The organism is Terrabacter terrae, from assembly GCF_039529575.1.
In the GTDB taxonomy this organism is placed as follows: domain Bacteria; phylum Actinomycetota; class Actinomycetes; order Actinomycetales; family Dermatophilaceae; genus Terrabacter; species Terrabacter terrae.
On the sequence record NZ_BAAANB010000021.1, the window covers coordinates 646493 to 704163 of the forward strand.

At 72.5% G+C, this 57671-nt stretch carries 52 protein-coding genes (1 of these 52 cut by a window edge); 34 read left to right on the top strand and 18 right to left on the bottom strand.

Translation table 11 applies throughout. The features are described 5' to 3' along the window. Positions 1-66: 66 nt before the first annotated feature. Together ABD194_RS13145 and ABD194_RS13150 are read left to right on the top strand one after the other, a co-directional pair. Positions 67-1251, top strand: a complete 1185-nt coding sequence (locus ABD194_RS13145; protein WP_343992022.1) for a carbohydrate ABC transporter permease — start codon at positions 67-69, stop codon at positions 1249-1251. Further along, the gene (locus ABD194_RS13150; RefSeq protein WP_343992024.1) at positions 1248-2108 is read left to right on the top strand and encodes a carbohydrate ABC transporter permease; all 861 of its coding nucleotides are present in this window, start codon (positions 1248-1250) and stop codon (positions 2106-2108) included. Before ABD194_RS13145 ends, ABD194_RS13150 begins: the two co-directional genes overlap by 4 nt. Before the next feature lie 26 nt (positions 2109-2134). On the opposite strand, the gene ABD194_RS13155 is transcribed toward ABD194_RS13150, so the two are convergent. Continuing rightward, positions 2135-3835 (bottom strand): aminotransferase class V-fold PLP-dependent enzyme, encoded by a 1701-nt coding sequence (locus ABD194_RS13155; protein WP_343992026.1) that lies wholly within the window; start codon positions 3833-3835, stop codon positions 2135-2137. A 144-nt stretch (positions 3836-3979) separates the two neighbouring features. Here ABD194_RS13155 and ABD194_RS13160 point away from each other — a divergent pair, with 144 nt between their 5' ends. Together ABD194_RS13160 and ABD194_RS13165 are read left to right on the top strand one after the other, a co-directional pair. Then, positions 3980-5323: a M16 family metallopeptidase gene (locus ABD194_RS13160; RefSeq protein WP_343992028.1), complete on the top strand. Its 1344-nt coding sequence runs from the start codon at positions 3980-3982 to the stop codon at positions 5321-5323. After that, complete coding sequence (locus tag ABD194_RS13165) at positions 5320-6705, top strand: M16 family metallopeptidase (RefSeq protein ID WP_343992030.1); 1386 nt, start codon at positions 5320-5322, stop codon at positions 6703-6705. Before ABD194_RS13160 ends, ABD194_RS13165 begins: the two co-directional genes overlap by 4 nt. A gap of 69 nt (positions 6706-6774) precedes the next feature. Here the strand turns inward: ABD194_RS13165 and ABD194_RS13170 are convergent, their stop codons facing one another. From ABD194_RS13170 to ABD194_RS13190, 5 genes are all read right to left on the bottom strand, one after another. Then, entirely contained in the window at positions 6775-7362 is a 588-nt protein-coding gene (locus ABD194_RS13170; protein WP_343992032.1) for a GNAT family N-acetyltransferase, read from the bottom strand. A gap of 42 nt (positions 7363-7404) precedes the next feature. After that, the gene (gene hisN, locus ABD194_RS13175) at positions 7405-8196 is read right to left on the bottom strand and encodes a histidinol-phosphatase (protein ID WP_343992034.1); all 792 of its coding nucleotides are present in this window, start codon (positions 8194-8196) and stop codon (positions 7405-7407) included. Between the two features lie 72 nt (positions 8197-8268). Continuing rightward, positions 8269-9312 (bottom strand): ribosome small subunit-dependent GTPase A, encoded by a 1044-nt coding sequence (gene rsgA / locus ABD194_RS13180; protein ID WP_343992036.1) that lies wholly within the window; start codon positions 9310-9312, stop codon positions 8269-8271. Further along, positions 9309-10637: a 3-phosphoshikimate 1-carboxyvinyltransferase gene (aroA, locus tag ABD194_RS13185; RefSeq protein ID WP_343992038.1), complete on the bottom strand. Its 1329-nt coding sequence runs from the start codon at positions 10635-10637 to the stop codon at positions 9309-9311. The genes rsgA and aroA overlap by 4 nt, the downstream gene beginning before the upstream one ends. A gap of 85 nt (positions 10638-10722) precedes the next feature. Further along, positions 10723-11253, bottom strand: coding sequence for a DoxX family membrane protein (locus ABD194_RS13190; RefSeq protein ID WP_343992040.1), 531 nt, complete (start codon positions 11251-11253; stop codon positions 10723-10725). A 226-nt stretch (positions 11254-11479) separates the two neighbouring features. On the opposite strand from ABD194_RS13190, the gene ABD194_RS13195 reads away from it, so the two are divergent. The 4 genes from ABD194_RS13195 to rsrA all read left to right on the top strand — a co-directional run bounded on the left by ABD194_RS13195 (position 11480) and on the right by rsrA (position 14113). Then, the gene (locus ABD194_RS13195) at positions 11480-12319 is read left to right on the top strand and encodes an SOS response-associated peptidase (protein WP_343992042.1); all 840 of its coding nucleotides are present in this window, start codon (positions 11480-11482) and stop codon (positions 12317-12319) included. Then, positions 12316-12957: an alpha/beta hydrolase family protein gene (locus ABD194_RS13200; protein WP_343992044.1), complete on the top strand. Its 642-nt coding sequence runs from the start codon at positions 12316-12318 to the stop codon at positions 12955-12957. Before ABD194_RS13195 ends, ABD194_RS13200 begins: the two co-directional genes overlap by 4 nt. 122 nt (positions 12958-13079) lie before the next feature. Further along, positions 13080-13853 carry a sigma-70 family RNA polymerase sigma factor gene (locus ABD194_RS13205; RefSeq protein ID WP_343992046.1) on the top strand — a complete coding sequence of 258 codons (774 nt, stop codon included), beginning with the start codon at positions 13080-13082 and terminating at the stop codon, positions 13851-13853. After that, complete coding sequence (rsrA, locus tag ABD194_RS13210; protein ID WP_343992048.1) at positions 13850-14113, top strand: mycothiol system anti-sigma-R factor; 264 nt, start codon at positions 13850-13852, stop codon at positions 14111-14113. The genes ABD194_RS13205 and rsrA overlap by 4 nt, the downstream gene beginning before the upstream one ends. A gap of 92 nt (positions 14114-14205) precedes the next feature. Here rsrA and ABD194_RS21635 read toward each other — a convergent pair whose 3' ends face one another. Next, positions 14206-14280, bottom strand: a complete 75-nt coding sequence (locus ABD194_RS21635; protein ID WP_369791897.1) for a 50S ribosomal protein bL37 — start codon at positions 14278-14280, stop codon at positions 14206-14208. 451 nt (positions 14281-14731) lie between these two features. Here ABD194_RS21635 and ABD194_RS13220 point away from each other — a divergent pair, with 451 nt between their 5' ends. From ABD194_RS13220 to ABD194_RS13230, 3 genes are all read left to right on the top strand, one after another. Then, a complete protein-coding gene (locus ABD194_RS13220; protein WP_343992052.1) occupies positions 14732-16042 on the top strand; it encodes an HD-GYP domain-containing protein in 1311 nt (436 codons plus the stop codon). After that, a complete protein-coding gene (locus ABD194_RS13225; RefSeq protein ID WP_343992054.1) occupies positions 16039-17334 on the top strand; it encodes an HD-GYP domain-containing protein in 1296 nt (431 codons plus the stop codon). The genes ABD194_RS13220 and ABD194_RS13225 overlap by 4 nt, the downstream gene beginning before the upstream one ends. 174 nt (positions 17335-17508) lie before the next feature. Beyond that, a complete protein-coding gene (locus ABD194_RS13230; RefSeq protein ID WP_343992056.1) occupies positions 17509-18684 on the top strand; it encodes an NAD(P)-dependent malic enzyme in 1176 nt (391 codons plus the stop codon). On the opposite strand, the gene ABD194_RS13235 is transcribed toward ABD194_RS13230, so the two are convergent. Genes ABD194_RS13235 through ABD194_RS13245 form a run of 3 tightly spaced genes read right to left on the bottom strand, consistent with a single transcriptional unit; the run spans position 18681 to position 20837 of the window. Next, positions 18681-19394 (bottom strand): energy-coupling factor transporter transmembrane component T family protein, encoded by a 714-nt coding sequence (locus ABD194_RS13235; RefSeq protein WP_343992059.1) that lies wholly within the window; start codon positions 19392-19394, stop codon positions 18681-18683. The genes ABD194_RS13230 and ABD194_RS13235 overlap by 4 nt on opposite strands. Continuing rightward, the gene (locus ABD194_RS13240) at positions 19391-20101 is read right to left on the bottom strand and encodes an energy-coupling factor ABC transporter ATP-binding protein (RefSeq protein ID WP_343992061.1); all 711 of its coding nucleotides are present in this window, start codon (positions 20099-20101) and stop codon (positions 19391-19393) included. The genes ABD194_RS13235 and ABD194_RS13240 overlap by 4 nt, the downstream gene beginning before the upstream one ends. 46 nt (positions 20102-20147) lie before the next feature. After that, positions 20148-20837 carry a biotin transporter BioY gene (locus ABD194_RS13245; RefSeq protein ID WP_343992063.1) on the bottom strand — a complete coding sequence of 230 codons (690 nt, stop codon included), beginning with the start codon at positions 20835-20837 and terminating at the stop codon, positions 20148-20150. Positions 20838-20889: 52 nt separating this feature from the next. Here ABD194_RS13245 and ABD194_RS13250 point away from each other — a divergent pair, with 52 nt between their 5' ends. Then, on the top strand, positions 20890-21861 hold the full coding sequence (locus tag ABD194_RS13250) for a zinc-binding dehydrogenase (protein ID WP_343992065.1): 972 nt from the start codon (positions 20890-20892) through the stop codon (positions 21859-21861). A 40-nt stretch (positions 21862-21901) separates the two neighbouring features. On the opposite strand, the gene ABD194_RS13255 is transcribed toward ABD194_RS13250, so the two are convergent. Then, positions 21902-22960: a coenzyme F420-0:L-glutamate ligase gene (locus tag ABD194_RS13255; protein ID WP_343992067.1), complete on the bottom strand. Its 1059-nt coding sequence runs from the start codon at positions 22958-22960 to the stop codon at positions 21902-21904. Further along, positions 22957-23961 carry a 2-phospho-L-lactate transferase gene (gene cofD / locus ABD194_RS13260; RefSeq protein ID WP_343992069.1) on the bottom strand — a complete coding sequence of 335 codons (1005 nt, stop codon included), beginning with the start codon at positions 23959-23961 and terminating at the stop codon, positions 22957-22959. Before cofD ends, ABD194_RS13255 begins: the two co-directional genes overlap by 4 nt. Before the next feature lie 264 nt (positions 23962-24225). Here cofD and ABD194_RS13265 point away from each other — a divergent pair, with 264 nt between their 5' ends. Genes ABD194_RS13265 through ABD194_RS13275 form a run of 3 tightly spaced genes read left to right on the top strand, consistent with a single transcriptional unit; the run spans position 24226 to position 29271 of the window. After that, on the top strand, positions 24226-24492 hold the full coding sequence (locus tag ABD194_RS13265; RefSeq protein ID WP_020143018.1) for a WhiB family transcriptional regulator: 267 nt from the start codon (positions 24226-24228) through the stop codon (positions 24490-24492). A 52-nt stretch (positions 24493-24544) separates the two neighbouring features. After that, positions 24545-27799, top strand: a complete 3255-nt coding sequence (locus tag ABD194_RS13270) for a glycosyltransferase (protein ID WP_343992076.1) — start codon at positions 24545-24547, stop codon at positions 27797-27799. Then, positions 27796-29271, top strand: a complete 1476-nt coding sequence (locus ABD194_RS13275) for a DUF5719 family protein (RefSeq protein WP_343992078.1) — start codon at positions 27796-27798, stop codon at positions 29269-29271. Before ABD194_RS13270 ends, ABD194_RS13275 begins: the two co-directional genes overlap by 4 nt. A gap of 79 nt (positions 29272-29350) precedes the next feature. Here ABD194_RS13275 and ABD194_RS13280 read toward each other — a convergent pair whose 3' ends face one another. After that, on the bottom strand, positions 29351-29785 hold the full coding sequence (locus ABD194_RS13280) for a metallopeptidase family protein (protein ID WP_343992080.1): 435 nt from the start codon (positions 29783-29785) through the stop codon (positions 29351-29353). 170 nt (positions 29786-29955) lie between these two features. Between ABD194_RS13280 and ABD194_RS13285 the strand changes: the two genes are divergently transcribed. The 7 genes from ABD194_RS13285 to ahcY all read left to right on the top strand — a co-directional run bounded on the left by ABD194_RS13285 (position 29956) and on the right by ahcY (position 37373). Continuing rightward, positions 29956-30348 (top strand): DUF3499 domain-containing protein, encoded by a 393-nt coding sequence (locus ABD194_RS13285; RefSeq protein ID WP_343992082.1) that lies wholly within the window; start codon positions 29956-29958, stop codon positions 30346-30348. A gap of 8 nt (positions 30349-30356) precedes the next feature. Then, positions 30357-31871 carry a phosphomannomutase/phosphoglucomutase gene (locus ABD194_RS13290; RefSeq protein WP_343994145.1) on the top strand — a complete coding sequence of 505 codons (1515 nt, stop codon included), beginning with the start codon at positions 30357-30359 and terminating at the stop codon, positions 31869-31871. Continuing rightward, positions 31868-32110 carry a Trm112 family protein gene (locus tag ABD194_RS13295; protein WP_343992084.1) on the top strand — a complete coding sequence of 81 codons (243 nt, stop codon included), beginning with the start codon at positions 31868-31870 and terminating at the stop codon, positions 32108-32110. The genes ABD194_RS13290 and ABD194_RS13295 overlap by 4 nt, the downstream gene beginning before the upstream one ends. A gap of 5 nt (positions 32111-32115) precedes the next feature. After that, positions 32116-33279 carry an SIS domain-containing protein gene (locus tag ABD194_RS13300; RefSeq protein ID WP_343992087.1) on the top strand — a complete coding sequence of 388 codons (1164 nt, stop codon included), beginning with the start codon at positions 32116-32118 and terminating at the stop codon, positions 33277-33279. Positions 33280-33432: 153 nt separating this feature from the next. After that, a complete protein-coding gene (locus ABD194_RS13305; protein WP_343992089.1) occupies positions 33433-34854 on the top strand; it encodes a mycothione reductase in 1422 nt (473 codons plus the stop codon). A 4-nt stretch (positions 34855-34858) separates the two neighbouring features. Further along, positions 34859-35800 (top strand): DUF808 domain-containing protein, encoded by a 942-nt coding sequence (locus ABD194_RS13310; RefSeq protein ID WP_343992091.1) that lies wholly within the window; start codon positions 34859-34861, stop codon positions 35798-35800. Between the two features lie 136 nt (positions 35801-35936). After that, on the top strand, positions 35937-37373 hold the full coding sequence (gene ahcY / locus ABD194_RS13315; protein ID WP_343992093.1) for an adenosylhomocysteinase: 1437 nt from the start codon (positions 35937-35939) through the stop codon (positions 37371-37373). Positions 37374-37472: 99 nt separating this feature from the next. Here the strand turns inward: ahcY and ABD194_RS13320 are convergent, their stop codons facing one another. After that, complete coding sequence (locus ABD194_RS13320; RefSeq protein ID WP_343992095.1) at positions 37473-38987, bottom strand: hypothetical protein; 1515 nt, start codon at positions 38985-38987, stop codon at positions 37473-37475. A gap of 148 nt (positions 38988-39135) precedes the next feature. Between ABD194_RS13320 and ABD194_RS13325 the strand changes: the two genes are divergently transcribed. The 9 genes from ABD194_RS13325 to secA all read left to right on the top strand — a co-directional run bounded on the left by ABD194_RS13325 (position 39136) and on the right by secA (position 51517). After that, positions 39136-39714: a hypothetical protein gene (locus ABD194_RS13325; RefSeq protein ID WP_343992097.1), complete on the top strand. Its 579-nt coding sequence runs from the start codon at positions 39136-39138 to the stop codon at positions 39712-39714. 229 nt (positions 39715-39943) lie between these two features. Next, complete coding sequence (mtrA, locus tag ABD194_RS13330) at positions 39944-40621, top strand: MtrAB system response regulator MtrA (protein WP_343992099.1); 678 nt, start codon at positions 39944-39946, stop codon at positions 40619-40621. A 1-nt stretch (position 40622) separates the two neighbouring features. Further along, a complete protein-coding gene (gene mtrB, locus ABD194_RS13335; protein ID WP_343992101.1) occupies positions 40623-42386 on the top strand; it encodes an MtrAB system histidine kinase MtrB in 1764 nt (587 codons plus the stop codon). 40 nt (positions 42387-42426) lie between these two features. Next, complete coding sequence (locus ABD194_RS13340) at positions 42427-44235, top strand: LpqB family beta-propeller domain-containing protein (protein ID WP_343992103.1); 1809 nt, start codon at positions 42427-42429, stop codon at positions 44233-44235. Between the two features lie 481 nt (positions 44236-44716). After that, positions 44717-45349, top strand: a complete 633-nt coding sequence (locus ABD194_RS13345; RefSeq protein ID WP_343992105.1) for a ComF family protein — start codon at positions 44717-44719, stop codon at positions 45347-45349. A 280-nt stretch (positions 45350-45629) separates the two neighbouring features. Beyond that, a complete protein-coding gene (gene hpf / locus ABD194_RS13350; protein WP_343992107.1) occupies positions 45630-46277 on the top strand; it encodes a ribosome hibernation-promoting factor, HPF/YfiA family in 648 nt (215 codons plus the stop codon). 199 nt (positions 46278-46476) lie between these two features. Further along, positions 46477-47163, top strand: a complete 687-nt coding sequence (locus tag ABD194_RS13355; RefSeq protein ID WP_343992109.1) for a response regulator — start codon at positions 46477-46479, stop codon at positions 47161-47163. A 39-nt stretch (positions 47164-47202) separates the two neighbouring features. Next, positions 47203-48483: a winged helix-turn-helix domain-containing protein gene (locus ABD194_RS13360; protein WP_343992111.1), complete on the top strand. Its 1281-nt coding sequence runs from the start codon at positions 47203-47205 to the stop codon at positions 48481-48483. A gap of 208 nt (positions 48484-48691) precedes the next feature. Next, a complete protein-coding gene (secA, locus tag ABD194_RS13365; protein ID WP_343992113.1) occupies positions 48692-51517 on the top strand; it encodes a preprotein translocase subunit SecA in 2826 nt (941 codons plus the stop codon). Between the two features lie 143 nt (positions 51518-51660). Here the strand turns inward: secA and ABD194_RS13370 are convergent, their stop codons facing one another. Both ABD194_RS13370 and ABD194_RS13375 read right to left on the bottom strand, forming a co-directional pair. Next, positions 51661-52176 (bottom strand): Rv3235 family protein, encoded by a 516-nt coding sequence (locus ABD194_RS13370; RefSeq protein ID WP_343992115.1) that lies wholly within the window; start codon positions 52174-52176, stop codon positions 51661-51663. Beyond that, on the bottom strand, positions 52173-53147 hold the full coding sequence (locus tag ABD194_RS13375; RefSeq protein ID WP_343992117.1) for a LysM peptidoglycan-binding domain-containing protein: 975 nt from the start codon (positions 53145-53147) through the stop codon (positions 52173-52175). Before ABD194_RS13375 ends, ABD194_RS13370 begins: the two co-directional genes overlap by 4 nt. A gap of 261 nt (positions 53148-53408) precedes the next feature. On the opposite strand from ABD194_RS13375, the gene ABD194_RS13380 reads away from it, so the two are divergent. Continuing rightward, positions 53409-53954 (top strand): hypothetical protein, encoded by a 546-nt coding sequence (locus tag ABD194_RS13380; RefSeq protein WP_343992119.1) that lies wholly within the window; start codon positions 53409-53411, stop codon positions 53952-53954. A gap of 22 nt (positions 53955-53976) precedes the next feature. Here ABD194_RS13380 and ABD194_RS13385 read toward each other — a convergent pair whose 3' ends face one another. Further along, positions 53977-54204 (bottom strand): helix-turn-helix domain-containing protein, encoded by a 228-nt coding sequence (locus tag ABD194_RS13385; protein WP_142184595.1) that lies wholly within the window; start codon positions 54202-54204, stop codon positions 53977-53979. Between the two features lie 251 nt (positions 54205-54455). Here ABD194_RS13385 and ABD194_RS13390 point away from each other — a divergent pair, with 251 nt between their 5' ends. Continuing rightward, complete coding sequence (locus tag ABD194_RS13390) at positions 54456-55118, top strand: CpaB family protein (RefSeq protein WP_343992123.1); 663 nt, start codon at positions 54456-54458, stop codon at positions 55116-55118. After that, positions 55115-56617, top strand: coding sequence for a CpaE/TadZ family protein (locus tag ABD194_RS13395; RefSeq protein WP_343992125.1), 1503 nt, complete (start codon positions 55115-55117; stop codon positions 56615-56617). Before ABD194_RS13390 ends, ABD194_RS13395 begins: the two co-directional genes overlap by 4 nt. 115 nt (positions 56618-56732) lie before the next feature. Here ABD194_RS13395 and ABD194_RS13400 read toward each other — a convergent pair whose 3' ends face one another. Further along, positions 56733-57671: the 3' portion of a hypothetical protein gene (locus tag ABD194_RS13400; RefSeq protein ID WP_343992127.1), read on the bottom strand. Its footprint extends 429 nt past the window's final position; 939 of the gene's 1368 nt are visible here — the last part of the coding sequence; its start codon lies beyond the right edge, outside the window; its stop codon occupies positions 56733-56735.

A 57671-nucleotide genomic window follows, 5' to 3' on the forward strand; every position in this document is an offset into this window, starting at 1 on the left:
AGGCGGGCGGACACCTCTCCCCATCGGCACCCGAACCCCGGCCACCCCGAACCACCAGGAGCAGTCATGGCGCGGATCGACGACCAACGTCCGCTGGAGGACGTCGTCACCCCAGCTGGCGCACGGTCCACCCAGGTGGCCTCGGCCTCGGCCGGCACCCCCACCGGGCAGCCCGGTGTCCCCGGCGCCGCACGCCCTCGCACGCGCGGCGGCATACGCGGGCGCGAAGGCATCGCGGGGTGGCTGTTCGTCGCCCCGATGGTGGTCATCCTCGGCCTGTTCCTCGTCATCCCCATCGGCATGGCGCTGTGGGTGAGCTTCACGAACTGGCAAGGGAACACGAACCCGTTCGCGGTCGGGCAGGGCACCGACGTCGTGGGCCTGAAGAACTACACCGACCTCTTCGCCAAGGACGGGCTCACGCGCGACAACTTCATGCAGTCGATCGGCAACACCTTCTACTACGTGCTGCTCGTCGTCCCGCTGCAGACCACCCTCGCGCTCGGCCTGGCCCTGCTCGTCAACAACGCGCGGCTCAAGGGCCGGGGCTTCTTCCGGACGGCCTTCTACTTCCCCTCGGTGACGAGCTCCATCGCGATCGCCACCGTCTTCCTCTTCCTCTTCTCCAACACCGGAGCCGTGAACGCCTTCCTCGGGTTCTTCGGTGTCGACGGGCCGCAGTGGTTCAACGACAGCCGTGGCCTGCTGCACCTGGCGTTCAACGCGATCGGCGTCGACAACCCGGGCTGGGCGCAGGGGCAGATCCTCGGCCGCAGCCTCTGGGACTGGCTCTCGGGCCCCTCCGTCGCGATGTTCGTCATCATCTTCCTCGTCATCTGGACGACGTCCGGCACCTTCATGCTCATGTTCATCGCGGCGCTGCAGGACCTGCCGGTCGAGGTCGAGGAGGCGGCGGCACTGGACGGCACGACGGGGTGGCAGAAGCTGCGCCACGTCACGCTGCCGATGATCAAGCCGGCCCTGTTCCTCGTGATCACCCTGGGTCTGATCGGCACGTGGCAGGTGTTCGACCAGATCTACGTCATGGGGAAGGGCGCGCCCGCCGGGACGACGCTGAGCCCGGCGTTCCTGTCGTACCAGCAGAGCTTCGGCAACTTCCGCTACGGCTCGGGCGCCGCGATGGCGTTCGTCGTCTTCCTCATCATCGTCGTCCTGACCCGGGTCCAGCGGTACGTGCTGACCGACAAGGACGAGCGCAAGCCCCTCTTCGGACTGGGAGGTCGGAAGTGAACGCCCGCAGGTCCAACCCCGTCAAGACGATCGTGCTCTACACGGCGCTGCTCGCCTTCGCCGTCCTGTTCATCTACCCGTTCCTCATCCAGATCGCGACCTCGTTCAAGACCGACCCCGACGCCGCGAACAACCCCCTGTCGCTCGTGCCGAACCCGGTCACCAGCCAGGTCTGGCAGCACATCTTCGGCCAGGGCGGCGACTCCGCAGTCCCGGTCACGACGTGGGTCAGGAACTCCGTCCTCATCACGGTCGTCGTCACGGCCGGCCGCGTCTTCCTCGACTCACTGGCCGGCTACGCGCTCTCCCGGCTGCAGTTCCGCGGTCGCACAGCGGTGTTCGCCGGGGTGCTGGCCGTGATGGCCGTGCCGGGGGTGGCCCTGCTGATCCCGAAGTTCCTGATGGTCAACTACCTCGGGATCTACGACACCTACACCGCGATGATCCTGCCGCTCATCGTCGACGCCGCGGGCGTCTTCATCATGAAGCAGTTCTTCGACTCGGTGCCGGTGTCGATCGAGGAGGCGGCCCGCATGGACGGTGCGAGCATCTTCCGCACCTTCTGGTCGGTGGTGCTGCCGATGGCCAAGCCGGCCCTGATCACCCTGACCATCCTGTCGTTCCAGGGGTCGTGGAACGAGTTCTCGCACTTCCTCGTGGTGACGCGAGGGACCCCCGAGCACCAGACCCTCGTCACCGGGCTGGCGAGCATGACGAGCGGCCAGCTCGGCGCCGGCACGCAGTACCCGCTCAAGCTCGGTACGGCCCTGCTGACGACGATCCCGGTGGCCCTGCTCTTCTTCGCCCTGCAGCGCTACTTCATCCGGGGCGCCAACGAGGGCGGGGTCAAGGGCTGAGCCGGCCCCCGGGGGCGACCGCAAGGTCAGCGCGAGACGGAGCGCACGGGCAGCTCGAACCACCTGAGGTGGTCGAAGTCGACGTTGACGTGCGCCTCGTCACAGCGTTCCGGCGTGGCGGCCGCCAGGATCGCTCTTGCCTCCTCGAGGTAGCCGGAGAGCGCCTCCTCGCCGGCGCGCTCGTGCTGGGCGGGATGGACGAGCCGACCCTCCTCGAAGACGACCTGGTGCAGCCGCAGCGCAGGCTCGACAGGGCCGTCGTGGTGGCGCCACAGCCCCCTGGTGGGGTCGAAGTCGTAGTCGCCCAGCAGCCGCCAGCCGTCGCGGGCCACGAGCCGCACCGCCTCGATGACGTAGTCGGCGACGACGTCGGAGATGAAGTAGTTGAAGTTGACGCGCACCCAACCCGGCTTGATGCCCTCGCACCCTCGGCCGATCTCGCGCTCGAACTCGTGCGAGCGCTCGAGGTCGATGCCGAGCAGGCGGTGACCGTACGGGCCGGCGCACGAGCAGCCGCCCCGGGCCTGGATGCCGAAGAGGTCGTTGAGGACCGCGACGACGAAGTTGTGGTGCAGGTAGCGGCCATCATGGCCGTGCACGACGAACGAGACGATGGACAGGCGCTCGGCGTCGAGGTTGCCGAGGATCTCGATGGCCGGCTCGTCGTGCCACGCGGTGACGGCGCGTTCGAGGAAGTACGCCTCGCGCGCTCGGATGGTCGAGGTGCCCACCGCGTCCTTGAGCTTGAAGACGAGCCCGGCACGGATCGACTCGAGAATCGCCGGTGTGCCGCCCTCCTCCCGGTGGGCCGGGTCGGTGAGGTAGTCGTGGTCGTCCGGGTTGACGTAGGCGACGGTGCCGCCGCCGGGCACGTCGGGCACCCGGTTCGTCATCAGCTCGCGGCGCATGACGAGCACGCCGGGAGTGCTCGGGCCACCGATGAACTTGTGCGGGCTGAGGAACACCGCGTCCTTGTATGCCGTCGGGCCGGCGACGCCACGACCGCCGCGGCCGTACATGTCGATGTCGACGTACGGGGCCGCTGCGGCGTAGTCCCAGAGGGCCAGGGCGCCGTGCTCGTGGAGCAGCGAGGAGATCGTGTCCGTGTCGGTGACGATCCCGGTGACGTTGCTCGCCGCGGAGAAGGAGCCGATGAGCAGGGGACGGTCGGAGTGTTCGACGAGGCGCTCCTGGAGGACGTCGACGTCGACATGGCCGTCGAGGTCCTGCGGTATCACGACGACGTCGGCGACGCACTCACGCCACATGACCTCGTTGGAGTGGTGCTCGTAGGGTCCGATGAAGATCACGGGCCGCTGGTCAGCGGGGACGAGCTTGCTTGCGTGCCAGCGGTCCTCGAAGTTCGATGGGACGCGGAGCCCGAGGATGCCGACGAGCTTGTCGATGGCGCCGGTGCAGCCGGAGCCGGCGAAGACCACGACGGTCTCGTCGTCACCTCCGACGGAGTCGCGGATCGCCCGACGGGCGTCCTCGCGCAGCCGCGTCGTCTGCAGGCCCGTGCCCGAGCTCTCGGTGTGGGTGTTGGCGTAGCGGGGGAGCACCTCGTCGCGGATGAAGTCCTCGATGAACGTCAGGCCTCGGCCCGAGGCGGTGTAGTCCGCGTAGGTGACCCGGCGAGGGCCGTAGGGGCCGTACATCACCTGGTCCTCCCCGATGACGCTCGCGCGGACGGTGTCCAGCAGGTCGTGGTGCGGTGCCGTTCCCATGACGCCGAGCATACCTGCATGTAATGGTTCGGCGCAGCGGCATAACGCGCAGTTACCCAAAATGTCGGGGAGCGGCATACTCACAGGGAGGGGAGGACGGGCGCGAGCGGTCACCTTCGCGGCTCGGTCGCATAGGGTCGGCCCGTGACAGCGATCTCCTACCCGCTCGCCGAGCGCACGCTGGCCAACGGCCTGCGCGTCATCGTCAGCGAGGACCACACGGTGCCCAACGTCGCAGTGAACCTGTGGGTCGGCGTCGGCTCCCGCCACGAGACGCCCGGCCGCACCGGGTTCGCCCACCTCTTCGAGCACCTGATGTTCCAGGGCAGCCGCAACGTCGCCTCGGGAGAGCACTTCTCCGCCCTCATGGACGAGGGCGCGCGGCTCAACGCCACGACGTGGTTCGACCGCACCAACTACTTCGAGACGGTGCCGACGGGAGCCCTCGAGCTCGCTCTGTGGCTCGAGGCGGACCGGCACGGTCACCTGCTCGACGCGGTCACGCAGGAGAACCTCGACAACCAGCGGGACGTGGTCAAGGAGGAGAAGCGCCAGCGCTACGACAACGTGCCGTACGGCTCGGCGCTCATCGACATCTACGCGACGGTCTTCCCGGAGGACCACCCGTACCACCACCCGACCATCGGGTCGATGGAGGACCTCGACGCCGCGACCCTCGAGGACGTGCACGAGTTCTACCGGGCACACTACGGACCGAACAACACGGTGCTCACCCTCGTGGGCGACGTCACGCCCGAGCAGGGCTTCGCCGCCGCCGAGAAGTACTTCGGACCGCTGCCGGCGATCGAGCTGCGCTCCCGGGACCGGCAGCCACAGCTGCCGCCCCTGTCCGAGCCCGTGCACCTCGACCGGGTCGGGGACGTGCCCAACGACCGCCTCTACATCTCCTTCCGGCTCCCGGTCGACACGACTCCCGACTACCTCGCCTGCCAGGTCGCGATCGACGTGATCGGTGGTCTCGCGAGCTCGCGGCTCGTGCGCCGGCTGGTGCGTGGTGACGAGAGCGCCGTTGCCGTGGGCGGCTGGACCATGGGCCTCGTCGACGGGTCGGGCCTCGCCACCCTCACCGTCGACGTGGCCGCCGGAGCCGACGTCGATGAGATCGAGGCCGCCGTGTGCGAGGAGATCCAGCGCTTCCTGGACGACGGTCCTGACGCCGCCGAGCTCGAGTCGGTGATCGCCGACACGGAACGGTCCTGGCTCAGTGCGCTGGCGAGCCTGGAGGAGCGCGCCGACCACATCAGCCACCATGCCCTGCTCACCGGCGACCCGGGCTACGTCAACAGCTTCGTCGACCGCATCCGCGACGTGAGCGCCGAGCAGGCCCGCGCGGCCGCGCAGGCGTGGCTCGACCCGCGGTCCCGCGTCGTGGTGCGCTACCTCGCCGGGCCGACCACAGAGGCCGACGACCAACACACCGCCGACACCGGCGACCGGACCGAGAAGGATCCCGAGGAGGCCGCATGACCGCCGTTGCCCGCCCCGTCGTCGCACCGCCCGAGCCGTGGTCCTTCCCCGAGGGCTCGACGTACGACCTGCCCAACGGTCTGCGCCTCATCACCTACGACGTGCCCGGCCAGTACGTCCTGTCCGTGCGGCTGGGGCTGCCCGTCTCGCTGCGCGACGAGCCTCGCGAGCGGGAGGGGGTGGCCTCGATCATGGCCCGCACGCTCGACGAGGGGACGGCGCACCACACGGCCGAGGAGTTCGCGCTGCTGATGGAGCGCAAGGGCGTGAGCTTCGGCGCCGGCATGGCCGACTCGGGCCTGTCCGTCGACCTCGACGTCGTCAAGGGCAACCTCGAGCCAGCCCTCGACCTGCTGCGCCAGATCCTCACCGAGCCGGTCTTCCCGCAGTCCGAGGTGGCACGCCAGGTGCGGACCCGCATCGCCGAGATCGAGCAGGAGCGGTCGGTCGCCGCCCACCGGGCGGGCCTGGAGTTCGTGCGCACCTTCTACGCCGCCGACGACCGCTCATCACGCCCGACCGGGGGCACCCGCGAGACGGTCTCGGCCATCACCCGCGAGGACGTCGCCGACTGCCACGCCCGTCACGTCGTCGCCGCCGGGGTCACCGCCGTGGTGGCCGGCGACCTCGAGGGCCTCGACGTGCCGGCCCTGGTCGAGCAGACGCTCGGCGGCTGGGACGCCGGCACCGACCGCGAGCGGCACCTCACGCACGCGGCCGCCTTCGCACCCGACCGCGGGCGCATCGTGCTGGTGTCGCGGCCGGGCTCCGTCCAGACCGAGCTCGTCGTCGGCGCCCCCGGCCCCGACCGGTCCGTCGACGGTGGGTGGGCGCCCTACCCCGTGCTCGGCTTCGTCCTCGGAGGCTCGCCGAACGCCCGCATCGACGCCGTCCTGCGCGAGGAGAAGGGCTACACCTACGGCATCCGCTCCGGATTCCGTCCGCGCAGGCGTGGCGGTGTCTTCGTCACCTCGGGCTCGGTCCGGGCCGATTCGACCGCGGAGTCGCTGCGGCTCCTCGTCGAGATCCTCGAGAGCGGGCGTGATGGCTTCACCGACAAGGAGATCCGGTCGGGAGTCGACTTCATCTCCAAGACGGCGCCGGGACGCTACGCGACGGCCGACGCGATCGCCGACGAGGCCGTGAGCATGGCCCTGGACGGGCGCACGACCGCGTTCACGACGGCCAACCTGCGCGACCTGGCCACGGTCGACCGGGAGCGCGTGCAGGCGGCATACGACCGCTTCGCGGGGGAGGCGGGCGTCGGCAACGGCACCCCCGGTGCCGGCTGGACGATCGTGCTGGCGGGCGACGCCGGCGCCCACCTCCGGGACCTCGAGGCCCTCGGCCTCGGTGACGTCACGGTCGTCACCGACGCCTGACACCTTCGCCTGGCCCATTCTCCCGACCCGCTACCGGACCCTGCCGCGCCCACGAAACGCGGCGACCGGTCAGGTCAGTGGGAGCAGGGCGCGCTCCATCACGTAGTCGTCCTCGTGGACGCCCCCGACGATGAAGCGCTTGGTGCCGACCCGTTCGAACCCGCTCTTGGTGTAGAAGCGCTGGGCCCGCTCGTTCTGCTGGTTGACCCCGAGCCAGACACCGGAGGCGCCGGAGCCCGCTGCCCACTCCACCGCCCGAGCCATCAGCAGCGCGGCGGCGCCCGTGCCGTGGGCCTGTGGCAGGACGTAGATCTTGGACAGCTCGACCGTCGGCCGGAGGCGGATGGCCGCGCGCACGTCGGCGTCGCCCGGCTCGCCGGCGACCAGCATGGCGTAGCCCAGGGCCTCGCCGTCCCCCTCGGCGATGAGCAGGTGTCGCTCGGGATCTGCCAGGTAGCCGGCGAACCGTGCGGGGGAGAGGACCTCGGCCACGAAGGCCTCGACGCGCTCCCTGCTCATCGACGGTGGGCACGCCAGCCCGAAGGTGGCGGCGGCGACGGCGGCCAGGGTCTCGTCGTCCCGGGCGGTGGCGACCCGGATCGTCGCGGTGTTCGTGGTGCTCGCGGAGGCGTGGGGGAGGTCAGCGGCAGCGCTCATGGCGGAAGGCTAGACGCGCCGGCCGATCCGATCGCGGGGGTCTCAGGAGGAGGGCATGCCGATGCGCGAGAGGACCTCGTCGTGGAGCAGGCCGTTCGTGGCCAGGGCGTTGCCGCTCCAGCAACCGTCCTTGCCGTCCAGGCCGGTGAAGCGGCCTCCCGCCTCCTCGACGATCGCGACGAGCGCCGCCATGTCGTGCACGGCGAGCTCGGGCTCGGCGGCGATGTCGGCAGCGCCCTCGGCGACGAGCATGTAGGACCAGAAGTCACCATAGGCGCGGGTGCGCCAGCAGTCGTCCATCAGGTCGAGGAAGTCGTCGCGGCGGCCGCGGACGCGCCATCCCGAGAGGGAGGAGTAGGACAGCGACGCGTCCCCGAGCCGGCCCACCTGCGAGACGTGGATGCGCCTGGCCGACGACAGCGACCGTCCCGACCAGGCGCCGGAGCCCGTCGCGGCCCACCAGCGGCGCTGCAGGGCGGGCGCGGCGACGAGACCGAGGACCGGTTCCGCGTCGACCACGAGGCCGATGAGGGTGGCCCACACCGGCACGCCGCGGACGAAGTTCTTGGTCCCGTCGATGGGGTCGATGATCCACCGGCGCGAGCCGTGGCCCGTCGTGTCGAACTCCTCCCCCTGCACGGCGTCCCGCGGACGCGTGCGCTTCAGCTGCGACCGGACGAGCTCCTCGGCGGCGCGGTCGGCGTCGGTGACGGGCGTCAGGTCGGGCTTGTTCTCGACGACGAGGTCGGCTGCGCGGAAGCGCGACATGGTCACGCGTTCGACGGCATCGGCGAGGACGTGGGCGAGCCGGAGGTCGTCGTCGTAGGAGGTCACCGGGTCAACCTAGCGGGAACCTCCCGACGCGTCCCGGCGGGCGCCGGGCACCGAGGACGTATGCCGCTCGGCTCAGTGCTCCTCGCCGGCTCGGCTCGCGAGCAGGCGACGCAGCGAGGCCAGGCGTGACGCCCCGGCCGGCCCGGCGTGCCCCTCGGCCACCCACGCGTCGAGGGCGCACTCCTCCTCGTCGTGGGTGCAGCCGCGGGGGCAGTTCTCCGTCCCTGCAGCAAGGTCGGGGAAGTGGTCGATGATGCGCTCGACGTCGATGTGCGCGAGCCCGAAGGAGCGGATGCCCGGAGTGTCGATGACCCAGCCGTCGTCGGACCCGTCGGGGCCGCGCAGCCGCAGCGCGACGGCGTTGGTCGAGGTGTGGCGTCCACGTCCCGTCGTGTCGTTGACCACACCGGTCGCCCGCAGCGCCCCGGGCACGAGCCCGTTGACCAGGGTGCTCTTGCCGACGCCGGAGTGGCCGACGAGCACCGAGACCTTTCCGGAGAGCCGGGCACGCAGCTCGTCGAGGCCCGAGAACTCGCCGTCGCGCCACGAGGTCACGACGTGCTCGACCTCGAGCGGCGCGTAGCTGGCGAGGAATCCGCTGGAGTCCACGAGGTCGGCCTTGGTCAGGGCGAGCAGCGGCTCGAGGTCGGCGTCGTAGGCGGCCACCAGGCAGCGGTCGACCATGCGGGGTCGGGGCTCCGGGTCGGCCAGGGCGGTCACGATGACGAGCTGGTCGGCGTTGGCGACGATGATCCGCTCGTAGGGGTCGGTGTCGTCGGCGGTGCGTCGCAGCACCGAGCGGCGCTCCTCGATCCGCACGATCCGGGCGAGGGCGTCCGGTCCGCCGGCGAGGTCACCGACGAGCGCGACCTCGTCGCCGACCACCACGCGGGTGCGCCCGATCTCGCGGGCCTTCATCGCGGTGACGACGCGCTCGGGCTCCTTCCGGCCGAGCGATCCCTTCGGGATGAGGCAGGTGTAGCGGCCCCGGTCGACGCCGATGACCATGGCCACCACGGCGTCGGCGTGCGCGGGGCGTTCCTTCGTGCGTGGCCGGGAGCCCTTGCGACTGGGGCGGACCCGGACGTCGCCCTCGTCGAGGTCGCGCCAGCTCATCGCGGCGTGACCACGGGGGCGGGGCTGTCGAGCATGCCCTGCCAGAGGCCCACGAAGTCGGGGAGCGTCTTGCGGGTGGTGCCGATGTCCTCGACGTGGACGCCCGGGACGCGCAGGCCGAGGATGGCGCCGGCGGTCGCCATGCGGTGGTCGTGGTAGCTGCGGAACCGTCCGCCGTGGAGGCGTGAGGGCGCGATGCGCAGCCCGTCCTCGGTCTCCACGACGCGGGAGCCGAGGCCTCCGAGCTCGGCGGTCAGGGCCGCGAGGCGGTCGGTCTCGTGCCCGCGGATGTGGGCCACGCCTCGGATCCACGTCGGCGTCGAGGCGAGCGCGGCCAGGGCGGCCACCGTGGGCGTGAGCTCCGCCGCGTCGTGCAGGTCGATGTCGATGCCGACCAGCTCGCCGCTGCCGGTGACGCTCAGCCCGGTGCGGTCGAGGCGGACGTCGGCACCCATCGTGTCGAGGATCTCGCGCAGCAGGTCGCCGGCCTGGGTCGTGTGCTGCGGCCACCCCGGCACCCTGACGGTACCGCCGGCCACCAGGGCCGCCGCCACGAACGGCCCTGCGTTGGAGAGGTCGGGCTCCACGGACACGTCCAGGGCGTTGATGTCGGACGCCTCGACGCGCCAGGTGTCGGGCTCGCTGTCGTCGACGATGGCTCCGGCGTCGCGCAGCGTCTCGACGGTCATGAGGATGTGCGGCTCGCTGGGCACCGGCTCGCCCTCGTGGCGCACCGTGATGCCCTCGTCGTAGCGGGCCCCGGCCAGCAGGAGCGCCGAGACGAACTGCGACGAGGCGGAGGCATCCATCGTGACGGCGCCGCCATGCACGCGCCCGCGTCCGTGCACGGTCACGGGCAGGTGGCCGCGGTCGTCGTCGACCTCCACCCCGATCGCTCGCAGCGCCTCGATGACCGGTCTCATCGGGCGTACGCGTGCCTGGGGGTCGCCGTCGAGGCGGACGGGGCCGTCGGCCAGGGCTGCGACGGCCGGCAGGAAGCGCATCACCGTGCCGGCCAGGCCGCAGTCGACGGCCACGTCACCGCGCAGCTGCGCGGGGGGTGTGATCACCCAGTCCGGCACCGCCCCGCCCGGCGCGTCTCCCTCGGGCGCCACGTCGTCGATGCCCACCCCGAGCGAGCGCAGCGCCTCGGCCATCAGCAGCGTGTCACGCGAGCGGAGCGGGGCCCGCAGGCGCGAGCGGTCGCTCGCGAGAGCCGCCAGCACGAGGTAGCGGTTGGTGAGGGACTTGCTGCCCGGCAGCACGACCGTCGCCTCGAGCGGCACCTGCGACGTGGGGGCGGCCCAGTCCGGCTCCACCGCCACGGGATGACGGTGGAGCTCGGTCGACGCGGTGGACGGGGTGGACGCGGTGGACGGGAGAGGAGGGGAAGCGTCGGCGGGACTCAAGTCAGCTCACGACGTCCTGGGCTCGATGGGCGAGCAGGCGCGCCTCGCGCCTGGCGGAGCGCTGCGCGTGACGCGCCTGGCGGCGCGTCGTCTTCGTGGCGTGCTGGGCGCGCCAGGCGAGCCCGGGGCGACCCTCGGTGTCGACGGCGGCGAGCAGCAGCCCGCCGAGCAGGCCGACGTTCTTGAGGAAGAGGCTGCGAGCCTGTGCCTTCCGGGTCGGGTCCGTCTCCTCCCAGAAGGCGTGCTCGATGGCGGTGGTGGGCACCACGGAGGCAGCGAGGACCGTGGAGGCCAGGCGCGGCAGGCGGCCGGTGGCCAGGAGCAGCCCTCCGCCGAGCAGTGCTCCGCCGTTGACGCGCACGAACAGGTCCGGGTCCTTGGCGGCCACCTCGGCCCCTGGCACCTGCCCGGGCACCTTCTCGAGAAGGTGGGCGGCCTGGTCGGTGCGCGCGGCGGGGTTGCGCAGGGCCTCGATCCCTGCGGCGACGAACACGGACGCGAGCAGCGGGCGGGCGAGACGGCGGACGATCATTCGACTTCCTCCTCTGGCGACCGCGCGCCGGAGCGCGCTGTGGCCATCGTGGATGATGTGGGCACCTACGGTATCGACATACCCCCGTCCTGGGGGACGGTGCCCGCCGCCGTCGGCCTCCTCCGCACGAGACACCCGACAGGGCGCTCCACGGCTGGGCGACAGCGCCCGTCGCGAGGCGCGCCGGGAGGCCGGGGCGGCGGCGCTGCGGCATACGCTGTGGCGCATGTGCGGGAGGTATGCCGCGAGCGCGCGGCCCGACGAGCTCATCGAGGCGTTCGACGTCGACGAGGACCACACCGCCGAGCCTGCCCGCAGCATCCTCAAGAACCCCCAGACGCCGCCTCCGGGCGAGCCCGACTGGAACATGGCCCCGTCGAAGCAGGCGCCGGTCGTCCTGACGCGCCACCCTCGCGGTCAGGACGAGGGGGAGGGTGCGGCGACGCGTCAGCTGCGCCTCCTGACGTGGGGGCTGGTCCCCGCATGGGCCAAGGACGTCACGATGGGGCTGCGGATGACCAACGCGCGCGCCGAGTCGGTGCTGGGCAAGGGCGCGTTCGCCAAGGCCGCGCTGGCGCGGCGCTGCATCGTGCCCGCCGACGGGTGGTACGAGTGGCAGGTCTCACCGACCGCGGTGGATGCCAAGGGCAAGCCTCGCAAGCAGCCCTTCTTCATCCACCGGGCCGACGGGGACGCCGTGGGCTTCGCCGGGCTCTACGAGTTCTGGCGCGACCGCAGCCTGCCCGAGGGCGACGCCGGCGCCTGGCTCACGACGTTCACGATCATCACGACGGCGGCCGACCCCGGCATGGACCGCATCCACGACCGCCAGCCGCTCGTCCTCGACCGCGAGCAGTGGGAGCGGTGGCTGGATCCCGACGAGAAGGACGCCGACTACGTGCAGGGGGTGCTCGAGTTCGCGCGGCCCGGCCGCTTCGAGGCGTATCCGGTCGGCCGGGCCGTCGGCGCGACGCGCAACAACGGGCCCGCGCTCGTGGAGCCGGTCCGCGCCTCCGAGCTCGACGGCGTGGTCGACCCCATGACAGGGGAGGTGCTGGGCGAGTGAGCGGACCGTTGCGCCGCAGCGTGCGTGAGATCGAGACCCCCGGCGGCCCGGGCCGCGCCCACGTCTGCGCACCCACCGGGGCGCGGGGCACGGTCGTCCTCGGCCACGGCGCCGGGGGAGGGCTCGGAGCCATCGACCTGGCCATCGCCCGGGAGGTGCTGGTCGGTGCCGGCTGGGCCGTCGTGCTCGTGGAGCAGCCCTGGCTCGTGGCCGGGCGCCGGGTGGCCGGGCGCCCCCCGACGCTCGACGCGGCCTGGATCCCGATCGTCGAGGCGCTCCTCACCGGCCGCGGCCGGCTGCCCCGACCGCTCGTCGTCGGCGGCCGCAGCGCCGGTGCCCGCGTCGCCTGCCGCACCGCCGGGCCGCTCGAGGCCGACTCGGCGCTGCTGCTCAGCTTCCCGCTGCACCCGCCGGGACAGGCGGACAGGTCGCGCGCCCACGAGCTGGCGCTGGCGCCCGATCCGAGCTGGGTCGTGCAGGGCACGAGCGACGCGTTCGGCACACCCGAGGAGGTGCGGCCGCACCTTCCCGTCGGTGCGACGCTCCTCGAGGTGGCCGGCGCCCACAGCTTCCCCAAGGGCTCGCGCAGCGCGCTCACCGAGGCATTGACCACGGTTGCGGGAATGCTCCCCGGCTGAGTGTCGTTGCACGGTGCATGGTCACCTGCCCCACCCGCGAGTCCCGGAGCGGATCCGCCGTGCCCGTCCTGCAGGCCGTCGCCGGTCGGTTCGAGCCGCCCACCGGTCTAGGCTGGGGGGCGATGGCAAAGGACAAGAAGACCGACCCGAGCGCGGCCGTGCGAGTCGCAGACCTGCCTGCGGACACGGCGGCCGGCACCGTCGACGACGCGGTGACGACGCGCGAGGAGCGCGCACGCGCCGACGCCGCCGTGGACGTCGCGAGCGAGACCGAGCCCGAGCGCCGCGAGCGCTTCGAGCGCGAGGCGATGCCGCTGCTGGACCAGCTCTACAGCGCAGCCCTGCGCACCACCCGCAACCCGAGCGACGCCGAGGACCTCGTCCAGGAGACGTTCGCGAAGGCGTACGCGGCCTTCCACCAGTACAAGCCGGGCACCAACCTCAAGGCGTGGATGTACCGCATCCTCACCAACACCTACATCAACAGCTATCGCAAGAAGCAGCGCCAGCCGCTGGAGTCCGACTCGGCCGAGATCGAGGACTACCAGCTCGCGCGCGCCGAGTCGCACACCTCGGTGGGCCTGCGCTCGGCCGAGGCCGAGGCGCTCGACCACCTTCCCGACAGCGACGTCAAGCGCGCCCTCCAGGCGATCCCCGAGGAGTTCCGCCTCGCGGTGTACTTCGCCGACGTGGAGGGCTACTCCTACAAGGAGATCGCCGAGATCATGGAGACGCCCATCGGCACCGTCATGAGCCGCCTGCACCGCGGGCGACGCCAGCTGCGCGACCTGCTCTCGGAGTATGCCGCCGAGCGGGGTTTCGTGGCCGCCGGCAGCCCTGCCGGTGTCACCGCCCGCCACGAGGTGGGCGCGGGCACGGAAGGAGACCGCTCATGACCGACGAGACGCACACCGACTGCTCCGAGGCGCTGCTTCGGGTCTACGAGTACCTCGACGGGGAGCTCGGCCCGGAGGAGGTCGCCAAGATCCAGGCGCACCTCGACGAGTGCGGACCGTGCCTGAAGGAGTACGACCTCGACACGACGCTGAAGTCGCTCATCAAGCGCTCCTGCGAGTGCGAGCAGGCCCCCGAGGCGCTTCGCCTGACGATCATGTCCCGGATCTCCATGACGATGATCCAGGTCGACCGCGGCTGACCACACCGCTGCTACGCCGACGCCAGGTTCGCAGCCTGGTACGACGAAGGCCCGCCCCGACTGATCGGGTGCGGGCCTTTGACGTCTGCGGCTCAGGCGTTGGGCTTGCGGCCGTGGTTGGCGGCGTTGCCCTTGCGGGAGCGGCGCTTGCGGGCGCGCTTGCTCATCGTCGGCTCTCCTTGGGTCGTACTCTCGTTCCGGGCCCGTGCGGACACCGAAGCCCCGATTCTTCCACATCGGATGAGAGCGGCCCAATTCCCTGCGCCAGATACGGGCGAGACCTTAAAATCTTGGTATAGATCCGTCCGATATGGCCGGGTCTACTTCCATGCGTCGGGTTGGTCTTGGCATCATGCCCCTGAGGGAAACCTCAGTGTTCTGTGCTGCCGCGAGCAACGCCCCTCCATGGCGCACGCATCCGGAACATCCATGCATCAAGGAGCCCCCAATGTTCGCTGCCCTGCTCTCGGCCCTCGCCACCACGACTGACTTCACATCGAACGCGCTCATCGCCATCGCCAACGTGTGGAGCTGGAACGGCGGCTGAGCCATACCCGAAGCACACACGTCGTCGGGTCCCGCAACGGGATCCGACGACGTTTGACTACCGTGTCTCCCGTGTCACCGACAGCCACGCCGACCGCTCCGTCGCGTTGGCTGTCTGCCTACCTCGGCGTCGTCACGGCCGTTGCGCTGGCCGTCGGTGTCATGTCCTGGTTCGCCCTGCCCCGGCCCGAACTGGGTCCCGTTGTCCTCCTCTGCCTCATGGGCCTGGTCGCCTACCAGGTCCGCGAGCCTGAAGCCAACCTGCGCATCGCCTTCTCGTTTCTCTCCATCATCCTCGTGGCGTCCGCGGCTGTGGTCGGAATCTTCGGTGCCTGGCTCGTGGGCGGCGTCTCGATGCTCATCGACCGACAGCAGCCGCTGCGTTTCGTCACGATGTTCAACGCCGCGATGACCGCCATCCTCGGTGCCTCGGCTGCTCTGACCTATCGGCTGCTGGGTGGCGTCCAGGGCGCTGGCATGGCAGATATGACCACCTCCCAGCTGGGATGGCACGTAGGCGTACCGCTCCTGGCCGCGGACGTCGTGGCCTGTCTCCTGAACGCGATCCTGCTCTCAGGCGTGCTGCACCTGGCCAGAGGCATCGCATTCGCCGTACAACTGCGGCGCGTACTCAGTGGCTCAGGGGTGGCCTACGTCGGCTACGGAGTCATCGGCCTTCTCTTCGTCATCCTGTGGTTCCCGGCCGGCCTCGGCGCCTTCAGCGCCTTGCTCGTCCTCGCACCCCTGCTCGCAGCGCGGTGGGCTTTCATCCAGTACGGCGAGGAGCTGCGTTCCCACGAGCGCACCGTCGACACGCTCGTGACGGCCCTCGGGACCAAGGAGCCCTCGGCGGTCGCCCGCAGCAGGCGGGCCGCCAGCCTCGGGGAGTGGATCGCCGAGGAGCTGGGGCTCACGCCGAGCCAGATCGGCACCGTGCGCTACGCGGCCACCCTGCACGAGATCGGCCACCTGGGAGTCCCCACCCGGCTGCTGCGTCGTTCCCGCGCGTCCCTGACCCCCAGCGAGCTGCGTCTCATCGACGGCCAGTGCGTCGTCGGGGCGCGCATGATCGAGGGCATCGACTTCCTCGAGAGCGCGAGGTCCGGCATCCGCCACCAGTGCGAGCGCTTCGACGGCACCGGTCGCCCCGACGGACTGGCCGGCCACGACATCCCGATCGCTGCGCGCATCGTCGCGGTGGCGGCCGCGGTGGACGACGCCCTCCGCGACCGGCCGGAGGACACCGTCGTCTCGGTGGCCGATGCCGTTCGGGTGCTCCGCTCCGACCCCGCTCGCTTCGACCCCGAGGTCGTCGACGCCGCGGTGGCGGCCCTCGACAAGCACGGCTGGCCCGCGTCCTCTCCGGTGAAGGTCGCCTCGTGAACGGTGCACTGCGCCGCGAGCCGCTGGCCGGGGCGTTCGGGGTGCTGTGCCTCGTCGCGTCCGTCGTGGCAGCCGTCGAGCTGGGCGACGTCCCTCAGCTGGGTGACGCGCTCGTCGTGTCTTTCGTCGCGGCGTTCGCCGTCGCCGTCATCGTCGGGGAGTGGTTCCACATCTCCGCCCCCGGCTTCCGCGGGGCCGCGCCGATCGCCATGGCGGCCGCCTTCGGCCTGGCGCTGGCCACAGAGCTTCCCGGCGGGGTGCACCTGTCCTACGGCGCACCGTTCGTCCTCGCCGTGACGGCCGTCTCGATCGCACTGGGGACGACCGTGCGCGTGGCTGCGCGGCGCGACACGAGCCTGGTGGACACCGCGGGTCGCTTCGTGGCCATCCTCGTGGTGGCCCTCGTCTACCGCTGCGGGGTCATGGCTCAGCCGGCGGACTCGCCGCTGCGGGTGATGACCGCCGTGCCGTGGCAGCAAGCGGTGCTGCTGCTCGCCATCTGCCTGCTCGCACTGGTGGCGGACGCCCTGTTCACCTCGCTCCTGCGGGGGCTGTCCGTGGGCGTCGACGTGCGTCGCACCTTCGTCGCGGAGTTCCGCTCGTCCTTCGCCTTGTCGACGGCCATCGCGGTGACGGGCGTGCTCATCTCCCTCGCGGCCCCGCCGCTCGGGATCGCCGCGCTGCCCCTCTTCCTCATCCCGCTCGTCCTGACGCTCTTCGCCTTCCGCCGCTACGTCAGCATCCGGGCCACGTACCTCCAGAGCATCCGCACCCTCTCGCGCCTGACCGATGCCGCGGGCTACACCCCTTCCGGGCACTCCGAGCGGGTCGCGGCGCTCGCCGTCCGGGTCGGGCGCGAGCTCGGCCTCTCGGAGCGCGAGCTGCTCGACCTCGAGTACGCCGCGCTGCTCCACGACATCGGCCAGGTGGCCCTCGTCGAGCCCATCCCGGGGGGCGCAACCGTCCTCGCCGCGCCTGCCGACCAGCGCCGCATCGAGGCCGACACCGTGGCCATCGTCCGCGAGACCGGCGTCTTCGAGGAAGCCGCCCGGATCCTCGAGCACCAGACGACGCCCTACCGCCAGGTCCGCGAGCTCGGCGAGGAGATCCCGCTGACCAGCCGGATCGTCAAGGTCGCCAACGCCTACGAGGACCTCACCGCTGGGGCACGGAGCCTGCGTGCGCGGGAGGCCGCCGTCGAGCGGATCTACCTCGGGCTCGGCTACGAGTACGACCCTCGAGTCGTCGACGCGCTCCTCAAGTCCCTCGACGACGCGGCCAACCCGGACTGAGAGAGCCGTCACACCGCTCGCCGGCTCCTTGGGTGCGGCCCGCGGCCCGTGCCATAGTGGCGACTTCGGGCAACCCCCGTCGCGAGAACGAGCTTGCAGGCCAGACCCCCGGCACTGTCTGTACCAGTGAGGGCCTCCTGCCCTCTTCTCCCCATGCGAACGAGGTGTTCCAGCATGAGTGCGTTGCCCGCCCACCAGCTCTTCGACCCCAGCGACCCGGTCTTCCGGGCCCACCTGGGCGGAAAGCTCGGGGTACACGCCACGTCGGAGCTGCGAGACGCGTCCGACCTCTCCCTCCTCTACACGCCGGGTGTCGCACAGGTGTCCCGAGCCATCGCGGCAGACCCGGGGCTCGCGGCGGTCTACACGAGCCGCCGCAACACGGTCGCCGTGGTCAGCGACGGCACGGCGGTCCTCGGCCTGGGAGCGGTCGGTCCGCTTGCCGCGATGCCGGTGATGGAGGGCAAGGCGGTCCTCTTCAAGCACTTCGCCGACGTCGACGCCGTGCCGGTGTGCATGCAGACCGGCAGCGTCGAGGAGATCGTCGAGGCGGTGGTTCGGATCGCGCCGACCTACGGCGGCATCAACCTCGAGGACATCTCCGCGCCGCGGTGCTTCGAGATCGAGCGCCGGCTGCAGGAGCGGCTCGACATCCCGGTCTTCCACGACGACCAGCACGGCACGGCCATCGTCGCCCTGGCGGCGCTGCTCAACGCTGCCCGCGTCGTCGAGAAGGCCCTCGGGGAGCTGACGGTCGTCGTGTCCGGGGCAGGCGCGGCGGGCGTCGCCGTCAGCCGGATCCTGCTCTCGGCGGGGGTGGGTGACGTCGTCGTCGTGGACTCGCGTGGCATCCTCGGTCGCGACCGCGTCGAGCTCCCGCCGCACAAGGAGCAGCTGCGCGAGGTGACCAACAGGCGGGGTGTCACGGGCACGCTCGCAGACGCGCTCTCGGGTGCTGACGTGCTGGTCGGCGTCTCGGGCGGCACGGTCGCCGAGCGGGACCTGATGCGGATGGCGCCACGAGCCGTCATCTTCGCGCTCGCCAACCCCGACCCCGAGGTGCATCCGGTGGTGGCGTCGAGGTTCGCGGAGGTCGTGGCCACCGGACGGTCGGACTTCCCCAACCAGATCAACAACGTGCTCGCCTTCCCCGGCATCTTCCGCGGCGCCCTGGACTCCGGTGCACGTCGCATCACGGAGGAGATGAAGCTCGCGGCCGCTCGTGCCATCGCGCAGCTGGTGGAGGATCCGACGGCTGACCGCATCGTCCCCAGCGTCTTCGACGAGCGGGTCGCCCCTGCCGTCGCTGCAGCGGTCTCGGCCTTGGCCGTCCGCGAGGCGACGAGCTAGCCGGGCAGGTCCGTGCTCCCGGCCCGGCCCGGGCCGGGAGCCCCACCCGAAGCGCCACCCGCAGCACCTCGGCCGTGCGGACCCTCGCGCCCATCCTCCGCCGGGTCGGTGAGTCCCCGCGCGGCCAGGGCCTCGCCGGTCGAGCGTGCGAACGCCACGACGTGCACCACCGTCGGCACGACGAGGGCGCGCGGGCTGCGGTCGAGCCCCCGCGCCCGGGCGGACTGCCGGACGCTGGAGAAGGAGCCGGCGACCCACGGGACGGAGCGCACGACGATCCCGAGGGTGAGCGCGACGACCTCGGGGTCGACGGCCCGCTTGAGCGGCCGGGCCGCGCGCACCACGCCGTCGAGCAGCTCGGTGACGGGCGTCGTCGCCGTGAGGACGCCCGCGGCCAGGTATGCGTTGACGATCCCGAGCACGACGCGAGCGGCATACGACGGGCCGTTGGACCACCACTGGAAGGCGAGCAGCAGGACGAGCAACGGCAGCAGCCCGCGCATCGACCGCAGCAGTCTCCCGGCGGGCAGACGCGCGAGCAGCGCACACCCGATCACGAGGGCCGTCACCACGAGCATCGGGCCGAGCGACCGCGCGTACCACGGCGCGGCGCCGACGGCCACGACGCCGGCGAGCTTGAGCCACAGGGGCGCCCGGTGCACGGGCGAGGTGCCAGGCACGTGCCCCGCGAACAGGCCCGCGCCGCTCACGGCTGGTCCGCCAGGGTGACGTAGTGGCGCACCGCCTCGGCCGGGGGGCCGTCGAAGACGATCCGCCCGGCGTCGACCACGAGCGTGCGGTCGGCGTGCAGCGCGAGGTCGAGGTCGTGCGTGGCGACCACCAGTGACTGGGGCAGGTCCTCCAGCAGGGCCCGCAACCGCAGGGTGTTCCGGCGGTCCAGGAGGGTCGTCGGCTCGTCGAGCACCAGAAGTTCGGGCTCGACCGCGAGGACGACCGCGAGCGCCATGAGCTGCCGCTCACCGCCGGACAGGTCGTGGACGCTCTGGTCGGCCAGCGCCGAGAGGCCGAACCGCTCGAGGACCGCCTCGGCGGCGAGCCGGCGCTCCGCCCGTGAGCGGTGCAGCCGGCGCAGCGAGAGCTCGACGTCCTCGCGACCCGTGGGCATGACGAGCTGCGAGAGCGGGTCGGTGAAGGCGAACGCGACCCGGCGGCGGACCCGGGCACCATGACGGACGGTGTCCAGCCCGTCGACGGACACGGCGCCCGAGGAAGGGGCGACGAGGCCGTTGAGCAGTCGCAGCAGCGTCGACTTGCCGGAGCCGTTCGCGCCGATGACGCTGACGCGAGCCTCGGTGAGGAGCAGGTCGACCGGACCGAGGACCGTCCGCGTGCGATGGCCGGCGGCGCCGTCGACGGGCACCGTCACCGTGGCCGCGTCGAGACGGACACGCGTCACCTGCAGCGCAGCCGGAAGGCCGCCGGGCCGAGGGGGAACGCCCGCCTCACGGGGTCGTCGGACGTCGCTTGGCCGCGCGGGCGAGCACGTCGGGGAAGGCGCGGTGCACCGCCACCGCCGCGACCACCGCCACGACGTCCTTGAGCAGGTCGCCGGGCAGGAAGGGCAGGTCGGCACTGACGGCCGCGGACAGCGGCAGCCGGAGGTTGACCATCATGCCCGCGATCCCGAGGACGTGGACGACGGCGAGGGTCGTCACGAAGGAGGCCGTCACCAGCAGCGGCACCCACAGCGTGCGCCGCGTGTGGCGCAGGACGGCACGCGCGGCCAGCCCGACGACCACCGCGGCGAGGAGGAACGAGAGGAGGTATCCGGCGGTGGGACCGCTCAGGACCTGCAGGCCCGACTGGCCGCGGCTGAAGACCGGCAGGCCGACGAAGCCGAGGAGCAGGTAGAGCAGGACCGCGAGGCCGGCGCGCAGCGGGCCGAGCACGAGACCCGTCAGCATGACGGCCAGGGTCTGCAGGGTGATCGGCACGCCGAGCCCGCCCACCGGGATGCCCGGCACGACCGCTGCGGCGACGAGCAGCGCCGTGAAGACGGCGACGAGCGCGACGGCCTGGGCGTCGACACCGACGCGGTCCGGGGTGCCGGCGGCTGACTGGTCGGGCTCCCCGGTGCGGGCCAGCGTCGACAGGAGCGGGTCCGCGCGGCGCACGGGGGTGTTGTCGGTCACGGGCAGGACCCTACCGGGGGTCTCCGAGGGTCCCGGTCACTATGGTGCAGGGATGCTCGCTGCCTACGCTGCCAGTCAGTCCGCCTCCGACCCGCTCTCCGGCCTCGTGGTGGGGGAGCGGCCGGACCCCGAGGTGCGGCCCGGATGGCAGGTCGTCGACCTGCGCGCCTCGGCTCTCAACCACCACGACGTCTGGTCCCTGCGCGGCGTCGGGCTCGCCGCCGACCGGCTGCCCATGATCCTGGGCTGCGACGGAGCCGGCGTCGACGCAGAGGGCAACGAGGTCATCGTCCACGCGGTCATCCCCTCGGACGGGTGGCGCGGCGACGAGACGCTCGACCCCCGGCGCACGCTGCTCTCGGAGCTGCACGACGGGACGCTCGCGCAGAAGGTGCTCGTCCCGGCCGGGAACGTGGTGCCCAAGCCCGAGTCGATGTCCTGGCAGACCGCAGCATGCCTCTCGACGGCGTGGCTCACGGCATACCGGATGCTCTTCACGAACTCGGGCGTGCAGCCGGGGGGCACCGTGCTGGTCCAGGGCGCGGGCGGGGGAGTGGCGACGGCCCTCATCCAGCTGGGCTCGGCCGCCGGCTACCGGATGTGGGCGACGTCGCGCGACGAGGCCCGGGGAGAGCGCGCGCTCGAGATCGGCGCCGACCGCGTCTTCGGCTCGGGCGAGCGTCTCCCCGAACGCGTGGACGCCGCCATGGAGACCGTCGGTGCGGCGACCTGGTCGCACTCGGTCAACTCGCTCCGGCCCGGCGGCACCATCGTCATCTCCGGTGCGACGTCGGGTGACGCCCCCGCGAAGGCCGAGCTGACGAAGATCTTCTTCAAGCAGCTGAGGGTCGTCGGGTCAACCATGGGCAGTCGCGAGGAGCTGGCGCAGCTCGCCCGGTTCATGCAGCAGCGGGGCATCGAGCCGGTCGTCGACTCCGTGGTGCCCCTCGAGCAGGCCCGGGAGGGCTTCGCCCGCATGGTCGACGGCGACGTGTTCGGGAAGGTCGTCTTCACCGTCGGGTGAGGCACCGCCTGCTGCGGCGCCGTCGGGGCGGCCGCGGCGGTCAGGGCAGCGGCGCGGCGGCCACCTGCACCGCGCTCGAGAGCCCGTCGGCCGACGGCTGGCTCGCCGTGCCGACGAGCCCCTCGCACCACAGCGCTGCCTGCAGCCGGGCCACGAGCTGCCCCAGCTCGTAGGAGCTGTCGGCGCCGAGCGTCACGGACAGCTTCCCGACGTCGGCGGTGCCGGACTCGAACCCGTGCAGCGCGGTCCGCACGGCCCGGGACACCGCCTCGAGGCGGCTCTCCGGACCTGCCTGCGCGATGCCGACGGCGTCGGCATCGGCGCCGCCGGGCTCGATGCCGAGGGCCGCCCGCACCGCCTCGACGCGCCCGTAGCCGAACCAGTCGCCCGGACCGGTGCGCACGAGATCGCGGCCGCGGAGGTCCTCTGCGGACGGCGCGTCCACGAGCAGCCCGGCGAGGCCGCGCACGACGGCCGCGGGCACGGCCGAGACCTTGCCCTTCGCGAGGTCCGCGGCGGCCGCGATCTCGTCGGCGACGGCGCGGGCCGTGACTTCGAGCGGTTTGCCGTCGGCGTCGACGCCGCCGCGCAGGTCGTCGAGGACGCGCAGGCCGTGCGCGCCGAGGGCGAAGTCCACCTGCCCGACGCGCCAGGCTCGCCCTGCGGTGTCGCTGAGCACGACGCCGACCCGCACGCCATGGCGCGCCAGCAGGGCGTCGTGGAGCTGCTCGCAGACGCCGTCCGGGTCGTGGGGCAGGAGCAGCCAGCCGCCACGCTCGCCGGTGTTGGACCCGTCGACACCTGCTGCGGCCATGACGGGCCCCGCCTTGGCCCGGACGACGCGAGTCACCCGGTCACCGACCGCGCGCTCCGCCACGACGTACTCGCTCTCGTCGCGCACGACCCGGTCCTTGTCGGCGTCGTGGGTCACGAGACCGAGTGCCTTGCTCGCGATCTTGCTCGAGACGACGACGACGTCGCCCTTGGCGAGGCGCAGGCCGGCGTGGTCGAGACCCACCTGGAGCACGTCGGCGAGGTCGTCACCCTCACGCACCTCGGGTATGCCGGTGAGCGGCGTGACGACGACGGGCGCGGTCACGCGCTGGCCCGCTCCGCGCGCAGCCGCAGGCCGAGGTCCAGGGCGGCGCCCGCCATGTCGGCGGCCGCGTCGACCGAGCTCATCAGCAGCGGCCGGCGCAGCACCTCGAGACCACGCCGGTCCGGCATCGGGTCGTCCTCGTCCACGAGCCAGCCGTCGAGGAAGTCGGAGTAGAGCCCGGCGACGGCGGCGCTCGACTCCTCCACACCGATGGTGCGCAGGCACACGTCGGCGTGACCACGGACCGGCCGGCCGCCGACGAGCGGCGACACCCCGACGACGGGGGCGCGGGTGCCACGCAGTGCGTCGCGCACCCCGGGGACGCCGAGGATGATGCCGATCGAGACCACCGGGTTGCTCGGCGGCAGGAGGACCACGTCAGCCTCGCGGATCGCGTCGAGCACGCCGGGCGCTGCCGTGGCGCGGTCGAGTCCCGCGACGACGAACCGTTCGGCGGGCAGGGCGGCCCGGTGTCGCACCCACCACTCCTGGAAGTGGATCGCGCGCTGCTCGCCGGCCTCCTCCACGACGACGTGGGTCTCGACGGGGGTGTCGGTCATGGGCAGGAGGCGCACGCCCTGCCCGGACAACCCCCAGCGGGCGGAGAGCCGGTCGACGACCGCGCTCAGCGGCATACCCTGCCCGAGCAGCTGCGAACGGTAGACGTGGGTGGCGAAGTCCTTGTCGCCCAGCGTGAACCACTGCGGCTCGGCCCCGAGCGCGGCCAGCTCCTCGGCGAGGTGGTGCGTCTCGTCCGCTCGTCCCCAGCCCTGTCCCTCGTGGATGCCGCCGCCCAGGGTGTAGAGCAGCGTGTCGATGTCGGGGCACACGCGGAGCCCGAAGAGGGTGATGTCGTCTCCGGTGTTGCCGACGACCGTCAGCTCGAGCCGGTCGGAGTCGTCGACCCCTGCCGCCTGCTGGGCGGTCTGTCGGGCGTGGTGGAGGAGGCCGCGGAGGAACCGGGCGCCGCCCACTCCTCCGGCCAGGGCGGTGATGCGCATGCGCCGATCCTCTCAGCACGATGGCGTCGGACCGTTGCGCGGGGTGCTGCACGGCGTCCGGTGCACCCGCTCGAGCCGTCACTTCCAGCGAATATCACCAACCCGCTTGACGAGATGGGTATGACACGCATGTAATTTCATTGTTGTATTCGGTCGGGGTCACGGGCTGGAACGTATGGACTTATTTGTCCAGAACCTCCGGAAAACGATGCCGCTCGGTGCGACAGTGCTCGCACGCAGTGCAGTCAGGGTCGAGGAGGGGTCATGCACGAGTTGATGGTGGTCTGGTCGGACACGGGCGAGCAGGAGGGCGAGCTCTCCTGGCAGGAGCGCTCCCTCTGTGCCCAGACCGACCCGGAGGCGTTCTTCCCGGAGAAGGGCGGCTCCACACGCGAGGCCAAGAAGGTCTGCGTCGGTTGTGAGGTGCGGTCCGAGTGCCTCGAGTACGCGCTGTCCAACGACGAGAGGTTCGGCATCTGGGGCGGCCTGTCCGAGCGTGAGCGCCGCAAGCTGAAGAAGCGCGCGGTCTGAGCGTGATGGACAAGCCCGGCCCGTTCCTGGCGTCCGGGTGAAGGTAGCCGCTGTGCCCGACGAGCTCGCCCGAGACCTCAGTGCCCCCGCTGGTGCGGGGAGTACGCCGTACGTGTCGCTGCCCGCCCCTCCCTCCACCGGGCAGCGCACGAGCGGAACGGTCGAAGCCGTCGTCGTCGTGCACAACGGAGCCACGTGGCTGGCCCAGTGTCTCGACGGCCTGGCCGCCCAGACGCTGCCGCCGGCGCGGCTGGTCATCGTCGACGTGGCGAGCACCGACACCTCCGGCGCCATCGCGCGCGCACACTCCGGCGTGCGCCGGGTCGTCCCCTCGGTCGAGGTCCTGCGCCTCGAGCAGGCCGTCCCGGTTGGCCGTGCCATCGAGCGCGGAATCGCAGCCATGCCCGCCGGCCCGAACCCCTCCGACAGCTGGGTCTGGGTGCTGCACGACGACACCGTTCCCCGCGCCAACGCCCTGGCGCAGCTGCTGCAGGCGGGTCTGCGCTCCAGGTCCGTCGGTGTCGCCGGCCCCAAGATCGTCAGCTGGGAGGACCCGAGGCGCCTGGTCGAGATGGGCCTGCAGATCACCCGCACCGGGCGCCGACTCGCGTCCCCGGCTCGCGGCGAGGCGGACCAAGGCCAGTACGACAACCGCGCGGACGTCCTCGCGGTCAGCACGAGCGGCATGCTCGTGAGGCGCTCCGTCTGGGACGACCTGGGCGGGTTCGACCGCGCCTTCGTCGAGCACGGCGCCGATCTCGACTTCGGCTGGCGCGCCCAGCTCGCCGGCCACCGCGTCGTCGTCGTCCCCGCAGCGGTCGTACGCGACGCCTCGGCCGGCCTCGACGGCGAGCGGCCGGGCGCCCCCAAGCCGCGTGAGCTCGAGCGTCGTGGACGCCGGGCGGCGCGCCAGGTGACGCTCGCACGGTGCTCCCCCCTCGCCGCGCCGTTCCTCGCGCTGTGGATGGCGCTCTCGGCCGTCGTGGCATCCCTGACGCTGCTGGTGGCCAAGCGCCCACGGCTGGCATGGCGCGAGCTCACCGACGTGACGGCGCTGCTGCACCCCTTCGCCACCGTGGGTGCACGGTGGCGCGGTCGCTCCACCAAGCGGCTGCGCCGCGACCACCTGGCGACCCTCTTCGTGGCCCCCAGCGTCGCTGCACGAACCACCGTCGACCACATCCAGGACGCCATCACTCCCGAGCGCACCCGGGCCCGGCGCGAGGCGGTCGCCACCACCGAGACGGGCCCCGTCGCCGACGACTCCGAGTCGCTCGACAACCTGCCGGCCTCGCTGCCGCGACGCATCGTGAGCCACCCCGGCTTCCTCGCCGTCGCCGCGGTGCTCGTCGCAACCGTCGCCGCCTGGCGCGACGCTCTGCGGGCCGGAGCCCTCTCGCCGACCAACGCGGGCGTCGCGGGTGGCGAGCTGCGGCCCGTCACCAGCAACGCCTACGGGCTCTGGCACGCCTTCCGGGACGCCTGGCACGGCGCGGGCCTCGGGACCGGCGCCGAGTCCGGACCACACCTGGCCGTGCTCTCGGCGCTCACCTGGCTCGCCGAGCGGTTGCCCGGCGTGGCCGAGAGCCGGTCGAGCGCAGGGGTCACCATCGCCTGGCTGCTCTTCCTGACGCCGGTGCTGGCCACCTGGTCGGCCTACCTCGCGGGTCGGGTCGTCACCTCCTCGCGGCTGGCACGCGCACTCGGTGCGCTCGCCTGGGGCACGACAGGAGTGGCCGCCACCGCGCTCGCCTCGGGGCGCGTCACCGTGTCCGTCGTCCACATCCTGCTGCCCTTCGTCCTCGCCGGGTTCTGCCTGGCGGCGCGCCGCGACGGCACCTTCACGGGCACGTTCGCCACCGCCCTGGCCACCGCGGTCGTCGGCGCCTTCGCGCCACCGCTGCTGGCCCTCTCCGCGGTCGCGGCCCTGCTGCTGCTCGTCCTGGGTCCGGGCCTTCGGCGTGCCCGCGCCCTGGTCCTGCTCCTCGTTCCGGCCGCCCTGCTCGGGCCGTGGGTGGCGCGCTTCGTCGAGGACCCCCGCCTGCTGCTGTCCGGGCCCGGCCTGCTGTCGACGGCCGACGACCGCGGCCCGTGGGGGGTTCTCGCCCTCCTGCTGGGTGCACCCGGTGGCACGACCTGGGCGGTCTGGCTGGGGGCCCCGCTGGTGGTCCTCGGCGTCCTCGGCCTGGCATCACGCAGTCGCAGCCGCGGGCAGTCCGTGGGGCTGGCCGTCGCCGGGCTGCTGGCCCTGCTCGGCCTCGCCGGCGCGCTGGCCTCCTCCCACGTCATGCTGGGGTCGGCCGAGACCGGTGTCGGCCGGTCGGCAGCTGCCCATCTCTGGTCCGGGCTGGGGCTCCAGCTCTGGCTCGCCGGGCTCGTGGTGGGGCTTCTCGCCGGCAGCCGGCCCGTGCTCGCCTCGCTCGCCGGTCCCCGCCGCCACTGGGGCTTCGTCGCAGCGGTCGCCGCCGCCGGGCTCGCCGTCGCGCCGGTGCTCGCGGGTGCTGCGCTCTGGGGCGCCCACGGCATCGGCCGCACCCTCTCGGTCGGCCAGGCGACGCTGCCTGCAGTGGCGATCGAGCAGGGGAGCGGCGCCCTGGGCAACCGGTTGCTGCTCCTGCGTCCCTCCGACGACGTCGTGGACTTCGTGCTCGCCGGGCAGGAGCCCGGAGAGCTGCTGCGAGACCTCGACCGGGCACCCGACGCCGACGAGACGCCGCTCGTCAACGCCGTCGCCGACATCGTGGGCGGACGGGGCGCCGACTCGCTGGACTCGACGGCCCTTGCCCGCCTCGGCATCGGCTTCGTCCAGGTGCGTGGCACAGCCGACGCTCCGCTCGCGCGGCGCCTCGACTCGTCGCAGGGCCTGAGCCGTCTGGGCACCAGCGAGCGCGGCATCCTGTGGAAGGTCCAGCCGATCCGGGCGGCGGACGGGGGCTCGCCCGCGACGGCCCCGTCCCGGGCGCGACTCGTCGACGCCGAGGGCGCCCTGCTGCAGGTCGTGCCCACCTCCGGACCGCACGCGGCGGTCGACACGACCCTCCCCGCAGGCAGCGGCCCGCGCTTCCTCGTGCTCGCCGAGCCCGCCGAGTGGGCCGCGCAGGCGCTCGTCACCTTCGACGGCAGGCGGCTCGAGCCCGTGGCGGGCAGCGCCCAGCCGACGTATGCCGTGCCGCCCACCGCCGGGACGCTCGAGGTCGACCTGGCGGCCGCCCGTCCCTGGTGGCGACTGGGCCAGGCCGTCCTGCTCGGCTTCGTGGTCTTCATGGCAGTGCCCTTCGGCAACCGACGTTCGAGGAGGCGCTCGTGAGGAACGTGTCCGGCATCGTCCGCGCCGGGGTGGTGGCCCTCGGGGCCGCGGCCCTCGCGCTGGGAGCGACCCGAGTGGGCGGCATGGACGGCACGGTGCGGCTCGCCCCGGCCAGTGCCCGCGCCGGCCTGCCGGAGTCGTCGGACGTCCTCGTCGACCAGGCGTCACTCGTGTGCCCGGGGCAGCAGCGGCTCGGCGCCACCGGGCTACGGGACGTCAAGGGCACCGTCACCGTGGCGGCCGCCTCGCCCGCCACCGGCGTCGTGGAGGGCGCTGCGACCACCGGCACGGGCACGGTCCAGCTGTTCGCGGGGCCGTCGTCCGATGGTCTCGGCCAGACGTCCGACCGGGGGGCCGTGGTCTCGGCAGGCCTCTCCGGCGCAGACCCCGTCGTGGCGCGGGCGACCGGCGCCCTCGCGCCCGGCCTCGTCGCCACCCAGGTCTGGCGTCACGGCGGTGACGACGACCGCGGCCTGGCCGTCACCCCGTGCCAGCTGCCGTCCTCGGACGTGTGGCTGGTCGGCGGCGGCAGCGGTGCCTCGCGCACCGAGCGCGTCCTCGTCAGCAACCCAGGGGCCAACGCCGTCACCGTCTCCTTCGAGGTGCTCGGCCACAGCGGTCGCATCGACGCCGCCGCGGGCCGCACCGTCTCGGTGCCGCCCCTGTCGCGCGAGGTCCTCTCGCTCGACGCCGTCGCGCCCGACGAGCCCTCGCCCGTCGTGCACGTCACGGCGACCGGAGGAGTGGTCTCCGCGGTGCTCGACGAGCAGTGGATCGCCGGCGCCACCGCACGCGGCATCGACGACTCGACCCGCGCGGCCGCGCCCGGCACGGATCTCGTCGTGCCCGGGGTGGAGGCCGGCGGCGCCGTCTGGCTCAGGCTTGCCAACCCGGCCGGCACCGAGGCGCTGGCACAGGTGCGCCTGCTCGGTGACAAGGGCCCGGTGCAGCCCGACAACCTCAGGGCCGTTCGCGTTCCCGCAGGGACCACGGTCGACGTCCGCATGCCGCGCAACGCCACGGCCATGGGGCTGGGCGTCCGTTCCGACCAGCCGCTCGTGGCTGCGGCCTGGACCGAGCGTCGGGCCACGACCGCCGACCAGATGGGGGACTTCGCCTGGACCCCGGCGACACCCGCGCTGCGCGGCGTCGCCGGAGTGCTGCTGCCCGACCTGCGGGGGTCCACGAAACGCCTTCTGCTGACAGCCGGTCCGAGCCCTGCGACCGTCCAGGTGCGCCTCGGGTCGGGTCAGGGTGCCCGACTGTCCACGGTGACAGTGGCCGCCGAGTCGACGGCAGTGGTCGACGCGGGCGACGCCGACGCCGTCTGGGTGGTGCCGGGCACGGGCACCGTTCGGGGAGCCGTCTCGGTGGCCGGAGTCGATGCCGGCGTGCCGTTCTTCTCGGTGGCATCCCTCAGCGAGGCCCCGGTGCGGGCGCTGTCCGTACCCGTGCGCCAGGTGCGCAACTAGGTCGGGTCAGCCCGTTCGCCGTCCGCCTGAGGTGGCCGTGTCGGTGGTTGTTCGCGACGAGGGGCGGCCACCCATCCGGTCACTCGCCGAAGCCGGGGTCCAGCTCCTCGGGCGACACGCCCAGCAGGCCTGCCACCTGCTCCGTGACGATGTCGGCGACGAGAGCGGCCACGTCCCGCCGGTCGGTGACCCGGGTCTCCACGGGGCGCCGGTAGACGACGATGCGGGCCGGGCGGGCGCCGGTCGCCGGGTAGAGGCGCCCGAGCGGAACCTCGCGGTGGTCCCACGGGGCAGGGCCGCGAGGGACGTCCTCCACCGCGAACTCGACGGCGGGGAAGGCGCGCCCGCAGGTGGCCTCGAGCCGAGCCGCGGCGTCGAGGACGAAGTCGTCGAACTCGTCGCGGCGCGACACCATGGCCGGCACCGGGGGCCAGGCCAACGGCCCGCGGCGACCACGGCCGTGGCGGTCGCGCCGGCGGCGGTGCCCGGTGACGCGGGGCTGGGCAGAGTCCACGGCTCCACTCTAGATCGGCGGACGGGGCCGTCGGCGTCGCCGCCCCGGCAGGGCCAGCGCGTCCCGGCCCGACGGCATACGTCCTCGGGAGCCTTGCGAACCCCGGTATCGGGACTCCGACGGCGTGGTGATTCGTCCTCTCCGGGAGGGCGGGGCTAGAGTCCCCGATCGTGGGTCTGACACGTGGTTGCTCGAAGACGGGATGCGCTCGTCCTGCCGTTGCCACCCTGACCTACGCGTACGCCGACCGCGCGGTCGTCGTGGGTCCGCTGGCGACGTATGCCGAGCCGCACACCTACGACCTGTGCCTCGAGCACGCGGAGCGGATGACCGCTCCGCGCGGGTGGGAGGTCGTGCGCGTGGGTGGCGAGTTCCCGGAGCCGACGCTCGCGACCGACGACCTGCTGGCACTCGCCGACGCCGTGCGCGAGGCCGGAAGGCCCCGTGCGAGCCGTCCCGTCGACAGCCGCTCGCCGTCCCGCGGGCAGGCGAGCACCGAGGCGGAGTCCGGCGCCGTCGAGTCGGGCCGTCGTGGGCACCTACGCATCCTCAGGGACTCGTGACCACTAGGCTGAACGCCGTGCCGCACCTCGCAGACTTCGTCAAGGCCTACGACGTTCGTGGGACGGTGCCCGACCAGCTCTCACCGGAGGTGGCCCACGCGATCGGTGCGGCCTTCGCCGAGGTCGTCGCCGTCCCCGACGGCGCCGACGGTGTCGTCATCGGGCACGACATGCGGCCGAGCTCGCCCGAGCTGTCCGCGGCCTTCGCCGCCGGGGTGACCTCTCGCGGCGTCGACGTCACCATGATCGGGCTGTGCTCGACCGACGGGCTCTACTACGCCAGTGGGGCGCTGAACCTTCCCGGCGCGATGTTCACCGCCAGCCACAACCCGGCTCGCTACAACGGCATCAAGCTGTGCCGCTCCGCCGCCCGGCCCGTGGGCCAGGACTCCGGGCTGGCCGAGATCCGCGACCTCGCGCAGTGGATGCTCGGCGGCGGCAGCGGCCTGGCGCACCCCGCCGGTGGCCCCGGCTCCGTGACGACACGTGACCTGCTCGGCGACTACGCCGCCTTTCTGCGGGGGCTCGTCGACCTCTCGGGGTCGCGCCCGCTCAAGGTCGTCGTCGACGCCGGCAACGGCATGGGCGGGCACACCGTCCCCGCCGTCCTCGGCACGAGCGGCGGACTGCCCGAGCTGCCGCTCGAGATCGTGCCGCTCTACTTCGAGCTCGACGGCACCTTCCCCAACCACGAGGCCAACCCGCTCGACCCCGCCAACCTCGTCGACCTGCAGGCCGCCGTTCGGGAGCACGGCGCCGACATCGGCCTCGCCTTCGACGGCGACGCCGACCGTTGCTTCGTGGTGGACGCCCACGGCGAACCCGTCTCTCCCAGCGCGGTCACGGGCCTCGTCGCGGTCCGAGAGATCGCCCGGGCCAGGGACGGCGGCGACGCCGAGGTGGCCGTGGTGCACAACGTCATCTCGAGCGCCGCGGTGCGCGAGGTCATCCTCGAGTCCGGGGCCACACCGGTGCGCACCCGCGTCGGCCACTCCTTCATCAAGGCCGAGATGGCCCGTGCCGGAGCCGTGTTCGGCGGCGAGCACTCGGCCCACTACTACTTCCGCGACTTCTGGTTCGCCGACACCGGCATGCTCGCCGCGATGCACGTCCTGGCGGCCCTCGGCGAGCAGGATCGACCGCTGTCCGAGCTCTGTGCCGAGTACGAGCGCTACGTCGCCTCGGGCGAGATCAACTCCACCGTGTCCGACCAGCCCGCCGTCGTGGAGCAGGTCCGCGCCTGGGCACACGTCCGAGGCGCGCGCACCGACGAGCTCGACGGGCTCACGGTGACCTGCCCCGAGGGCCAGTCGCCCTCCTGGTGGTTCAACGTCCGCGCCTCCAACACCGAGCCGCTGCTGCGCCTGAACGTCGAGGCGGCCGACCGTGAGACGATGCAGGACGTGCGTGACGAGCTGCTCGCCCTGATCCGGGCGGGCTCCTCACAGGCCGACTCGGCCGACAGCACGCACGACGACACATCGAACAGTCCGTCCACCCCTGCCGCAGGAGATGCTTCGTGACCCAGAGCCAGCAGACCATCGAGCCGTGGCTGCGCGGCATCATCCGGTGCCCCCAGTGCAAGGGCGAGCTCACGGACGCCTTCCACGGCGCCGGTGAGGGCGCCGGGAACAGCGAAGGGAACGGCGATGGGGACTCGGAGATCACCGAGCTGCGTTGCGCCACCTGCCGGCTCGCCTACCCCATCGAGGGCGGCGTGCCGGTCCTGCTGGTCGAGCTCTCCCGGCGCACCGACGGCTGAGCGCCGTGGGCGCCGTGTTCGAGGAGTCCCGCCTCGACGACGAGGGCGCCCTGGCGTCGCTCGACTCCACCGACACCCTGCGGGCGCTCGCCGGAGCCGGGGCACAGGTTCGCCGCACGATCGCCGCGGCGAGCGAGGCCGGGCTCGACCGGCTGCGTGAGGTCGGCCCGCGCGGCGTCGTCGTCGCGGCCGCAGGCGGCTCCGTCGCCGTCGCGGACATCTTCGAGGCGGTGTCCCGCGGGGCCTCCGCCCTGCCGGTCCAGAGCTGCTCCTCCGGGTCGCTGCCCGGCTGGGTCGGCGCACTCGACGTGGTCCTTGCCGTGTCCCAGTCCGGCCGGGCGGCCGGCACGCTCGCCCTGGCGGCGGAGGCCGCCAGGCGCGGCGCCTTCCTGGTGACCGTGGGCGCCGCGGACTCGCCGCTGGCTGACGTGTGTGCCCGCGCCCACGGCGTCCACGTGCCGATCGCCGTGACCGAAGCCTCGTCGCGCACCTCGGTGTGGGCGCAGGCCACGCCGGCGCTGCTCGCTGCAGACGCCATGGGCATCGCCGCGCTGGACAACGAGACGCTCATCGACCTCGCCGACGTGCTCGACAGGACGGCCTCCGAGGTCGGCCCGTCGTCCGAGTCCTTCACCAACCCGGCGAAGCTGCTCGCCACCGAGCTGTCCGAGTCGACGCCGATCGTGCTGGGGGAGGGCGCCTTCGGCGACGTGACGGCGCGTCGAGCGGCCGCCATGTTCGGGCGCACCGGACGCGTCCCTGTGGCCCACGGCTGCCTACCGGACGCCGCGAGCCAGATCGTCGCGTGCTTCGACGGCCCGCTGGCTCCCGGGCAGTCCAACGGCGGCGGCAGCGACGACATCTTCGCCGACCCCTTCCTCGACGGGCCGAGCCGGCCGCCCCTGCGCCTCGTGATGCTGCGCGACACCTCGGGAGGCGCCGGCCACGGGCTTGCCGACACCATCGTGTCGGTGGCCCAGGACGCGGGGGTGCGAGTGTCCCTCGTCGACGCCGCGGCGCCGGAGCCGTTGCTGAGGCTCGCGCACCACGTGGCGCTGACCGACTTCGCCGCCACGTACCTCGCGCTCGGCTTCGGCTTCGACCCGGCGACCTCGCCGCACGTGCGCCTGCTCCGTGGGGCCCGCGAGGTGCGAGGCGCTGAAGGCTGAGTGAGCCGGGCGTATCTGACTGCGCCCGCGGCCTTCTCGTCGTGAGCCCGCGACTGCGTGTGCGCGCGTCGACGCGGCAGCCCACCGGCGGCCTACGCGTGGGCCGCCTGGCGAGACGCGGCAAGCGACGGGCCCGCGACATACGCTGCCCCGGTGGATCCCCACTTCGACCTGGCCATCCTCGGCAGCGGCTCGGGCAACGCCCTCGTCACGCCGGACTTCGACGACAAGCGGGTCGCCGTCATCGAGGGCGGCACCTTCGGCGGGACCTGCCTCAACGTCGGCTGCATCCCGACCAAGATGTTCGTCTACGCCGCCGACCTGGCCCGCGACGTACGTGACGCCGGCCGTTACGGGGTCGACGCGACGCTCGAGGGGGTGCGCTGGTCCGACGTGCGCGACCGCATCTTCGGTCGGATCGACCCCATCTCGGAGGCGGGCAGGAAGTACCGCCTGGACGGACCCAACACGAGCGCCTACCTCGGCCACGCCCGCTTCACCGGCGACCGCAGGCTCACGGTGGCTCTCCCCGACGGGCGAAACGAGAGCCTGACCGCCGACCAGGTCGTCGTCGCCGTGGGCGCCCACCCGGTGGTGCCCGACGTCGTCACCGAGTCGGGCGTGCCCATCCACACCTCCGACACGATCATGCGGATCGACGAGCTGCCCGAGCGCCTCGCGATCGTCGGCGGCGGCTTCATCGCGGCCGAGATGGCCCACGTCTTCTCCTCGTTCGGCGTGCACGTCACCGTGCTGGCGCGGGCGTCGCACCTGCTGCGACACCTCGACACCGGTATCGCGCAACGGTTCACCGACCTGGCCCGGGAGCAGTGGGACGTGCGCACCGGCACCAACGTCGTCGGCGTCGAGCGAGGCGCCGGGGGAGCGGGCGTGCGGCTGCACCTCGACAGCGCCGCGGTCGTCGAGGCGGACCTGCTCCTCGTCGCCACGGGCCGGCGTGCCAACACGGCCGGGCTCGGCACCGAGGCCGGCGGGCTGCGGCTCCAGGAGGACGGCAGGATCGAGGTCGACGAGTACGGCCGCACCAGCGCTCCGGGAGTGTGGGCGCTCGGCGACGTCAGCGCTCCGTACCAGCTCAAGCACGTGGCCAACGCCGAGGCGAGGACCATCGCGCACAACCTCGTGCACCCGCACGACCTTCGGCCGCTGCCCCACCGGCACGTCCCGTCGGGCATCTTCAGCCACCCACAGATCGCCACCGTGGGGCTCACCGAGGAGGAGTGCATCGACCGGGGGATCGCCCACGTCAGCTACGTGCAGGCCTACGGCGACACGGCATACGGCTGGGCGATGGAGGACACGACGAGCGTGTGCAAGCTGCTCGCCGACCCGTCGACCGGGCGGCTGCTCGGCGCCCACCTGATGGGGCCGCAGGCCACGACCCTCATCCAGCCGCTGGTGCAGGGCATGGCCTTCGGCACGACGGTCCAGCAGCTCGCGAGGGGGCAGTACTGGATCCACCCCGCGCTCGCCGAGGTGGTCGAGAATGCGCTGCTCGGGCTGCGCGTCGGGCCACCGGCGTTCTCAGGTGACTCCCAGACCACCCTAGGATGACGCCATGGCAGGCGGACTCGTAGCGCTCCTCGACGACATCGCGGCCCTCGTGAAGCTCGCCGCCGCGTCGGTCGACGACGTGGGGGCCGCCGCTGCCAAGGCCAGCGCCAAGGCCACGGGAGTCGTCGTCGACGACACCGCGGTGACCCCCCGCTACGTCGAGGGCCTGGCGCCGGAGCGCGAGCTGCCGATCATCCGGCGGATCGCCGTGGGCTCCCTGCGCAACAAGCTGCTCATCATCCTGCCGGTCATCATGGTGCTCAGCCAGTTCCTGCCCTGGCTGCTGACGCCGATCCTCATGGTCGGCGGCGCCTACCTCGCCTACGAGGGCGCCGAGAAGGTCTGGGAGATCGTCTCGGGGCACCGCGAGGAGAAGGCCGCGGCCGGGACGGTCGACGAGGACGCCGTCGTGACGGGCGCCGTCCGCACGGACTTCATCCTCTCGGCGGAGATCATGGTCATCGCCCTGAACGAGGTCGACACCGAGCCCTTCCTCTCGCGGCTCATCGTGCTCATCATCGTCGCGGTGCTCATCACGGCGCTCGTCTACGGCGTGGTCGGCCTGATCGTGAAGATGGACGACGTCGGACTCTCGCTCGCGCGGCGCGAGTCCGGTGCCTCGCAGCGGGTCGGGCACGCCCTGGTCAAGGGGATGCCGCGGCTGCTCTCGGTCCTCTCGACCGTGGGGATCGCGGCCATGCTGTGGGTCGGCGGCCACATCCTGCTGGTCGGGGCCGACGAGCTCGGCTGGCACTGGCTCTACGCCCAGGTGCACCACCTCGAGGAGGCGGTGCACGGTGTCGCCGGCATCGGTGGACTGCTCGCCTGGATCGCCAACACGCTGGCCTCGGCCTTCATCGGCCTCGTCGTCGGCGCGGTCGTCGTGGCCGTCCTGCACGTCATCCCACGCGGCAGGAAGCCCGACCGGGCCGCCGCAGCGCACTGACCCTCGACGCTGCATTCGGGCGCGCGGCGGGGCCGCCGCTAGACTGGGCCACTGCCGGCGTGGGTGATGACCCGCCATGACAGCCCAGAGGGGCGCGCCGGGTCTGCAGACCGACGATCAAAGGAAACGATCACTCATGTCCTTCGACTACAAGGTTGCCGACCTGAGCCTCGCCGAGGCCGGCCGACACCAGCTCCGACTCGCCGAGCACGAGATGCCCGGCCTCATGGCGATCCGCGAGGAGTACGCCGAGGCCCAGCCCCTCAAGGGTGCCCGCATCGCCGGCTCGCTGCACATGACCGTGCAGACCGCCGTCCTCATCGAGACGCTCACCGCGCTCGGCGCCGAGGTCCGCTGGGCCTCCTGCAACATCTACTCCACCCAGGACGAGGCCGCCGCGGCCGTCGTCGTCGGCCCGAACGGCACCCCCGAGGACCTGCAGGGCGTGCCCGTCTTCGCCTGGAAGGGCGAGACGCTGCCCGAGTACTGGTGGTGCACCGACCAGATCCTCACCTGGCCCGGCGGCGAGGGCCCGAACATGATCCTCGACGACGGTGGCGACGCCACGATGCTCGTGCACAAGGGCCGCGAGTGGGAGCAGGCCGGCCAGGTGCCGCCCACCACCGACGAGGACTCCGAGGAGTTCGGCGTCTTCAAGGAGCTCGTGCGCCAGACGCTGGCCACCGACCCCCAGAAGTGGACCACGGTCGCCGCGGGCATCAAGGGCGTCACCGAGGAGACGACGACCGGTGTCCACCGCCTCTACCAGCTGGCCGAGGCCGGCGAGCTGCTCTTCCCGGCCATCAACGTCAACGACGCGGTGACCAAGAGCAAGTTCGACAACACCTACGGCTGCCGCCACTCGCTCATCGACGGCCTCAACCGCGCCACCGACGTCCTCATCGGCGGCAAGGTCGCCGTCGTCGCCGGCTACGGCGACGTGGGCAAGGGCTGTGCCGAGTCACTCCGTGGCCAGGGCGCCCGCGTCATCGTCACCGAGATCGACCCCATCTGCGCGCTGCAGGCGGCGATGGAGGGCTTCCAGGTCGCCCGCCTCGACGACGTCGTCGACTCCGCCGACATCTTCATCACGACCACCGGCTGCTACGACGTCATCACCGCCGAGCACATGACGAAGATGAAGAACAAGGCGATCGTGGCCAACATCGGCCACTTCGACAACGAGATCGACATGGCGGGCCTCGCCCGCGTGCCCGGCATCCAGAAGACGCAGATCAAGCCGCAGGTGCACGAGTGGACCTTCGAGAGCGGCAGCTCGATCATCGTGCTGTCCGAGGGTCGCCTGATGAACCTCGGCAACGCCACGGGCCACCCGAGCTTCGTCATGAGCAACAGCTTCAGCAACCAGACGATCGCCCAGATCGAGCTGTTCACGAAGACCTCCGAGTACGACAACAAGGTCTACACGCTGCCGAAGCACCTCGACGAGAAGGTCGCCCGCCTGCACCTCGACGCCCTCGGCGTCAAGCTCACCGAGCTGACCAAGGGCCAGGCCGAGTACCTCGGCGTCGACGTCGCCGGCCCGTACAAGCCGGACCACTACCGCTACTGAGCGATCGGCCCCAAGGCCCTCCACTCACGGCTTGCGTATGCCGCCCACCTCACGAGGTGGGCGGCATACGCCCGTCTTGGGCAGGGTGGGAGGCGAGGCTCAGCGCGGGGCGCGGAGCAGGACGTACTGGCTGCCGCGCTGGGCGACCGTCCACTGAGCCTGGGCGGTGAGGGCCTCGACGACGGGCTGGTCCTTGCCGAGCAACGCGTACGTGCAGTGGGTGCTCGCGAGGTACGACTGCCAGCCGGGCGCGGCGCGCTCGAAGTCGATGTGCTCCTTGACGTGGCCGGTGGCGTAGACCTCGACCCGGCCGTCGATGGTCGGCCGCACGTTCGGGTGGGCCCAGATGAGCCAGCCGCCGACGCCGTAGTCGTTGCACAGCACGGTCCCGGCCGGGAGGGCCGACAGCGGTGCGTCGAGGTCGCGGGCGCCCCAGGTCGGCACGGCGGCCCGGGCCGGCAGGACCAGGGCGGCGACGACCAGCCCCAGGGCGGTGAGGCCCAGGGTCAGCCGGACCTCGCGCCGGCTCACGGGCTCCCGGTCGGGCGGCAGGAGGCCCTGGACGGTGCCGGCCGCCACCGGCGCGATGACCGCTGCGCCCATGGCGACGGTGCGCGCATAGAGCAGCGCGAGCCCGATGGCGAGGCCGACGAGCAGCACCTCGGTCCAGCGCACCGGGTGGCGGGAGCGCGCCCAGACGAGCACCACCGTGGCCGCGAGCGCGAGGAAGCCGAGGAAGCCAGGCTGGTGCAGCGACGGGGGCATCCACTCCTCGATGTACTGGGTCGTCTCGTTGACGGCGAACGGCGACAGCAGCAGCGAGGGGCCGGTGGGCGTCAGGGCCGCGGCCGCCAGCGACGCGAGGGGCACGGCGGCGAGGCGCAGCCACCGGCGCAGGCCCACCACCCGGTCCAGGGCGATGCCCAGCAGCGCGACGACGCCGATCGCGACGCCGAAGAACCACATGCCGTGGGAGCACGCCCAGAGCCAGGTCACGGGGACGAGCCACCAGCGCGGGCGGCCGTCGCGGGCCGAGCGCAGCCACGCCGCGGTGAAGGCCACGGCCAGGGCGAAGGAGAGCAGGTGCGGCCGCAGCGACAGGCTCTGGCTCATCGCCACGAACGTGACCGACGTGACCGCGGCGGAGGCGAGCAGCGAGGCCCGGGGGCGGGTGGCGCGCCAGAGGGTGAGCCCGATGGCGGCGGCGCCGAGCGGCAGCAGCCACGCCACCCCGGGCAGCCCGAGCAGCTGCTGCACCGCGCTCATGAGCAGCTCGGGGAGCCACTCGTGCAGCCGCCACGGCTGCGTCGACATGGTGCTCCACGGGTCGGCGCCGTCGAACGTCCACGTCCGGCGCAGGTAGTCACCGGCCGCGAGGTGCCAGAAGGTGTCCGGGTCGCCGACCGGACGCGCGACCAGCACGACCGCTACGAGGATGACGAGCCCGGGCAGGCCCTGGCGCACCCCCAGGGGGAGCAGCCCCCGACGGGTGGGCTCGGCGGTCCTCACGAGCGCGGCGGGCTGGGCCTGCGGGTCACCGTCGTGAGGGCCGCCCACCGTTGTTCGTGCCCGTGGCTCGGCGGTCGGGGCGCCGCCCCTCCTGTCGCTCGTCACCCGGAGATCATCGCGGCTCGAGTGCTGCGCCGGGGCGTTTTGGGCGGATTGGCGCTCGCCGCAGCCCCTCCCGCGGCCGCGTGCCGGGAGCGTGCGTGTCAGGATTGGCGGACCGACCGACCGTCCACCTCTTCGGGCAGGGACAACCATGAAGAAGCTCTTGACCGGTGCGCTCGCGCTGGCGCTGTCCATCTCCCTCGGTGCCTGCTCGAAGTCGGATGCCGGCAACGGCGGGCCGTCGGCGACCGCACCGGTCGCGTCGAGCACGTCGACTGCGACGAGCACGGACGCCGGCACGCCGACCGACACCTTGCCGCCCACCGCCACTGCGACTGACGGCTCCGGCACCAGCACGGGCACCGCGACCTCCAGCGTGACGGCGAGCGCGCCGGACCAGTCCACGCCGGAGGCGGCCATGACCTCCTGGCTCGGGGCGATGGTCTCGGGCGACGGCAACACCGTCTGTCGGCTGATGTCCACCGGTGGCAAGGCGATCCCCAGCATCCCCGGTGCGGCAGCCGCCTGCGGCAAGAAGATCACGCCCATGCTGGACCAGCTCAAGGAGCTGGGCGCGGCCTTCAAGGGCCTCCAGATCACGGGCGCCACCGTCAAGGGCGACACCGCGACCTTCGACAGCGTCACCACCGAGCCGGCACTGGCCGCCGACGTGGTGCGCAGCTTCAAGGCCGTCCGCATCGGCGGGAAGTGGTACGTCACGCAGGGCTGAGTCCGCGCGACTGACACCGGACCGAGGGCGTATGCCGTCCCGCGCGGTCCGCGGACGCCACCGGACGGCATACGGCTCGGGGCACGGCGACACCCGCGGCACCCGGGTGGGCCGGCTCCCACGCTTCGCTGCGGCGCGTCGCAGCACGTCAGCGTCTGGTCAGGCGTGTGTGATGATTTGGTCAGGACGTACGGGGCGCGTCATCCGCGGCTCCGGGGAGGAGTGTGTCGTGAAGGGTCGGGTACTGGTCGTCGACGACGACCTCGCACTCGCCGAGATGCTCGGGATCGTGCTGCGCAACGAGGGGCTCGAGGTCACGCACGTGGCCGACGGCTCCGAGGCCGTGGCCGCGTTCCGCGACTCGCGAGCCGACCTGGTGCTGCTCGACGTGATGCTCCCCGGGCTCGACGGCATGGAGGTGTGCCGCCGCATCCGCGCCGAGAGCGGCGTGCCGATCGTCATGCTGACCGCCCGCACCGACACCGTCGACGTCGTCGTGGGCCTCGAGTCCGGCGCCGACGACTACGTGGTCAAGCCCTTCAAGCCCCAGGAGCTCATCGCGCGCGTGCGGGCCCGGCTGCGCCGCGGCGACGAGCCCGCACCCGAGAAGCTCGCGATCGGCGACCTGGACATCGACGTGGCCGGCCACTCGGTCAAGCGCGACGGCCAGCCCCTGTCGCTGACGCCGCTCGAGTTCGACCTGCTGGTCGCCCTCGCGCGCAAGCCGTGGCAGGTGTTCACCCGCGAGGTCCTCCTCGAGCAGGTGTGGGGCTACCGCCACGCGGGCGACACGCGCCTGGTCAACGTCCACGTCCAGCGGCTGCGGTCCAAGATCGAGCACGACCCCGAGCGCCCCGAGATCGTCGTGACCGTCCGGGGCGTCGGCTACAAGGCGGGCCCGTCCTGACATGAGCCAGCGCGCGGCCACCGGTGGACCCGCGGGCACGGCCTCGCGGGTCGGCTCGCTGCTGCGCGGCCTCTGGCACCGGGTCCTGCACCTGTGGCGGGCCTCGCTCGGTTTCCGCGTCGTCGTCGTGACGATGCTCTTGGGCATCCTCGTGCTCGCCGCGGTGGGCACCTACCTCTACGGTTCCATCGCGCAGGGCCTCGTCGACAGCCGCCAGCGCATCGCCGCCGAGGACAGCCTGCGCGACGCCACCGACGCCCAGGGCCAGTTCGACTCGACCGACCAGACCGACACGCAGGCGAAGCTCACGCAGTTCGCCACCACGCTCATCAACTCCTACCGGCGCGACGCCGGCAACGAGACGCGTTACGTCGTGCTGACGCGCTTCGACGACAACACCTCCCCGGTGATCGTCGGCCCCATCGAGAGCGGCAGCGTCGGCGTGCGCTTCATCCCCGACGAGCTGCGCCGCCAGGTCGCGGCGCAGCCGAGCCGCCAGCACCTGCAGGTCGCGACCATCGACGAGGGCAACAGCAGCGTGTCAGCGGTGATCGTCGGGCAGAAGGTCGTGCTGCCGGTGGCCGGTGACTACGGGCTCTACTTCATCTACCCGATGGACCGCGAGCGCGAGATCATCAGCTTCATCGGCCAGACCTTCCTCTTCGGCGGTGCCGCCCTGACCGTGCTGATCGGCGCCATCGCCTTCGTCGTGACGAGGCTCGTCGCCGACCCGGTCCGGCGCGCAGCCGCCGTCGCCGAGCGCTTCGCCGAGGGCAACCTCGGCGAGCGCATGCGGGCCAAGGGCGAGGACGACCTGGCCCGGCTCGCCAACTCGTTCAACGGCATGGCGGCCTCGATCCAGCAGCAGATCGCTCAGCTGGAGAACCTCTCCCGGGTCCAGCAGCGGTTCGTCTCGGACGTCTCGCACGAGCTGCGCACGCCCCTGACGACCATCCGGATGGCGGGCGACCTCATCCACGACTCCCGCGCCGACTTCGAGCCGACGGTGGCCCGCTCCGCCGAGCTGCTCCGCGGCGAGCTCGACCGGTTCGAGGAGCTGCTCGCCGACCTGCTCGAGATCTCCCGCTTCGACGCCGGTGCAGCGCAGCTCGAGGTCGAGGCCGTCGACCTACGCAGCTGTGTGGAGCGCGCCGTCGACGCGCACCGCACGCTCGCGGCACGCAAGGGCACCCAGCTCGTCGTGCGCACACCGGCCGCGCCGGTGCTGGCCGACATGGACTCCCGCCGCATCGAGCGCATCCTGCGCAACCTGGTGTCCAACGCCGTCGAGCACGGCGAGGGCAAGCCCGTCGAGGTGACGGTCGGGGCCAACGACACCGCCGTCGCCGTCACCGTGCGCGACCACGGCGTCGGGCTGCGCCCGGGTGAGGCGGCACTGGTCTTCACCCGGTTCTGGCGGGCCGACCCCGCTCGGGCGCGCACGACCGGAGGCACCGGCCTCGGGCTCGCCATCGCCCTGGAGGACGCACGGCTCCACGGCGGGCGGCTGGAGGCCTGGGGCGCCCTCGGCGAGGGCTCCTGCTTCCGGCTCACGCTGCCCCGCCGGACCAACGCCACCATCACCGGCTCCCCGCTCCCGCTGAGCCCCCTCCTGGCGGAGGCCGCTCGGGCCCGGGCACTGCGGGACGGCGAGCCCGGCTCGCAGCCGACCGGGACCGGTCAGGGCGGTCAGGCGGGGGCGAACGGGCCGGCCGACGACGACACCGTCCGTCTTCGTCGCATCGTCGTCGAGCGTTCGCCATGACGCCTCGCACCATGGTGCCCGGCACCGTGAGGGCCCAGCCGTGAGAAGCCGCAGGCTGAGGTCGCGCGTCCTGGTGTGCCTGCTGGTGGCGGCCTGCGCCCTGCTGGCCGGCTGCGGCGGGCTGCCGGGCACCGGGCCGGTCGTCGCGGGGCGAGCGCTCGGTGAGGTGCTCAACGAGCCCGTACGCGTGGTGGCCGTGGGTCCCGTGGACGGGGCGAGCCAGGAGGCCATCGTGCGCGGCTTCCTGCGCGCGGGTGAGGACATCGACGAGACGCACGCGACGGGCCGCTCCTTCTTGGCGCCCCAGTCGGTGGACCTGTGGCGCTGGTCCAGCGAGGACGTCGTCATCTACGACGGGGACCTCACCCTGCGCCGCGTCGGCGACGACCGGGTCGAGGTCAGCGCCGCGGCCCTGGCCAGGCTCACGCCGGACGGTCGCTACCTGGAGGAGCCGCCCGGGGCACGCGAGAAGGTCACGTTCGGCCTGACCAAGGTGGGCGGTGAGTGGCGGCTCGAGCTGCCCCAGGACGGTTTCGGGCTCTGGCTCGACAACGACCAGTTCAACCGGGTCTACACCAACCGCTTCGTCTACTACGTCGGCCGCGGGGGTCGCGACCTCGTGCCCGACTCGCGGTGGTTCCCGATCGGCACCCGCCTGGCCACGACCCTGGCCCGTGCCCAGCTCAGTGCGGTTCCCGACCACCTCGCCGGTGCCGTCACCACCGGCGTCCCCGCCGGCACCCGGCTCGCCGTCAACGCCGTGCCCGTGACCGGGGGCAAGGCGCAGGTCAACCTCAGCAGCGAGGCGCTGTCGGCCGACCCTGCTGCGCGCGCTGCCATGTGGGCGCAGCTGACCAAGACGCTGAGCCAGATCTCGTCCGTGGGGTCGGTCTCGCTGGCGGTCGACAACACCCCTCTCGAGCTCCCCGGGGGCGTCACGTCGGTGACCTCCGCCGCCGACCTCGGCTACGACGTGGCGCAGAAGAGCTTCTCCGACACCGCGCTGCTGCGCAGTGGCGAGACGATCCGCCGCATCGACCCGCGCTACGTCCCGGACACCGGCGCGGCCAAGCGCCCGGACCTCAAGCCCAAAGGCGGTGACGTCGGCCAGATCCCGGACGCCTGGGTCGACCTCGCGCTGTCCGCCGACAGCCGGCAGGTGGCGGCGCTGTCCGCCGACCGCAGCGCACTGTCGGTCTGGCGCACCACCGAGCAGACCCGCCGGTTCCCGTCCTTCGCGACGTCCCTGACCCGGCCGGTCTTCGACATCAACGGCTACCTGTGGCTCGCCGGCCGCGACGGCTCCGGGCGCGGCCGGGTCTTCGTGCTCGACTCGGTGTCCAGCGACCCGGCCTCGTCCCCCAAGCCGATCAGCACGCCGTGGCTGGGCGGACGTCAGGTCAAGGCGCTGTCCGTGTCGGCCGACGGCGCCCGCGTGCTGGTGGTGACGACCGACTCCTCCGGCGGCGACGAGCAGCTCGGCCTCAGCGGGATCGTGCGTGCGACGAACGGCGAGCCGCAGTCACTGGCCCGTCCGCTGCGCCAGGCGCAGTCGCTGACCCGCCTCCAGGCCGTCACGTGGCTCGACGCGTTCAGCTACGCGGTGCTGGGCCAGATCGGCGCCACCGACCCCATGCGCCCATGGCTGGCGACCATCGGCGCGGGAGTGGACGGCACGCGACCCGGTCTGGGGCGCCTCAGCGCCGTGCCCGGCGCGGTCGCGATCACGACGGTGGGCGGCCCCCGAGGGCTGCTGCTCATCACCAGCGACAACCGCGTCCTGGCGCGAGCCGGCTCCACCTGGCCGCTCATCGAGCACGGCAGCGACGTGCTCGTGCCCGGCGGCTGACCCCTCCACCGGCGGCGCAGCGCCGGCACCGGCGCCGGCGCCGGTGCTCCACGTCGTGCACATCCCCCGTCGCGGACGTCCACGCTTCCACAGGCGTATGCGTCCGGCTCGTCCTCGCGCCCCGTTTCCGGTGGTCTGGGGTCAGGGCTCACGGTGGTCGCAACGTGCCGCGTGAGCCACCGGACGACGGGCGCCATGGGCAGGCCCGTCGGGAGGTCAGGGAGGTCGCATGGGGGGAGACACTGTGGGCCGGTCAACCCGGTCCCGCGTGTCGGCTGCGTTGTCGCGGCTGCGCGCCTCGGACCTCGTCGACCTCGTCCTGCCTCGCCAGTGCGGCGGCTGCCTGCGAGCGGGCACTGACTGGTGTCCCAGGTGCGCCCGTGCCCTCGCCGGCCTCTCCTTCGACACCATCGCGGACGGCGCGGCCCCGGCGCGTCGGAGGGGCACGCATACGGCGCAGGTCGGGGTTCGCGGTCCGGGCATGAAAGGCGGTCCGGGCGGTCCCGGGGACGGCGCCGGCGCCGGGGGAGGGGGTCCGTGGGTGGTGCCGCACCCGGCGCCCGACGGCATGCCACCCGTGCATGCATGGGGTGTCTACGCCGACCCCCTGCGCGCGGCCGTCTCGGCGTGGAAGGACGCCGGGCGGCGCGACCTGCTCGACGTCCTGTCGCCCTTGCTGGCCCATTCGCTCGACGGGGTGCTGCGGGGCTGCAGCTGGCAGGAGGGGGTGGTCCTGGTCGTCCCCGCGCCGTCGTCGCGAAGCGCCGTGCGGCAGCGGGGCGACACGCCGATGGAGGGCCTGTGCCGGGCCGCCGTCGCAGCGGTCGCCGGTCCCTCGCTCCCGGCACTGCGTCTGGCCCCTGCCCTGCGCCACCGTCGCCGCGTCGAGGACCAGTCCGGACTCGGCACGGCCGAGCGCAGGGGCAACCTGTCCGGCGCGCTGGAGGTGAAGTCCCTGTGGGAGAACGTCGTTCGCGGTCGTCGGTGTCTCCTCGTCGATGACGTGGTGACGACGGGGGCCACCCTCGCAGAGGCGGCTCGGGCCCTGCGTCGCGCCGGCGCGAGCGACGTGGTGGGGGCTTGCATGGCCGCCACGCAGCGCACCAGAGGGTGACCCGACGCCCCATGCAGGCGCAGCGCGCCGGGGCCTCGGAGCGGGTCTCGTGTGACATCTGATGCGTTGGCCCGGCACGCCTTCCAGTCAGGGCGCCACGCCACTAGGGTCGAGTCATAGCCCCCGTCCCGGGGTGCGGCACAGGGGCCGCCCGCCAGGGGACGCGATCGACGGGAAGGGGTGGTGCTGCAGCATCGGCGGGCCTGTCCAAGGTGACCAGAGCCCTTGAACCACTCTCACTGCACCGCACGAGGAAGACGTGCGCGATCAAGGAGGAACTGTGGAGATCGTCGTCACTGGACGCCACGTCCAGATCCCCGACCGATTCCGTGAGCAGCTCGACGAGCGGCTGGCCAAGGTGTCAGCCCTCGCCCCCAAGGTCCATCGCATCGACGTAGTCGTCACCCACGAGCGCGTCGTGCGTGGGTCCGAGAAGGTTGAGATCACGTGCTACGCGAAGGGCCCCGTGATCCGGGCCGAGGCTTGTCTCGACGACAAGTTCGCCGCCCTCGACGCGGCCGTGGACAAGCTCATGGAACGCCTGAGGCGGGTGCACGACAAGCGGCGGGTCAGCCGCGGACGACGAATCCCGGAGTCCGTCGCACGGGCGACGGCGCGTGTCGACGCCTCCGCCGGCGGTGCGGAGCAAGCCGAGCCGCTCGAGAGCGCCAACGGCCAGGTCGACGACCTCGATCGCTTCGGAGCCCTGGGCAACTCGCCCATCGAGGTCCGCGAGAAGATCCACACCGCGGCTCCGATGTCCCTCGAGGAGGCGGTCAACCAGATGGAGCTCGTCGGTCACGACTTCTTCCTCTTCCACGACGCCGACACCGACCGGCCGAGCGTCGTCTACCGCCGTCGCGGGTGGAGCTACGGGGTGCTGCACCTCGAGACCGAGGCCGACGCCGCGGTCGCGGCCACCGGCTGATCCCTGCTTCCCTGTCGGCGGCCGCCCCCGGCCGCCGACCGTGCTGGAGTCGGGGCGCGCCTTCCCCCCTCAGGGGCGCCCCGACTCCCCGCCGACACGGCACACCCCAGGCGTAGGCGCTCGGCACGCCGCGGCTGAAGCGGCACGACTCGCAGGGTGGTGCGGGCGCTTCGTCGGCGCTCTGGGACAAGATGGACCCGTGAACCTGCTACCCGACGTCATCCGGGTCCTCATCGTCGACGACCACGCGCTCTACCGCCGGGGCCTGCAGACCGTGCTCGCGGTCGAGGACGGCATCGAGGTCGTCGGGGAGGCGGCCGACGGCGTCGAAGCCGTCGACCAGGCCGAGGAGACCCTGCCCGACGTCATCGTCATGGACGTCGGCATGCCCAAGCGCGGCGGCATCGACGCCTGTCGCGTCATCAAGCAGCGCGTTCCCTCGGCGCGGATCCTCATGCTCACCAGCTCCGACGACGAGGCGAACCTCTTCGAGGCGGTCCGTGCCGGTGCCAACGGCTACCTCCTCAAGGACGTCCCGCCCGAGGAGGTCGCGGCCGGCATCCGCAGCGTCTTCCACGGCCAGTCGCTCCTCTCTCCGCTCATGGCTGCCAAGCTGCTCAACGAGTTCGCCCAGATCAGCCAACGCGCGTCGGTGCCGGCGCCGACGCCGGGGCTCGAGCTGCCGCGCCTGACGCAGCGCGAGCTCGAGATCCTCAAACGAGTGGCCCTGGGCCGGCTCAACCGCGAGATCGCCACCGAGCTGTTCATCTCCGAGAACACCGTGCGCAACCACATCCGCAACATCCTCGACAAGCTGCAGATGCACTCGCGCATGGAGGCGGCGATGTACGCCGTGCGCCAGCGGCTCATCGACCCCGGCGAGTGAGTGACGCGTGAGCGTGGGTGACGGGTCGGTGGGCAGCCGGTGAGCGGGGGAGCGGCGAGCGGCGCCGTCCTCGTGGGCGCCCGCGCGCGAACCCTCACCCGTGGGCAGGCGCGGCGCGTCGCCATCGCTGCCCAGGGTTTTCTCGACCCGCGGCCCGAGCCGTTCGCCGCCACCATGCGGCACGTGCAGCGGGTCGTCGACCGGGTCGGGGTCGTGCAGATCGACAGCGTCAACGTTCTGACCCGCAGCCAGTACCTCCCGTTCTTCTCGCGGTTGGGTCCCTACGACACCGCGCTCGTCGACCGCGCCCGTGACCGGGCACCGCGACGCCTCGTCGAGTACTGGGCGCACGAGGCGAGCCTCCTCCCGCCGTCGACGTGGCCGCTGCTCGACTTCCGCATGCGCGCGGCGGCCGAGAAGGCGTGGGGCGGCATGCGCCGGATCCTGCAGGAGCGTCCCGACTACGTCGACCTCGTGCGCGCCGAGGTGGAGGCGCGTGGACCGATGACCGCGCGGGAGGTCGAGGCGGCCCTTGCCCACGACCAGCCGCGCCGCAGCGACCACTGGGGCTGGAACTGGTCCGACGTCAAGCAGGCCCTCGAGTACCTCTTCTGGGCCGGGCAGATCAGCTCGGCCGGGCGCACGAGCCAGTTCGAGCGCCGGTATGCCGCCCTGGCCGTCACCGCGCCCCCGGCGCAGCGGGCGACGTGGACGGATCGACCCGGCGCCGAGGCCGATGCCGACCGCTACGTCGAGCTGGTGCGCATCGCCGCCCGCGCCCACGGCGTCGCCACCGAGCTCTGCCTCGTCGACTACTTCCGGATCCGGCGCGAGGACGCACGGCCGGCGATCGCACGGCTCGTCGCCGAGGGCGAGCTCGTCCCGGTCACGGTCCCCGGCTGGAAGCCCGCCTGGCTGCACGCCGAGGCGCGGCTGCCGCGCCGGGTCCACGTCGAGGCGCTGCTCAGCCCGTTCGACTCGTTGGTCTGGACCCGAGACCGCATCCACGCCCTGTGGGACTTCCACTACCGCATCGAGATCTACACGCCGGCGCACAAGCGCGTGCACGGCTACTACGTCCTGCCCTTCCTCTACGGCGACGCGCTCGTGGCCCGCTGCGACCTCAAGGCGGACCGGGCTGCCGGTGTGCTGCGGTGCCACCGCGTCACCTGGGAACCCGGCGCCCCGGCCGAGGCGCGCCCGGCTCTGCTGCGCAACCTCGAGGCGATGGCCCGCTGGCTCGGCCTGGACGCCGTGGACGCCGTGGACGCCGAGGACGCCGAGGACGCCGAGGACGCCGTCGGCATCGTGGACGCGTGAACGCATGGCACGCCGCGGAGGGTGGCTGAGCGGTTGGGGGCGACACGGCATACGTCCTCGGGTCATGCTGGAACCGGGCCGCTCGCCGATGCGTTGGTCGTTGTGTCCGGAGGGCGGCTAGCCTAGGGCGGGTCCCGTGACCACTCACGGGCGATGGAGCCCGCCCACCGGGCGCGTCCACACGTTCAGTCGGGAGTGAGATCACCAGATGGCCGTCATCGAGAAGCTGCTTCGCGCCGGCGAAGGCCGGACCCTGAAGAAGCTCCAGGGCATCGCCAAGCAGGTCAACGCCCTCGAGGCCGACTTCGAGAAGCTCACCGACGAGGAGCTGCGCGACGAGACCAAGGGCTTCCGCGAGCGCCTCGACAACGGCGAGACCCTCGACATGCTGCTCCCGGAGGCCTTCGCCGCCGTCCGCGAGGCGAGCAAGCGCACCCTGGGCAAGCGGCACTTCGACGTCCAGCTCATGGGCGGTGCTGCGCTCCACATGGGCAACGTCGCCGAGATGAAGACCGGTGAGGGCAAGACCCTCGTCGCGACCCTGCCGAGCTACCTCAACGCGCTGTCCGGCAAGGGCGTGCACGTCATCACGGTCAACGACTTCCTCGCCGAGTACCAGTCCGAGCTGATGGGCCGCGTGCACCGCGCCCTCGGCATGGAGACCGGCTGCATCCTGGCCTCGATGAACCCGGAGCAGCGACGCGCCGAGTACGCGAAGGACATCACCTACGGCACCAACAACGAGTTCGGCTTCGACTACCTGCGCGACAACATGGCGTGGGACCCCACCGAGCTCGTGCAGCGCGGCCACAACTTCTGCATCGTCGACGAGGTCGACTCGATCCTCATCGACGAGGCCCGCACGCCGCTCATCATCTCGGGGCCGGCCGACCTCGCGACGAAGTGGTACGTCGAGTTCGCCCGGATCGCCGCCCGACTGACCCGCGGCGAGGACGGCCGCGGCGACTACGAGGTCGACGAGAAGAAGCGCACCGTCGGCGTGCTCGAGTCGGGCATCGCCCGGGTCGAGGACCTCCTCGGCATCGACAACCTCTACGACACGGTCAACACGCCGCTCATCGGCTACCTCAACAACTCCATCAAGGCCAAGGAGCTGTTCAAGAAGGACAAGGACTACGTCGTCCTGAACGGCGAGATCCTCATCGTCGACGAGCACACCGGCCGCATGCTTCCCGGCCGGCGCTACAACGAGGGCATGCACCAGGCGATCGAGGCGAAGGAGGGCGTCGAGATCAAGAACGAGAACCAGACGCTCGCCACGATCACCCTGCAGAACTACTTCCGCATGTACGACAAGCTCTCGGGCATGACGGGCACGGCGCAGACCGAGGCCGCGGAGCTGAACTCGATCTACAAGCTCGGCGTCATCCCGATCCCGACGAACCGCCCCATGATCCGCAAGGACCAGGCCGACCTCGTCTACCGCACCGAGGTGGCCAAGTACGACGCCGTCGTCGACGACATCGCCGAGAAGCACGCTGCCGGCCAGCCTGTGCTCGTGGGCACCGTGTCCGTCGAGAAGAGCGAGTACCTCTCCCAGCAGCTGAAGAAGCGCGGCATCAAGCACGAGGTCCTCAACGCCAAGCACCACGAGCGGGAGGCCGCCATCGTCGCCGAGGCCGGCCGCAAGGGCGCCGTCACCGTCGCGACGAACATGGCCGGTCGAGGCACCGACATCATGCTCGGCGGCAACTCCGAGTTCCGGGCCGTGGCCGAGCTCAAGAAGCGCGGCCTCGATCCGCACGAGACGCCCGACGAGTACGAAGCCGCCTGGGACGAGGCTCTCGCCAAGGCCGAGCAGGAGGTCGCGGCCGAGCACGAGGAGGTCACCGCGCTCGGCGGCCTCTACGTGCTCGGCACCGAGCGTCACGAGTCGCGCCGCATCGACAACCAGCTGCGTGGTCGTTCCGGCCGCCAGGGAGACCCGGGCGAGTCCCGCTTCTACCTCTCCCTCAACGACGACCTCATGCGCCTGTTCAACGCCGGGTTGGTCGACCGCTTCATGCAGACGGCCGGCATGGAGGACAACGTGCCGATCGAGTCCAAGATGGTGACCAACTCGATCCAGAAGGCCCAGGGCTCGGTCGAGGCGCAGAACTACGAGATCCGCAAGAACGTCCTCAAGTACGACGACGTCATGAACCGCCAGCGCCAGGTCATCTACGACGAGCGCCGTGCCGTGCTGATGGGCGAGGACCTGCACGAGCAGCTGCGCTTGTTCGTCAACGACGTCGTGAACTCCTACGTCGATGCTGCGACGTCGGAGGGCTTCGCCGCGGACTGGGACCTCGAGAAGCTCTGGGACGCGATGCGCCAGGTCTACCCGGTGTCCCTGACCATCGAGGAGGTCGAGGACATGGCCGGCGGCCGGCAGGCCATCTCGGCCGAGCTGCTGCGCGAGCAGCTGATGTCCGACGCGCACCACGCGTACGACCTGCGCGAGGAGTCGCTCGGCTCCGAGACCATGCGCGAGGTGGAGCGGCGCGTGGTGCTGTCGGTCCTCGACCGCAAGTGGCGCGAGCACCTCTACGAGATGGACTACCTCCAGGAGGGCATCGGCCTGCGGGCCATGGCCCAGCGCGACCCGCTCATCGAGTACCAGCGTGAGGGCTTCCAGCTCTTCGAGGCGATGATGGAGGCGATCAAGGAGGAGTCGGTCTCGCACCTGTTCTCCGTCGAGGTGCAGGTCCCCGAGCCGGTCGCCACCCCGGTGGGCGCCGCCCCGATGTCGGTCGGCGACCTCGTCGCCGGCCTCGCCGCCGGCCCGGTGGCCGACGACACGACCGGCGCAGCGGCCGAGGCCCAGGCCGGCGCCGCGACGCCGGCTCGGCAGCCGGTGGCCTCCGGGGTCCGCGTCTCGGGTGTCGACCTGGAGAGCGACGGCCAGCGCTCCGGTGCCCTGCGCTACACCGCGCCCGGCGAGGACGGCCGCGCCGTCGAGAGCGGTGGCCAGCAGACGGTCGAGCGCAAGGCCGACCGCCGCGGCAAGAAGGTCAAGCGCAAGCGCCGCTGACCGACAGGCACGAACGTACGGACGTCCCGGGCACCGGCTGGTGCCCGGGACGTCGGCATTCGCAGCCCCCCGTATGCCGTGTCTCACCTCGTGCGCCACCGTGCGACGCCGGTGCGCGTCCGAGAGCCTCTGGTGGTGTGTGGTCAGCCGATCGTCAGGGCCGTGACGAGCCAGCGTCCGTCGAGACCCTCGAGGCGCAGCGCCAGGGCACGGACGCGGCCGTGCGCCACGACGACGGCGCACGCCTCGACCACCCCGTCGGCGGGCTCGCAGACGCGAACCCGCCGCACGACGGCCTGACGTCGGGTCCCGGGGAGGCGGCGTCGACCGGCGACCATCGCCTGGCGGGCGAGGACCGAGTAGACGGTGGGAGCGGTGTAGCGGATCAGCTGCGGGGCCGGCCGCTGACCCGACACGATCTCGATGATGGCCTGCGACAGGCGGGCCACGAGGGGTGCCGGGTCCGGCAGGGCAATGCTTCGGGTCGGCTGGCGGCCGAAGTCCTCGTCGTCGCGCGCCCCGAAGAAGTCGAGGGCCAGGGCGTCCTGCGCGTACGGCTGCTCACCGTGCCAGGCCTCGTCCGCGCTGATGATGCGTGGGGCGGTCTGCGGGATGCGCCGGACGATGAAGGAGTCGCAGGCCCCGGCCGTGGCGCTCATCGCCGGGCTCCGGGCGCCACTGCGGTGGCGGTGTGCACGGTCGCTCCGGGGGCCTGGTCGTCGTCGGCCGTCGGCGGGCGCAGCTGCTGTCCGGGGACGAGGACGTCGGGATTCTCGCCGATGACTGCGCGGTTGGCGGCGTGCCACCGAGGCCACTCGTGGGCCACCTGCGCGTCGGAGGCGCCGGGCCCCAGGTGCCGGGCGGCCACGGACCAGAGGGAGTCGCCGCGGTGGACGGTCACGAGGTCGTGGGTGGAGACGGCGACTCGCGGGACCGGTGCCAGCAGGTGCGGCCGGTCGGCGTCGTGGACCGGCGACGGTGCCGTCGGAACGTAGCCGGGGCCGGGCGCGGGAGCTGCTGCGGTCAGGGGAGCCGGGGCGTGGCCCTCGTGGCTGGTGACCGGCTGTCCCCGCGTCGGCAGGAAGCCCGGCCCCTCGCCGAGCCGGGAGCGGGTGGCGGCCGCCCGGTCCTGGGGCCGGTCATGGCCGTGACCGTCCGTGGGCGTGAAGTCGGGCGTGAAGTCGGGCGTGAAGTCGGGCGTGGGGCCGCCGCGCGTCGCCTCCGGGATGGCGTCCAAGCTGCCCCTCCCGGCCGCCACGGGAGCCGACGCCGCGGTTGAGACGGGAGCAGCGGGCAGGGCGCAGGAACCGACAGCAGCCCCGAGCACGAAGGTGAGCGCCCTTCGCACCGCCAGCGGGGTGACCCGCTGCGCCACCTCTGCGGCCAGCCGGCCGGCAGCGCCGGGGAGCAGGGCCAGCGCCGCGAGCACCGAGCCGAGGACCAGCCACGCGGCGAGACCGACCCCCGTCCAGGCGAGCAGCACCAGGAGGACGTCGTCGGGGCGTGCGGCGCCGGGCACCAGGGCCGAGGCCTGCCGCGCCGGTGTCAGCAGGAGCAGGAGTGCCGCGGTCCCGACGGCAAGGCCGAGCAGGCTGGCGACCAGCTCACGAGCTGCCGCGCCGCGCGCCACACCTGGAGGGGCCGGCGCCCGCAACGGCGTTCTGGTCGCCGTCGCGCCGGTCGGTCCGGCACTCGCCCCGATGTTCGCCGTGGTGGTCGGTGAAGTGGCCCGTGTGGTGCTCCGCTCGCGGGCCGGCTCGGAGGCCGGCGTCCAATGTGTTCCCCTGTTCATTCGTTTATTCAATGCAGTTTGCATTCGTTTGGTCAAGTATGGGTTTGGTCAAGAGCGTTTCGAGTAGCCGTGAGTCCCGTGGACCGGGAGGGTGTCGTCATGCGGTGGGACCGACTGTTCGAGGACCTCGAGGCGCAGCTCGCACTGGAGGACCTGCGTGAGCTCGACTCGGAGGTCGCCGACCGGACCCGGCGCGAGCGGGCGCTGCTCGACGTGCACACCCGACTGCTGGCGAACGTGGGCGTGACGGGGGTGGCCCTAGGACTGCCTGGACGGGTCCTCGGCGGCCGGCTCGTCGACGTCGGCCCGGACTGGGCCCTGCTCGAGACGGCGCCGCAACGGCCGGTGCTCGTGGCGTTGCACGCCCTCCGGGCCGTCTCGGGCCTCGGGCGCGGTGCGCGCACACCCTCCGTCGTGGCGAAGCGGTTCGGTCTCGGGGCGGCACTGCGCGCGCTGAGCCGCGACCGGGCCGTCGTGGAGATCTGCGACCTCGACGGCCGGCCGGCGACCGGCACCATCGACGTCGTGGGAGGTGACCACCTCGAGCTCGCCGAGCACGCGCCGGACGAGCTGCGCCGAGCCTCCAACCTCACCGGGCGCCTGCTCGTGCCGTTCTGGTCGCTCGGGTCGGTGCGACGGCTCTGAGCGGGTGTCTCCGAGCGGGTGGCTACTCCTCGCCGGCGCCGCCGAAGGGGTGCGCCTGCACGAAGGACTTGGTCTCGGCATACATCCGCTGGATGTAGTTCTCGAGCTCGGTCGCCTCGACCCGCCACTGTCCCCGGCCGCCGATCTTGATGGCGGGCAGCTCGCCCGAGCGCACGAGGGCGTACGCCTGGGCTGAGGAGATGTTGAGGATCTCCGACACCTCGGCGAGCTGCAGGAACCGCTGGGCCACGTGAACTCCTCCTCTGCAGCCGTCGTGTCGACGGCCCCGAACACACTCGTACCCCCAAGCAGGCGCCGGGCGACCCCTCGGGCCCGGTCGGGGGCGTGCTCATCCTAGGGAGGGCGCGTCGAAGCCTCGTGGGTTGTCCCCAGCTGTGCGCCTGGACGCGCGCCCGGGGCGCCCCTGATGCAAGATGTTGCCGCGACGTCAGGCCGACAGCCGACGTGAGCCATTCGCCGGCATGACCACAGGGGACCCACATGACAGAGCTGGCCACACCCAGCGCCAAGCGCCTGCAACGACCGTCCTGGCGCGACAGTCGACTCCTCGTCGGGGTGCTGCTCGTCCTCCTCGCGGCAACGCTCGGCGCCAAGGCGGTGGCCAGCGCCGACGACCGGGTCCCGGTGTGGGTCGCTTCCGGCAACCTCGTCGCCGGCGACCGGATCGACGACTCCTCGTTCGTGCGCGCCGACGTCCGGCTCGGTGACGGCATGACCGGCTACCTCGAGGCAGACGCGCCGGCACCGACCGGGTCCTTCATGCTCCGTGACGTCCGCGCCGGCGAGCTCGTCCCCGTCTCGGCGGTCGGCGGTGCCGACGCGGTGGACGTCCAGCGGGTCACCGTACGCGCCGACGCCCTGTCGACGACGGGCTTGGCGCGCGGCAGTCGGGTGGACGTCTTCGTCACCCCCAAGGCCTCGACCACGAGCGACTCGGCACGGGTGGAGACCAAGAAGGTGCTGGAGTCGGCAGCCGTGGCTGCGGTGCTGACCAGCTCCGGCGGTTTCGGGTCGGGATCGTTGACCTCCGTGCAGATCTACGTGCCCGCCGCCAAGGTCCAGCCCCTCGTCGAGGCCGTCGACGCGGAGGCCAAGGTGACCCTGGTCCCCGCCGTCGGTGCCCTCTCCGGTGGTGGGGCGTGAGCGAGGTCCTGACCGCGCTGGGCCACCAGTGGGAGTCTGCCGTCGCCACGACCCTGGAAGGGCTCCGGGGCGTCACGGTGAGCCGGCGCTGCGCCGACGTGCCGGAGCTGCTGTCGGTCGCCGACGCCGGACTGGGCGACACGGCCGTCGTCTCGTCGGACCTGCGAGGTCTCGACCTGGCCGTGGTGGATCGACTGAGGGCCAACCGGATCCACGTGGTGGGAGTCCATCCTGCCGACGACGAGGGCGCCGAGCGCCGGCTGCGACAGCTGACGATCGCGGTCACCCTGCCCGTGGACGCGGGCGAGGACCGGTGGCTTCAGGCCCTCGACGGAGGATCGGCGGCGGAGGGCCTGGAGGCCGCGCTGCAGGGGCCGGACGCCCAGTCGGAGCTCCTGTCGGGGCCAGGCTGGAAGGTCCTGTCGGAGTCCCCGGCCAACGACGAGCCCGACGCCGTCCCCGACCGGGTCGTCGACCACGCGGACGTCCCCCACGGGACGGGGTGGCGTCCAGCGGGCGCGCCTTCCGCATCGTCCACCGACGGCGACACCGGACCTGTCGAGCATCGCCTCGGCGGCGACCCTGCGGAGGATGCTGTGCCAGGCCGTGACCGCGGACCCCAGCGGGCTCCGGTCATCGCGGTGTGGGGTCCGACCGGCGCACCGGGACGCACGACCGTCGCCACCACCCTGGCGGCCGAGCTCGCGGCGCGAGGTGTCGAGACCCTCCTCGTCGACGCCGACACCTACGGGGGCTGCGTCGCCCAGTCGCTCGGCCTGCTCGACGAGGCACCCGGCGTCGCGGCCGCCTGCCGCGCAGCCGACCAGGGGCTGCTCGACCTGCCCGCGCTCTCCCGCATCGCCCCGCAGGTCGTCCCCGGTCTGCGAGTGCTCACCGGCCTGCCCAAGGCCGAGCGCTGGCCGGAGGTGCGGGCCGCGGCCCTCGAGCGGGTCCTCGAGCTCAGCCGCGTCCTGGTGCGGGTCGTCGTTATCGACTGCGGGTTCTGCCTCGAGGACGACGAGGAGCTCAGCTACGACACCGCGGCCCCGCGCCGCAACGAGGCCACCCTGACCTCCCTCGCGGCGTCGGACCTCGTGGTGGCCGTGAGCGGGGCCGACCCCGTCGCCCTGCAGCGTTTCGTGCGCGGCCTCCAGGAGCTGGGCACCGTGCCCTCCGGCGAGCCGGTCGCGGTGGTCAACCGGGTGCGCGCCGGCGCCGTCGGGTCGCGCCCCGAGTCGCGCATCGCCGACTCCCTCCAACGGTTCGCGGGGCTCGGGTCGGTGCGGTTCGTGCCCGACGACCCGGCGACGCTCGACGCCGCCCTCCTCGCGGGCCGCTCGCTGGTCGAGCACGCGCCCGAGTCACCCGTGCACCGCGCCGTCGCCGACCTGGCCACCGGCCTGCTCCCGTGGACGGCGCCCGCCGACCGTCGGCAGCGCCGCGAACAGCGCAGGCGTGGACCCCGGAGACGCCGCTCCTCGGCCTCGGTCGAGGCGTGAGCGTTCTGTCCGCCGCGTCCCGCCGGCCGTGAGCCGGCCGTCGTCCAACCGGCCGTCGTCCGGCCGCTCGCCGTCCGGTGCTCGACCTCAGCCGCTCGACCTCAGCCGCTCGACCTCAGCTGCTGAAGAGGATCGTCAGGCCCCCGAGTGTGTAGAAGATCATGACGACCATGAGCGGGACCTGACCGACCACCGCGACCCGGCGGTCGAAGACGGTGATCGCACGCTCGTGAGCGGCGAAGACGCCGAGCACGTGGCCCACGACGATGCTGACGGCCTGGATCGTCGCAACGAGCGTCGGCTGGATCAGGGCGTCGTTCGGGGTCAGCCCGGCAGTTCCGAGCAGGTCGGCCCCCGTGCCCAGCGGGTCGGTGAGCAGGCGCCATGCGTACTGCCCCTGGTAGACCCACAGCGACCAGTAGTGCGCGACGAGGTAGCCGCCGGCGATCGGGATGAGCGAGGGCGCGATGTCGCTGACGAACGAGAAGGAGCTCGAGAGCGGTTCGCGGGCGAGGCGCACCGACACCGCCGAGGCGAGCCAGATCGTCACCGCGACGAGCCCGAAGAAGCCGAGGAGCGTCAGCGTCTTCAGCAGCGACGACGGCAGGGGCGAGCTCTGCACGAATGTCGCCCAGCCGAGGTTGGCCGAGAACCCGTCGTATGCCGTCCCGCCGAGCATGACGGCCACGGTCGGCACGAGGCCGCGCTGCCCGCGTTGGCCGTTGACTCCGTGCAGCGGAGTGCGCAGCACCCAGCGGCCGTCGTGGCGCCGCCCCAGCGGGGAGAGCAGCCCGAGCAGCCGGGACCACGCCTCGAAGGGATCGGCCTGGTCGAACCACTCCCGGCCGAAGACGGCTGCTCCGAGGATCGACACGGCCAGGAAGCCGCCGACCAGCAGGCGCAGGAACACGAGGGAGGTGCTCTCCTCCGCGACGAGCTCCACCCAGGTGAAGCTGCCGAGCCCCAGAGCTGCCGGCCACAGTCCCGACCGGTAGGGCAGCGCGGCGAGGTGGGGGGAGACCCGTGCGAGTCGAAGCAGCCGCGCGTGCAGCGC

Excerpts from the sequence above, each read along its gene's own strand:
- ABD194_RS13145 (WP_343992022.1), top strand. The coding sequence starts at position 67 with ATGGCGCGGATCGACGACCAACGTCCGCTGGAGGACGTCGTCACCCCA.
- ABD194_RS13155 (WP_343992026.1), bottom strand. The coding sequence starts at position 3,835 with ATGGGAACGGCACCGCACCACGACCTGCTGGACACCGTCCGCGCGAGC.
- ABD194_RS13165 (WP_343992030.1), top strand. The coding sequence starts at position 5,320 with ATGACCGCCGTTGCCCGCCCCGTCGTCGCACCGCCCGAGCCGTGGTCC.
- ABD194_RS13170 (WP_343992032.1), bottom strand. The coding sequence starts at position 7,362 with ATGAGCGCTGCCGCTGACCTCCCCCACGCCTCCGCGAGCACCACGAAC.
- rsgA (WP_343992036.1), bottom strand. The coding sequence starts at position 9,312 with ATGAGCTGGCGCGACCTCGACGAGGGCGACGTCCGGGTCCGCCCCAGT.
- ABD194_RS13190 (WP_343992040.1), bottom strand. The coding sequence starts at position 11,253 with ATGATCGTCCGCCGTCTCGCCCGCCCGCTGCTCGCGTCCGTGTTCGTC.
- ABD194_RS13195 (WP_343992042.1), top strand. The coding sequence starts at position 11,480 with ATGTGCGGGAGGTATGCCGCGAGCGCGCGGCCCGACGAGCTCATCGAG.
- ABD194_RS13205 (WP_343992046.1), top strand. The coding sequence starts at position 13,080 with ATGGCAAAGGACAAGAAGACCGACCCGAGCGCGGCCGTGCGAGTCGCA.
- rsrA (WP_343992048.1), top strand. The coding sequence starts at position 13,850 with ATGACCGACGAGACGCACACCGACTGCTCCGAGGCGCTGCTTCGGGTC.
- ABD194_RS13230 (WP_343992056.1), top strand. The coding sequence starts at position 17,509 with ATGAGTGCGTTGCCCGCCCACCAGCTCTTCGACCCCAGCGACCCGGTC.
- ABD194_RS13250 (WP_343992065.1), top strand. The coding sequence starts at position 20,890 with ATGCTCGCTGCCTACGCTGCCAGTCAGTCCGCCTCCGACCCGCTCTCC.
- cofD (WP_343992069.1), bottom strand. The coding sequence starts at position 23,961 with ATGCGCATCACCGCCCTGGCCGGAGGAGTGGGCGGCGCCCGGTTCCTC.
- ABD194_RS13265 (WP_020143018.1), top strand. The coding sequence starts at position 24,226 with ATGCACGAGTTGATGGTGGTCTGGTCGGACACGGGCGAGCAGGAGGGC.
- ABD194_RS13310 (WP_343992091.1), top strand. The coding sequence starts at position 34,859 with ATGGCAGGCGGACTCGTAGCGCTCCTCGACGACATCGCGGCCCTCGTG.
- ahcY (WP_343992093.1), top strand. The coding sequence starts at position 35,937 with ATGTCCTTCGACTACAAGGTTGCCGACCTGAGCCTCGCCGAGGCCGGC.
- ABD194_RS13325 (WP_343992097.1), top strand. The coding sequence starts at position 39,136 with ATGAAGAAGCTCTTGACCGGTGCGCTCGCGCTGGCGCTGTCCATCTCC.
- mtrB (WP_343992101.1), top strand. The coding sequence starts at position 40,623 with ATGAGCCAGCGCGCGGCCACCGGTGGACCCGCGGGCACGGCCTCGCGG.
- ABD194_RS13345 (WP_343992105.1), top strand. The coding sequence starts at position 44,717 with ATGAAAGGCGGTCCGGGCGGTCCCGGGGACGGCGCCGGCGCCGGGGGA.
- secA (WP_343992113.1), top strand. The coding sequence starts at position 48,692 with ATGGCCGTCATCGAGAAGCTGCTTCGCGCCGGCGAAGGCCGGACCCTG.
- ABD194_RS13370 (WP_343992115.1), bottom strand. The coding sequence starts at position 52,176 with ATGAGCGCCACGGCCGGGGCCTGCGACTCCTTCATCGTCCGGCGCATC.
- ABD194_RS13380 (WP_343992119.1), top strand. The coding sequence starts at position 53,409 with ATGCGGTGGGACCGACTGTTCGAGGACCTCGAGGCGCAGCTCGCACTG.
- ABD194_RS13390 (WP_343992123.1), top strand. The coding sequence starts at position 54,456 with ATGACAGAGCTGGCCACACCCAGCGCCAAGCGCCTGCAACGACCGTCC.